General features: G+C 70.3%; 49 protein-coding genes and 3 pseudogenes (2 of these 52 running past the window's edge). 27 read left to right on the top strand and 25 right to left on the bottom strand.

The features are described from left to right. The 3 genes in view from QE438_RS15120 to QE438_RS15110 are tightly spaced (at most 28 nt apart) and all read left to right on the top strand, a layout consistent with a single transcriptional unit that may run on beyond the window. Positions 1-485: the 3' portion of a hypothetical protein gene (locus tag QE438_RS15120; protein ID WP_306994522.1), read on the top strand. 13 nt of this gene lie to the left of the window's left edge; 485 of the gene's 498 nt are visible here — the last part of the coding sequence; its start codon lies beyond the left edge, outside the window; its stop codon occupies positions 483-485. 18 nt (positions 486-503) lie between these two features. Next, complete coding sequence (locus tag QE438_RS15115; RefSeq protein ID WP_306994525.1) at positions 504-1,913, top strand: XVIPCD domain-containing protein; 1,410 nt, start codon at positions 504-506, stop codon at positions 1,911-1,913. Between the two features lie 28 nt (positions 1,914-1,941). After that, complete coding sequence (locus tag QE438_RS15110) at positions 1,942-2,304, top strand: hypothetical protein (RefSeq protein ID WP_130520471.1); 363 nt, start codon at positions 1,942-1,944, stop codon at positions 2,302-2,304. Between the two features lie 19 nt (positions 2,305-2,323). Here the strand turns inward: QE438_RS15110 and QE438_RS15105 are convergent, their stop codons facing one another. After that, the gene (locus tag QE438_RS15105; RefSeq protein WP_306994527.1) at positions 2,324-3,490 is read right to left on the bottom strand and encodes a class I SAM-dependent rRNA methyltransferase; all 1,167 of its coding nucleotides are present in this window, start codon (positions 3,488-3,490) and stop codon (positions 2,324-2,326) included. A 358-nt stretch (positions 3,491-3,848) separates the two neighbouring features. Between QE438_RS15105 and QE438_RS15100 the strand changes: the two are divergent. Then, a pseudogene (locus tag QE438_RS15100) lies at positions 3,849-6,081 on the top strand (NADP-dependent isocitrate dehydrogenase). Positions 6,082-6,153: 72 nt separating this feature from the next. On the opposite strand, the gene QE438_RS15095 reads toward QE438_RS15100, so the two are convergent. Beyond that, positions 6,154-6,348, bottom strand: a complete 195-nt coding sequence (locus tag QE438_RS15095) for a hypothetical protein (RefSeq protein ID WP_306994531.1) — start codon at positions 6,346-6,348, stop codon at positions 6,154-6,156. Positions 6,349-6,451: 103 nt separating this feature from the next. Here QE438_RS15095 and QE438_RS15090 point away from each other — a divergent pair, with 103 nt between their 5' ends. Beyond that, positions 6,452-7,390, top strand: a complete 939-nt coding sequence (locus QE438_RS15090) for a LysR substrate-binding domain-containing protein (RefSeq protein WP_306994532.1) — start codon at positions 6,452-6,454, stop codon at positions 7,388-7,390. Between the two features lie 27 nt (positions 7,391-7,417). Here the strand turns inward: QE438_RS15090 and QE438_RS18940 are convergent, their stop codons facing one another. The 5 genes and pseudogenes from QE438_RS18940 to QE438_RS15070 form a co-directional block, all read right to left on the bottom strand. Continuing rightward, the gene (locus QE438_RS18940; RefSeq protein WP_306994534.1) at positions 7,418-8,062 is read right to left on the bottom strand and encodes a Vat family streptogramin A O-acetyltransferase; all 645 of its coding nucleotides are present in this window, start codon (positions 8,060-8,062) and stop codon (positions 7,418-7,420) included. Positions 8,063-8,230: 168 nt separating this feature from the next. Continuing rightward, positions 8,231-8,509, bottom strand: a pseudogene (locus QE438_RS18935) (TfoX/Sxy family protein); the annotation flags it as partial. 18 nt (positions 8,510-8,527) lie between these two features. Further along, positions 8,528-9,142, bottom strand: coding sequence for a glutathione S-transferase N-terminal domain-containing protein (locus QE438_RS15080; protein ID WP_306994538.1), 615 nt, complete (start codon positions 9,140-9,142; stop codon positions 8,528-8,530). Positions 9,143-9,151: 9 nt separating this feature from the next. After that, positions 9,152-9,517 (bottom strand): glyoxalase, encoded by a 366-nt coding sequence (locus QE438_RS15075; protein WP_306994540.1) that lies wholly within the window; start codon positions 9,515-9,517, stop codon positions 9,152-9,154. 12 nt (positions 9,518-9,529) lie between these two features. Continuing rightward, positions 9,530-10,009, bottom strand: a complete 480-nt coding sequence (locus tag QE438_RS15070) for an Lrp/AsnC family transcriptional regulator (protein WP_306994541.1) — start codon at positions 10,007-10,009, stop codon at positions 9,530-9,532. Between the two features lie 132 nt (positions 10,010-10,141). Between QE438_RS15070 and phhA the strand changes: the two genes are divergently transcribed. The 5 genes from phhA (at position 10,142) to QE438_RS15045 (ending at position 14,471) form a co-directional block, all read left to right on the top strand. After that, positions 10,142-11,032, top strand: a complete 891-nt coding sequence (gene phhA, locus QE438_RS15065; RefSeq protein WP_130524090.1) for a phenylalanine 4-monooxygenase — start codon at positions 10,142-10,144, stop codon at positions 11,030-11,032. A 66-nt stretch (positions 11,033-11,098) separates the two neighbouring features. Next, entirely contained in the window at positions 11,099-11,542 is a 444-nt protein-coding gene (locus tag QE438_RS15060; RefSeq protein ID WP_306994543.1) for a hypothetical protein, read from the top strand. Positions 11,543-11,640: 98 nt separating this feature from the next. After that, a complete protein-coding gene (locus QE438_RS15055) occupies positions 11,641-12,612 on the top strand; it encodes an alpha/beta hydrolase (RefSeq protein WP_306996262.1) in 972 nt (323 codons plus the stop codon). Between the two features lie 385 nt (positions 12,613-12,997). Continuing rightward, on the top strand, positions 12,998-14,077 hold the full coding sequence (locus tag QE438_RS18930; protein WP_343228802.1) for an HAD-IA family hydrolase: 1,080 nt from the start codon (positions 12,998-13,000) through the stop codon (positions 14,075-14,077). Between the two features lie 79 nt (positions 14,078-14,156). Further along, on the top strand, positions 14,157-14,471 hold the full coding sequence (locus tag QE438_RS15045) for a hypothetical protein (RefSeq protein ID WP_306994545.1): 315 nt from the start codon (positions 14,157-14,159) through the stop codon (positions 14,469-14,471). A 64-nt stretch (positions 14,472-14,535) separates the two neighbouring features. Here QE438_RS15045 and QE438_RS15040 read toward each other — a convergent pair whose 3' ends face one another. Together QE438_RS15040 and QE438_RS15035 are read right to left on the bottom strand one after the other, a co-directional pair. Beyond that, positions 14,536-15,450 carry an NmrA family NAD(P)-binding protein gene (locus QE438_RS15040; protein WP_306994546.1) on the bottom strand — a complete coding sequence of 305 codons (915 nt, stop codon included), beginning with the start codon at positions 15,448-15,450 and terminating at the stop codon, positions 14,536-14,538. Positions 15,451-15,688: 238 nt separating this feature from the next. Next, on the bottom strand, positions 15,689-17,593 hold the full coding sequence (locus QE438_RS15035) for a sigma-54-dependent Fis family transcriptional regulator (protein ID WP_306994548.1): 1,905 nt from the start codon (positions 17,591-17,593) through the stop codon (positions 15,689-15,691). Positions 17,594-17,833: 240 nt separating this feature from the next. On the opposite strand from QE438_RS15035, the gene adh reads away from it, so the two are divergent. The 8 genes from adh (at position 17,834) to QE438_RS14995 (ending at position 29,465) form a co-directional block, all read left to right on the top strand. Then, positions 17,834-19,363, top strand: coding sequence for an aldehyde dehydrogenase (gene adh / locus QE438_RS15030; RefSeq protein WP_130532266.1), 1,530 nt, complete (start codon positions 17,834-17,836; stop codon positions 19,361-19,363). Between the two features lie 285 nt (positions 19,364-19,648). Then, the gene (locus QE438_RS15025) at positions 19,649-21,901 is read left to right on the top strand and encodes a TonB-dependent receptor (RefSeq protein ID WP_306994550.1); all 2,253 of its coding nucleotides are present in this window, start codon (positions 19,649-19,651) and stop codon (positions 21,899-21,901) included. 44 nt (positions 21,902-21,945) lie between these two features. Further along, positions 21,946-23,658, top strand: a complete 1,713-nt coding sequence (locus QE438_RS15020) for a methanol/ethanol family PQQ-dependent dehydrogenase (RefSeq protein WP_130520440.1) — start codon at positions 21,946-21,948, stop codon at positions 23,656-23,658. A gap of 24 nt (positions 23,659-23,682) precedes the next feature. Next, positions 23,683-24,915: a cytochrome c gene (locus QE438_RS15015; protein WP_307184101.1), complete on the top strand. Its 1,233-nt coding sequence runs from the start codon at positions 23,683-23,685 to the stop codon at positions 24,913-24,915. Positions 24,916-25,128: 213 nt separating this feature from the next. Continuing rightward, positions 25,129-25,581: an azurin gene (azu, locus tag QE438_RS15010; protein ID WP_130532263.1), complete on the top strand. Its 453-nt coding sequence runs from the start codon at positions 25,129-25,131 to the stop codon at positions 25,579-25,581. A gap of 129 nt (positions 25,582-25,710) precedes the next feature. Further along, positions 25,711-26,739, top strand: coding sequence for an alcohol dehydrogenase AdhP (gene adhP, locus QE438_RS15005; protein WP_306994554.1), 1,029 nt, complete (start codon positions 25,711-25,713; stop codon positions 26,737-26,739). 184 nt (positions 26,740-26,923) lie between these two features. Beyond that, on the top strand, positions 26,924-29,062 hold the full coding sequence (locus QE438_RS15000) for a TonB-dependent receptor (protein WP_306994557.1): 2,139 nt from the start codon (positions 26,924-26,926) through the stop codon (positions 29,060-29,062). Positions 29,063-29,093: 31 nt separating this feature from the next. Beyond that, the gene (locus tag QE438_RS14995; protein WP_130520430.1) at positions 29,094-29,465 is read left to right on the top strand and encodes a DUF779 domain-containing protein; all 372 of its coding nucleotides are present in this window, start codon (positions 29,094-29,096) and stop codon (positions 29,463-29,465) included. A 483-nt stretch (positions 29,466-29,948) separates the two neighbouring features. On the opposite strand, the gene QE438_RS14990 is transcribed toward QE438_RS14995, so the two are convergent. Both QE438_RS14990 and QE438_RS14985 read right to left on the bottom strand, forming a co-directional pair. After that, positions 29,949-30,152 carry a hypothetical protein gene (locus QE438_RS14990; protein ID WP_130534218.1) on the bottom strand — a complete coding sequence of 68 codons (204 nt, stop codon included), beginning with the start codon at positions 30,150-30,152 and terminating at the stop codon, positions 29,949-29,951. 11 nt (positions 30,153-30,163) lie between these two features. Then, positions 30,164-30,466, bottom strand: coding sequence for a YciI-like protein (locus QE438_RS14985; RefSeq protein WP_130520427.1), 303 nt, complete (start codon positions 30,464-30,466; stop codon positions 30,164-30,166). Positions 30,467-30,709: 243 nt separating this feature from the next. Here QE438_RS14985 and QE438_RS14980 point away from each other — a divergent pair, with 243 nt between their 5' ends. Next, complete coding sequence (locus tag QE438_RS14980) at positions 30,710-31,912, top strand: amino acid aminotransferase (protein WP_306994559.1); 1,203 nt, start codon at positions 30,710-30,712, stop codon at positions 31,910-31,912. Between the two features lie 502 nt (positions 31,913-32,414). On the opposite strand, the gene dld is transcribed toward QE438_RS14980, so the two are convergent. The 4 genes from dld to QE438_RS14960 all read right to left on the bottom strand — a co-directional run bounded on the left by dld (position 32,415) and on the right by QE438_RS14960 (position 36,836). Further along, complete coding sequence (dld, locus tag QE438_RS14975) at positions 32,415-34,106, bottom strand: D-lactate dehydrogenase (RefSeq protein ID WP_306994561.1); 1,692 nt, start codon at positions 34,104-34,106, stop codon at positions 32,415-32,417. Continuing rightward, on the bottom strand, positions 34,103-35,266 hold the full coding sequence (gene lldD, locus QE438_RS14970; RefSeq protein WP_306994563.1) for an FMN-dependent L-lactate dehydrogenase LldD: 1,164 nt from the start codon (positions 35,264-35,266) through the stop codon (positions 34,103-34,105). Before lldD ends, dld begins: the two co-directional genes overlap by 4 nt. Continuing rightward, on the bottom strand, positions 35,263-36,078 hold the full coding sequence (gene lldR / locus QE438_RS14965) for a transcriptional regulator LldR (RefSeq protein ID WP_306994565.1): 816 nt from the start codon (positions 36,076-36,078) through the stop codon (positions 35,263-35,265). The genes lldD and lldR overlap by 4 nt, the downstream gene beginning before the upstream one ends. Before the next feature lie 182 nt (positions 36,079-36,260). Then, the gene (locus QE438_RS14960) at positions 36,261-36,836 is read right to left on the bottom strand and encodes an isoprenylcysteine carboxylmethyltransferase family protein (protein WP_306994567.1); all 576 of its coding nucleotides are present in this window, start codon (positions 36,834-36,836) and stop codon (positions 36,261-36,263) included. Between the two features lie 160 nt (positions 36,837-36,996). Between QE438_RS14960 and QE438_RS14955 the strand changes: the two genes are divergently transcribed. From QE438_RS14955 to QE438_RS14935, 5 genes and pseudogenes are all read left to right on the top strand, one after another. After that, positions 36,997-38,097 carry a histidine kinase gene (locus tag QE438_RS14955; RefSeq protein ID WP_306994569.1) on the top strand — a complete coding sequence of 367 codons (1,101 nt, stop codon included), beginning with the start codon at positions 36,997-36,999 and terminating at the stop codon, positions 38,095-38,097. Then, positions 38,094-38,735 (top strand): response regulator transcription factor, encoded by a 642-nt coding sequence (locus QE438_RS14950; protein ID WP_130524110.1) that lies wholly within the window; start codon positions 38,094-38,096, stop codon positions 38,733-38,735. Before QE438_RS14955 ends, QE438_RS14950 begins: the two co-directional genes overlap by 4 nt. A 371-nt stretch (positions 38,736-39,106) precedes the next feature. Next, positions 39,107-40,109 (top strand): annotated as a pseudogene (locus QE438_RS14945) (class 1 fructose-bisphosphatase). Positions 40,110-40,221: 112 nt separating this feature from the next. Further along, positions 40,222-41,814: an APC family permease gene (locus QE438_RS14940; protein ID WP_306994573.1), complete on the top strand. Its 1,593-nt coding sequence runs from the start codon at positions 40,222-40,224 to the stop codon at positions 41,812-41,814. A gap of 20 nt (positions 41,815-41,834) precedes the next feature. After that, positions 41,835-42,533, top strand: coding sequence for a 2OG-Fe(II) oxygenase (locus QE438_RS14935; protein ID WP_130524113.1), 699 nt, complete (start codon positions 41,835-41,837; stop codon positions 42,531-42,533). A 30-nt stretch (positions 42,534-42,563) separates the two neighbouring features. On the opposite strand, the gene QE438_RS14930 is transcribed toward QE438_RS14935, so the two are convergent. After that, positions 42,564-42,995 carry an Lrp/AsnC family transcriptional regulator gene (locus QE438_RS14930; protein ID WP_130524115.1) on the bottom strand — a complete coding sequence of 144 codons (432 nt, stop codon included), beginning with the start codon at positions 42,993-42,995 and terminating at the stop codon, positions 42,564-42,566. Positions 42,996-43,148: 153 nt separating this feature from the next. Here QE438_RS14930 and QE438_RS14925 point away from each other — a divergent pair, with 153 nt between their 5' ends. Together QE438_RS14925 and QE438_RS14920 are read left to right on the top strand one after the other, a co-directional pair. Further along, positions 43,149-43,979, top strand: coding sequence for an arginine deiminase-related protein (locus tag QE438_RS14925; protein WP_306994576.1), 831 nt, complete (start codon positions 43,149-43,151; stop codon positions 43,977-43,979). A gap of 114 nt (positions 43,980-44,093) precedes the next feature. After that, complete coding sequence (locus QE438_RS14920; RefSeq protein WP_130520400.1) at positions 44,094-44,480, top strand: BON domain-containing protein; 387 nt, start codon at positions 44,094-44,096, stop codon at positions 44,478-44,480. Positions 44,481-44,571: 91 nt separating this feature from the next. Here the strand turns inward: QE438_RS14920 and QE438_RS14915 are convergent, their stop codons facing one another. Next, entirely contained in the window at positions 44,572-45,492 is a 921-nt protein-coding gene (locus tag QE438_RS14915) for a DMT family transporter (protein ID WP_306994579.1), read from the bottom strand. A gap of 65 nt (positions 45,493-45,557) precedes the next feature. Between QE438_RS14915 and QE438_RS14910 the strand changes: the two genes are divergently transcribed. Further along, positions 45,558-46,484: a LysR family transcriptional regulator gene (locus tag QE438_RS14910; RefSeq protein ID WP_307184102.1), complete on the top strand. Its 927-nt coding sequence runs from the start codon at positions 45,558-45,560 to the stop codon at positions 46,482-46,484. A 165-nt stretch (positions 46,485-46,649) separates the two neighbouring features. On the opposite strand, the gene QE438_RS14905 is transcribed toward QE438_RS14910, so the two are convergent. The 8 genes from QE438_RS14905 to QE438_RS14870 all read right to left on the bottom strand — a co-directional run. Then, on the bottom strand, positions 46,650-47,783 hold the full coding sequence (locus tag QE438_RS14905; RefSeq protein WP_306994584.1) for a porin: 1,134 nt from the start codon (positions 47,781-47,783) through the stop codon (positions 46,650-46,652). Between the two features lie 233 nt (positions 47,784-48,016). Further along, entirely contained in the window at positions 48,017-50,227 is a 2,211-nt protein-coding gene (locus QE438_RS14900; RefSeq protein WP_306994586.1) for a GAF domain-containing protein, read from the bottom strand. A 29-nt stretch (positions 50,228-50,256) separates the two neighbouring features. Beyond that, a complete protein-coding gene (locus QE438_RS14895; RefSeq protein WP_309735065.1) occupies positions 50,257-52,734 on the bottom strand; it encodes a pyruvate, phosphate dikinase in 2,478 nt (825 codons plus the stop codon). Further along, entirely contained in the window at positions 52,727-53,335 is a 609-nt protein-coding gene (locus QE438_RS14890) for a hypothetical protein (protein ID WP_306994590.1), read from the bottom strand. Before QE438_RS14890 ends, QE438_RS14895 begins: the two co-directional genes overlap by 8 nt. A gap of 4 nt (positions 53,336-53,339) precedes the next feature. Further along, positions 53,340-54,626, bottom strand: coding sequence for a hypothetical protein (locus tag QE438_RS14885; RefSeq protein ID WP_309735060.1), 1,287 nt, complete (start codon positions 54,624-54,626; stop codon positions 53,340-53,342). A 155-nt stretch (positions 54,627-54,781) separates the two neighbouring features. Continuing rightward, positions 54,782-55,195, bottom strand: a complete 414-nt coding sequence (locus QE438_RS14880) for a PEP-utilizing enzyme (RefSeq protein ID WP_130524124.1) — start codon at positions 55,193-55,195, stop codon at positions 54,782-54,784. A 52-nt stretch (positions 55,196-55,247) separates the two neighbouring features. Next, positions 55,248-56,048, bottom strand: coding sequence for an HAD family hydrolase (locus tag QE438_RS14875; protein ID WP_130524125.1), 801 nt, complete (start codon positions 56,046-56,048; stop codon positions 55,248-55,250). A 21-nt stretch (positions 56,049-56,069) separates the two neighbouring features. Further along, positions 56,070-56,461, bottom strand: partial view of a hypothetical protein gene (locus tag QE438_RS14870; RefSeq protein ID WP_286575968.1) — the final stretch only. Its footprint extends 607 nt past the window's final position; only the last 392 of its 999 coding nucleotides appear in the window; its start codon lies off the right edge, out of view; the stop codon is at positions 56,070-56,072.

The following is a 56,461-nucleotide window of genomic DNA, read 5'->3' as shown; positions in this document are numbered from 1 at the left end:
CCCCTTCCGCCGCCGCCACGCCGCCCCCGCAGGCGGGTGCCGTCCTGCAGCGCGTGCTCGACCTGATCCAGGGCAGCCATGCGCTGGCGGACCTGACCCCGGCACGGGTCGAGCAGACGATGGGCATCCGCCTGGAGCGCGCGCGCGACGGCAGCGCCCGCTACGGCGTCGGTGCCGCGCTGGACCCGCCGTGGTCCTACACGATCGAACTGGACGCCACGGCCCCGGATGCGGCCAAGTTCGCGTTCAACTTCGCGCCGGCCTCGGCGGACGCGGCGATGACCCCGGTCTGCCAGCTGGACTACGACGCCTTCGGCCAGCGGCTCGAGGCGCTGGGCTTCACCCGCACGCCCTACAACGCCGAGCACGGGCGCCTGGTCAAGGAATGGTTCGACAAGCCGGGCCTGCGGGTGAGCGTCTATCCGCAGGGTGAGTCGGACGGTGCCGCCGAGCATCGCTGCGTACGCACGGTGACCATCCCCTAACGGCCAGGGAGTGCCGACATGCCACTGACCAAGGAAGCACAGGCGCTGGTCGATGCGTTCGCCAAACAGCCCGGCGTCACCGCCGACCAGGCCGCCAATCTCTCCGGCGTGATCAACCATTCGCCGGCGCTGGTCGACCAGATCAACCAGGCCGTCAAGCTCGGCCATCTCAAGCACATCGTGCCGCTGCCGCTGGGCACCCATGCCGGGGGCGAGTACAACGGCACGGCCAAGGAGATGCGTCTGCCTCTGTCGATGCTGACCAGTCCGCCCAAGGGCGTGCCCTTCGACGCCGGCGAACCTACCTTCGTACTGGGGCACGAGTTGCAGCACGGCTTCAACCACGCCGCGACCGAGCAGGCCACCACGGCCTTCGTCGCCGCCGCCAAGCACGTGGCCCAGGGCAAGGGCCCGACGCACGACTACACGGCCGCGCTTGGCGCGCTGATCGCCGCCAACCGTCGCGACGAGGCGGGCGCGGAGGTGGCCGGCTGGAACGCCCTGGTCAGCCGGGTCCAGCACGGCAAGCCCAAGGCGACGCTGGAGGATGTCTACAACGCCAATCCCTTCCGCGCGGGCGATTTCATCGACCGCACCGGCGCGCCGCCCAACTACCACTATGCCGCCAAGCCCAACATCACCCTGGGCAAGGACCTGCACATGCAGGCGACCTCGGCCAACCTCGAGGGCATGGGCCGCAATTACTTCGATCACCCGCCGGCCCAGGCGCGGCTGGGCCATCACGGCAACTCGGACTACGCCAACTACTACGGGGCCTGGGGCACGGGCGTGATCGTGCAGTCCGAGCGCGCCTATGGCGATGGCAAGGCACAGCTGCAGATGAACCTGAAACAGCTGCATCTGTCCGAGAAGCTGATGGAGCAGAACGGGCTCAACCTGGGCAGCAACACCTCGCCCATGCCCTATCGCGACACCAGCACCACCCCGCCGACGGCGCACCACTTCGACCACACCGCCACGACCTTCACCCACGTCCCCATCGTGTTCCAGGGCGTGGCCGGTCCGATGGTCGAGCCGGCGCGCGAAGGGCCCTCGCGGCCCGGCCATCCCGACCACGCGTTGTTCAAGCAGATCGAGGCCGGCGTGGCCGCGCAGGGCCTGGCCCGCGGCGAGGATGCCGACCGCATGAGCCACAGCCTGCTCGCACTGGCCAAGGAACAGGGCATCAGCCGCGCCGACCACATCGTGCTCGGGCGCGGCGGCGAGGGCGGGCAGGTCAACGTGTTCGTGATCCAGGGCCAGCTGCAGGATCCCGCCCAGCGCCGCGCTTCGATCGACGCGGGCCAGGCCATGCAGACCCCGCAGGGCGCGTCGATCCAGCGGATCGAGCAGGCCAACGCCGCCCAGACGCCGGCCTCCCCGCAGCCGTCAGCGCCGGCCCAGGAGCCGGCGCGGCTGACACACTAGGCGCCCAGCCGCCAGAAGGTGCGTCGCCATGCGATTCCACAACCTGATCCCCAAGATCTTCTACGACCGGCTGGAGGACGGGCTGGCCTTCTTCGTCGATGCGCTGGGCTTTGCGGTGCTGTACCAGGACGCGGACATGGCGGTGGTCGCGCGCGACGGGGCCAAGGCCTATCTGGTGGAGAACGCCGAGTGGGCGGCCAAGGACCGGCCCGAACTGGGCATCGAGGTCGACGACATCGAGGCGGTGCACGCCGAGCTGGCCGCGCGCGCGCCGCAGCGGCTACACCCCAACCTGCCCACGGTGCGACTGCAGCCGTGGGGCGCGCGGGAATTCGCGATGCTCGACCCGAGCACGGTGTGCGTGGTCTTCCGTCAATGGCCCAAGGCCTGAAGCGCTTGGGCCTGCGCCGCTAGAACACCCGGCAGAACACCGCCTTGAGGTAGCGCGATTCCTGCACGTGGGCCATGAAGGGATGGTCGGGGCCGGCGCCGGCGACCTTGAGGATCTGGATGGTGCGGCCGGAGAAGTAGGCCGCGCGGCGCAGCATGTCCAGGAACTGCTCCTCGCTCACCAGCCCGGTGCACGAGAACGTGGCGAACAGCCCGCCGGGCTTGACCACGCCCAGCGCGAGCTTGTTCATGTCCAGGTACTTCTTCAGCGCGGCGATGACCTGCTCGCGGTCGCGCGTCATCTTGGCCGGGTCCAGGATCACCACGTCATAGGCATCGCCGCGCGCGGCCGCATCGCGCAGGTAAGGGAAGATGTCGGCCTGCACGAACTTGGGCTTGACGTTGTTCAGGCGCGCATTGCCCTTGGCGATGGCGATCACGTCCTGGTCGATGTCCACGCCCAGCACCTCGCTGGCCCCGCGCGCGGCGGCGTACACGGCGAAGCCACCGGTGTTGCAGCACAGGTCGAGCACGGTCTTGCCTGCCACGTGCTGGCTCAGCCACTGGCGGTTCTCGCGCTGGTCGGCGAAGAAGCCGGTCTTGTGCGCACCGGCCGGGTCGGCGCGGAACTTCACGCCGTATTCGGTGATGACCTCGCTCTCGGTGCCCGAGGTGCTGTGGAAGTCGAAGCTCTCCTGCTTCTGCACGTGCTCGTCGGCGAAGCTGTGGAAGCGACAGCCCGGGAACTGCGCGCGCAGCGCGTCGAAGATCCACTCGCGATGGCGGAACATGCCGGCGGCGAAGAACTCCACCACGATCAGGTCGCCGTAGCGGTCCACCACCAGGCCGGACAGGCCATCGCCTTCGGCATGCACCACGCGCCAGGCGTCGGTGGTCTCGTCCAGCCTGAGCACCTCGCGGCGCAGGGACACGGCCTGGGCGATCTTGTCGTGGAACCAGGCCGCATCGACCTGCACGTCCGGATCGGTCTCCAGGATGCGCACGGCGATGCGCGAATGGCCGTTGTAGAAGCCGCGCCCCACCCAATCGCCGTCCACGCCGAACACGTCGACGATGGTGCCCGGCTTGGGCTTCTGCGGCGGCTTGTCCACCAGTTTCTGGAAGATCCACGGATGGCTGGAACGCCAGGCGTTCTTCAGGCGGACGGCAGGATTGGGCATGTTCATCGGCCTATTGTAGAAGGCCGGGCACCTGTAGAGCGGAGCTTGCTCCGCTGGGCCTTCCCGATGATCCGGCTCAAAAGCAGCGGAGCGAGCTCCGCTCTACAAGGGGGCGCGAGCTGATTGGGAGAGGTGGCGGCGCCTACGGCAGCGCACTCGTCCCGGCTGCCGGAACACTGCGGTCCCCGCATGCCGGCTGCGGCGCTTTGCCCCGCCCTGCCCGGGGGGCCACAATGGCGCGCTTGGTCGCCGCCAGCCGCTGCCCCCGCCTCGATGCCCGGGCCGCCTTCGCCACCGGCGGCGTCACCCGTGCAGTCGCCCCCGCGCCTGCTGCCCCGTCACTGCAAGAGAGACAACGCCCGCAATGTCCAGCACGCCCAAGATCCTGTACACGCTGACCGACGAAGCCCCGTTCCTGGCCACGCAGTCGTTCCTGCCCATCGTCGACGCCTATACCGACACCGCCGGCATCGTGGTCGAGACCCGCGACATCTCGCTGGCCGGGCGCATCCTGGCGCAATTCCCCGACCTGCTGAGCGATGCGCAGAAGGTCTCCGACGACCTGACCGAACTGGGCGCGCTGGCCACCACGCCCGAAGCCAACATCATCAAGCTGCCCAACATCTCCGCCTCGGTGCCGCAGCTCAAGGCCGCGATCAAGGAGCTGCAGGACCAGGGCTATCCGCTGCCGGCCTACCCCGACGAGCCCAAGACCGACGCGGAGAAGGATGCCAAGGCGCGCTATGACCGGGTCAAGGGCAGCGCGGTCAACCCGGTGCTGCGCGAGGGCAACTCCGACCGCCGCGCGCCGCTGTCGGTGAAGAACTACGCCCGCAAGCACCCGCACCGCATGGGCAAGTGGTCTTCCGATTCGAAGACCCATGTGGCGCACATGGAGTCCGGCGACTTCTACGGTAGCGAGCGTTCGGCCACGCTGGGCGCGGCCGGCGCGCTGAAGATCACCTTCGTCGGCGCCGATGGAAGCAGCACGGTGCTCAAGGACAAGGTGGCGGTGAAGGAAGGCGAGGTGGTCGATGCCTCGGTGCTCAGCCGCAAGGCGCTGGCCAGCTTCATCGATGCGCAGATCGAGGACGCCAAGGCCAAGGGCGTGCTGTTCTCGGTGCATCTGAAGGCCACGATGATGAAGGTCTCCGACCCGGTGCTGGTTCGGCATCGTGGTGGGCGAGTTCTACAAGGACGTGCTGGCCAAGCACGGCGAGGCGCTCAAGTCGGTGGGCTTCGACCCCAACAACGGCATCGGCGACCTGTACGCGGTGATCGGCAAGCTGCCGGCCGAGCAGGCCGAGGCGATCAAGGCCGACGTGGAGGCCGAGTACGCCAAGCGCCCGGCGCTGGCGATGGTCAACTCCGACAAGGGCATCACCAACCTGCACGTGCCCAGCGACGTCATCATCGACGCCTCGATGCCGGCGATGATCCGCGACAGCGGCAAGATGTGGAACGCCAAGGGCGAGCTGCAGGACACCAAGGCCGTGATCCCCGACCGCAGCTATGCCGGCGTGTACCAGGTGGTGATCGAGGACTGCAAGGCGCACGGCGCGTTCGACCCGGCCACCATGGGCAGCGTGCCCAACGTCGGCCTGATGGCGCAGAAGGCCGAGGAATACGGCAGCCACGACAAGACCTTCGTCATCCCCGGCGACGGCAAGGTGGTGGTGACCGACGATGCCGGCGCGACGGTGTTCGAAGACGCGGTGGAAGCCGGCGATGTGTGGCGCATGTGCCAGACCAAGGACGCGCCGATCCAGGACTGGGTCAAGCTGGCCGTCACCCGCGCTCGCCTGAGCGGCACGCCGGCGGTGTTCTGGCTGGATCCGCAGCGCGCGCACGACGCGCAGCTGATCGCCAAGGTCGAGCGGTACCTCAAGGACCACGACACCACCGGCCTGGACATCCGCATCCTCTCGCCGGTGGAGGCCACCGCGCTGTCGCTGGAACGCATCCGCAAGGGCGAGGACACCATCTCGGTCACCGGCAACGTGCTGCGCGACTACCTCACCGACCTGTTCCCGATCATGGAGCTGGGCACCAGCGCCAAGATGCTCTCCATCGTGCCGCTGATGGCCGGCGGCGGGCTGTTCGAGACCGGCGCCGGCGGCAGCGCGCCCAAGCACGTGCAGCAGTTCGTCGAAGAGGGCTACCTGCGCTGGGATTCGCTGGGCGAGTTCCTGGCGCTGGCCGCCTCGCTGGAGCACCTGGGCCAGACCTACGACAACCCCGCGGCGCTGACCCTGGCCAAGGCGCTGGACGTGGCCAACGGCCAGTTCCTGGACAGCAACAAGTCGCCGGCGCGCAAGGTCGGCGAGATCGACAACCGCGGCAGCCACTTCTACCTGGCCCTGTACTGGGCCCAGGCCCTGGCCGCGCAGGACGAGCACGCCGAGCTGAAGGCCAAGTTCGCCCCGCTGGCCAAGGCGCTGGCCGAGCAGGAGGCCACCATCGTGGCCGAGCTCAACGGTGCCCAGGGCCGTCCGCAGGACATCGGCGGTTACTACCACCCGGACCTCACCAAGTGCGCCGCGGCGATGCGCCCGAGCAAGACCTTCAACGACGCGCTGGCCAAGCTGGGCAAGTAAGCCACCTCGACGCGTGACCCCGACGGGCCGCCTGCCGCAAAGCAGGCGGCCCGTCTGCGTTTGCGGCCGTCCTCAGCGGAACCCGGTGAGCGGTGCGTTCGCGCGCGCCGACTGGGCCTGATTGCGCGCCAGGCGCCGCGCGCGCTTGATCCTGCGGGCGCGTTGCGCGGCGGTGTCCTGCGCGGGCTCGACGCCCGCCAGGGAGCGGGCCAGCTCCACATCGACGATATGCCCGTGGTGGAACAGCAGGGCCTTGAACAGGTTCATATCGACATCTCCACTTGAGTGAAATCGACAATAAGCGCAGGCTCGAGCCACAAGAAGCGAGGCTTTCGCAAGCGAGTCTTGAATCCAGCTCAAGGGAAGTCCCATGTCGCGTCCCCCGCTGCACGCCCTGCATGGCTTCGTCATCGCCGCGCGCCTGGGCAACCTCTCGCGTGCCGCCGACGCGATGCATCTGACGGTCAGCGCGCTCAGTCATCAGATGCGCGGCCTCGAGCAGCGCCTGGGCTACCGCCTGCTGGAACGGCACGCGCGCGGCGTGCGCGTGACCGGGGACGGCCAGCGCCTGCTCGATCGCATCGGCCCGCACCTGGACGCCATCGCCCAGGCCTTCACGCCCTACGCGGCGCGGCGCGAGGACGTGCTGACACTGAGCATCACGCCCTCCATGGCCTCGGCCTGGCTGGTGCCACGGCTGAGCGGGTTCCTGGCGCTGCATCCCAAGATCGAGGTCAACCTGCTGTCGAGCGAGGCGCTGGTGGACTTCGCCCGCGAGCCGCAGATCGACGCGGCGCTGCGCATCGGCCACGGCGTCTGGCCCGAAGTGATGGCCGAACCCCTGTTCGAGGAATGGCTCACGCCCATGGCCAGCCCCGCGCTGATCCGGCGCATGGGCGGAAAGCGCCGGCCGCTGGTCGAATGGCCGCTGCTCGGCGACCCGGACGGCGAGTGGGAGCGCTGGTTCGCGCAGGAGGGCCTGACACCGCCTGCGCGCTACGTGGCCGTGCTCAACAGCTCCGAATCGCACCATCGCGCCGCCATGGACGGCGTGGGCGTGGCCCTGGGCCGGATCACACGCGCGCGGCTGCTGCTGGAGTCGGGCGATCTGGTACCGCTGTCGACGCGGCGGCTGAAGACCGCCTGGTCGCATTATCTCGTCTATCCGGAACGTTCCGCCCACCACCGCGGTTTCCTCGCCTTCCGCGACTGGCTGCGCGGCCAGGCACAGGAGCACGCGCAACAGACGCAGACGATGCCGGGCAGAACGACGACGGCGAGCGCCGCGCGCCAGCGACGCCGCCGCTGAAGCCGGCATGCGCGTGCAGCAGCGCGGTCAGTCGCGCGCGGGCGCGACGCGTTCCAGCGCGTCGATGTCGCCGGCGACGATCCGGTCCAGGTGCGCGGTGATGTGCGCAACCGGCCAGTCCCACCAGGCGATGGCCTCCAGCCGTGCGACCTGCGCCGGCGCGAAGCGCGCCTTGATCGGCCGCGCGGGGTTGCCGCCGACGATGGTGTAGGCCGGCACGTCGGCGGTGACCACCGCGCGCGCCGAGACGATCGCGCCGTTGCCGATGCGCACGCCCGGCATGATCAGGGCCTCGTAGCCGATCCACACGTCGTGGCCGATCACCGTATCGCCCTTGTACGGCAGCTCGCCCGGTTGCGGCATCACCGTCTCCCAGCCGTGGCCGAAGATCTGGAACGGATAGGTCGAGATGCCGGACAGCTTGTGGTTGGCGCCGTTCATGATGAACTTGGCGCCGCGCGCGATCGCGCAGAACCTGCCGATCACCAGCCGGTCGCCGATGAAGGGAAAGTGGTAGAGCACGTTGCGCTCGAAGCCTTCGGAGTCTTCCGGGTCGTCGTAGTAGGTGTACTCGCCGATCTCGATCAGCGGGTTGCGCACGGTGTTGCGGATGAAACACACCTGGGGAAAGCCCTGCATCGGATGCGGGGTCTCGGGACTGGGGCCGTGCATGCGGCATGCCTCGTCATCGAAGGATGGGCGCCGATGGTAACCAGTGGCGGGAGGCGAGGCGGTCAGCCGCGCGGAGGCTTCCTGGCGGGGCGCTTTCTTGGCCGCGGCCTTCTTTGCCGGCGCCTTCTTGGCCGCCTTCGGCTTGGGCAGGGGCAAGGCCTCGGCGGTGGCGCGCAGCAGGCGCCGCAGCGCGTCGGTGTCCTCCAGCGCGTCGGCCAGCAGGTAGTGCGGCTTGGCGCCCGGGTACGGCGGCTGTTCGATCACCTCGTGCAGCAGGCCGCGGCCGGGCGCGGTCGGCTTGAGGAAGACCTGGTTGTCGCACACCAGCGCGACCACCTTGCCGTCCAGGTACAGCGCGTACTCGCCGAACATTTTCTTCGATTCCAACGCCGCGCCCAGCCCGGCCTGGGCGTGCACGTAGTCGATGAAGTCCGCGTCGGTTGCCATGGGTGTCCTCAAGCTTCTTCAGGGAATGCCGTTGCCGCCATGGGCACGATAGCCGGCCCGCGTCTCCAGGCGTGCGATCCAGGCATCGACGGCCGGCAGCACCGGTCGCGCCATCGGCGTCATCCGCCAGCGGTTGGCCGACAGCCCCAGCACGATGTCGGCCAGGGTGAAGTCCGCGCCGGCGACGAAGGCGCCGGTCGTGGCCAGCTGCGCGTCCAGCAGGCCCATCAGCCGGTTCCAGGCCGAGATGCTGGCTTCCACCGCGCCGGCGTCCTGGCTGAGCGGCGCGCGCCGCACCAGCGCCATGAAGGCCGGACGCCACGCGCCGTTGAGCTCGGTGGCCTGCCAGTCCATCCACTGTTCCACCCGCGCCCGCGCCAAGGGTTCGGCGGGCAGCAGGTCGTGACGCCGCTGGCGCGCGGCCAGGTAGCGGCAGACGGTGTTGGATTCCCACAGCACCGCGCTGCCGTCGATCAGTACCGGCACCAGGCCGTTGGGATTGAGCGCACGCAGCGCGTCCGCATCGCCGGGGCCGTCCATCGCGTCATGCGCCAGCGCCAGGTCCAGCTCGTCCGCCAGCCACAGCACCTTGCGCACGTTGATCGAGGTGGGCTTGCCGAGCAGTTTCAACATGGCGTCGCTTCAGTCGCTGGCGATATGCCAGCACACGCCGGCCAGGTCGATCATGTGCACTTCGCGGCCCCAGGGGAAGTCGGTCGGCGTGCCGAGGCGGAAGCCGGGAAAGCGCTGCTCCAGCCCGCGCCCCGCCATTGCGGTCCACCACGCGTCCACGTCGGGCACGACCACGCGCAGCATCAGGTTGTGGGCGACATGGTCGTCGTGGAAGTCCTGCAGGATGAAGGACACCGGGCCGCTGCGGAATCCGCACACATCGCCGGCCTCCCAGTCCTCGACGAAGTCCAGCGCGGCGAACAGGCGCCGGCTGGCGGCGAAATCCGCGCCGCCCGGGACGAAGGGCTGCAACGCGGTCAAGGTGGTGGCCTGCATGTTCGGCTCCGGTCAGGTCGTGGGTAGGGGGATCCCCGCGGCATCCTTGACGGTGCGCAGGACGAAGCTGGAGTTGACGTCGGCCACGCCGGCCTGGGCCAGCAGCCGGTCCAGCAGGAAGCGCGAGAAGTGGTCCAGGTCGCGCACCAGGATGTGCAGCAGATAGTCCATGTCGCCGGTCAGCGCATGGCAGGCGACGACCTCGTCCCAGCTGGTCACGGCGGTGGCGAAGCGCTCGATCGCCGGCTGGTCGTGCTGGGCCAGCTGGACGCGCACGAAGGCCTGCAGGCCCAGGCCCAGCGCGCGCGCCTCCAGCCTGGCGCCGTAGCCGGCGATGATGCCGGCCGCCTCCAGGCGCTGGATGCGACGCAGGCAGGCCGAGGGCGACAGGTTGATGCGCGCGGCCAGCTCGGCGTTGCTGGCGCGGCCATCGGTCTGCAGCAGGGCCAGCAGACGAAGATCCGTGCGATCGAGCGGGCTTTTTGCGTCCATTTGTCGCGCTGCAACATGGTATGACGCAACAAGATTGCGCCCTGGGCGCCAGATCCTGCAACTTTCGCAAGCCCGTTGCGCGCACCTGCAGGTAGCGTGGGAGCCTGCCTTTGCCTCCCGCAGGAGACCGCCATGGACACCACGCCGCGCCGCGTCGAGAACCAGCTCACCGACAAGGGCTATGTGCCGGTCTACACCACGGCCGTGGTCGAGCAGCCCTGGGCCAGCTACAGCGCCGCCGATCACCGGACCTGGGGCCAGCTTTTCGAACGCCAGCGCGCGCTGCTGGTGGGCCGCGCATGCGACGAGTTCCTCGCCGCGCAGGATGCGATGGGCCTGAGCGCGGACGAGATCCCGCGCTTCGACGATCTCAACGTGGTGCTGGGCGCGGCCACCGGCTGGCAGCTGGTGGGCGTGGAAGGCCTGCTGCCGGAGCTGGACTTCTTCGAACACCTGGCGCACCGGCGCTTCCCGGTGACCTGGTGGATCCGGCGGCCCGAGCAGATCGACTACATCGCCGAGCCTGACCTGTTCCACGACCTGTTCGGCCATGTGCCGCTGCTGATGAACCCGCTGTTCGCCGACTACATGCAGGCCTACGGGCGCGGCGGGGTCAAGGCGCATGGCATCGGCCCGCAGGCGCTGGTCAACCTGACCCGGCTGTACTGGTACACGGTGGAGTTCGGCCTGATCGACACGCCGCAGGGCCTGCGCATCTACGGCGCCGGCATCGTCTCGTCGAAGGGCGAGTCGCTGTACTGCCTGGAGTCGGCCGCGCCCAACCGGATCGGCTTCGACCTGACGCGGGTGATGCGCACGCGCTACCGCATCGACGACTACCAGAAGACCTACTTCGTCATCGACAGTTTCGAACAGCTGATCCAGGCCACCGCGCCGGACTTCACTCCGCTCTACGCCGAGCTCGAGCATGCCGAGGCGCTGCCCGCCGGGCGCGTGCTGGATCGGGATCGCGTGTTCCAGCGCGGCACCGGTGAGGGCTGGGCCGACGGCGGGGACGTGTGAGGCGCTGCGAAGCGGAGCGGATACCGCCGCGCTAAGCTCGCTGCATCGGTCCCGGAGGGCGTGGCAATGAAGCGATGGATGCTGCTGCTGGCGTTGTGCTGCGGTGGCGCGGCCGATGCGACCTCGATCGTCCACCTGCCGCTCTCCGAGATCCTGGCCAAGTCCGATCACGTCATCGTCGGCCGCGACGTCGAGGTGGACATGATCGATGGTCAGGGACGGCCGGTCACCGACTTCGAGGCACCCACCCGGCCGGGACTCAGCAACGTCATCCGCTATCGCGTCCATGTCGAGGACGTGCTCCAGACCGACGCGACGCGCGTGCCGGCCGTGCTGGTGATCCCGGAATGGAGTGCCTGGCACAACACGCTCGGCCACGCCAAGGCATCGGCCACCGGCGAGCGGTTCGTGTTCCTGCTCAGCGGCGCCGATTTCCATCCCACCAATGCGGCGCAGTTCCGCTATCGGCTGGATTCGCAGGAGTGGAAGGACCTGAGCCCATCGCCTTGAGCTTCGCGGCACGTGTCGCGTCCGCGCGACAGCGCGCCATCTGCGAGGGTTAGCATCCGGGCCTGTTCCATTGGGCAAGGGAAACGGCGATGCGTTGGATGCAGGTCCTGCTGTTGCTGGTCGTGGCGGTCTCGGCGCAGGCCGCCGAGCGGCCTTCGGCCGAAACCCCCGAAGAGCTCAGACACCGGATCCTGCTGTGGCCGGGTGGCACCGGGCCGGGCTCGGAAGGCGCGCCGGCGCAGCCGACCATCGTCGACCACAGCGACGATCCGGCGGTGCCGGACCGCTCCATCCGCGGCATCCGCGCGCCGTACATGGTCGTCTACCGGCCGGCGCATCCGAACGGCAGCGCGCTGCTGGTGGTGCCCGGCGGCGGCTATGCGCACATCATGATCGACAACGAGGGCAGCGCGCTGGTGCCTGCCTTCGCCGAGCAGGCCGGCATCACCCTGTTCGTGCTGCGCTACCGGCTGCCGGACGAGGGTCATGTCGATGGCCGCAACGCGCCGCTGGCCGATGCCCAGCGCGCACTGCGCCTGATCCGGGCGCATGCGAAGGAGGACGGCCTGGATCCGGCACGCGTGGGGGTGATGGGCTTCTCGGCCGGTGGCCATGTCGCGGCCAGTCTGTCCACGCGCTTCGACGATGCGGTGTACGCGCCGGTGGATGCCGCCGACCGCCTCAGCGCGCGGCCGGATTTCGCGCTGCTGATCTATCCGGTGATCGACATGGGCAATGCCATCGGCCATACCGGCTCGCGCAAGCGCCTGCTGGGCCCGCATCCGGATGCGCAGCTGGTGCACGACTACTCCATGCAGAACCGCGTGAGCGCGCGCACGCCGCCGACCTTTCTGCTGGCCGCGCAGGACGACGACGTGGTGCCGGTACAGAACACGCTGGTGTACGAACAGGCGCTGCTCGGTGCCGGCGTGTCGAGCGAATTGCACATCTTCCCCAAGGGTGGCCACGGCTTCGGCGTGCGTCGCATCCAGGGCCTGCCCCTGGCGGCCTGGCCGCGGTTGGCGGTGGATTGGATGGCCTGGCAGACGGCGCAGGCACAAGCGCGCTGAGAAAAGCTTTTGGCCCCCTCCCTTTCGCCGCAGGCGAAGGGGAGGGATGGGGAGGGGTCGCTCTTCGCGGGGAGCCTTGGGGGCCGGAGATTCACCGCGAAGAGCCCCCCTCCCAGCCTCCCCCTTGCGCTGCGCGCAAAGGGGAGGGGCAGGTCTTGCGAACTGGCGCACCTCGCATGTGGCAGGCGCCGTCCACCCCTCGCACCGCGCGCGCTTTTGCCCCCTCCCTTTCGCCGCAGGCGAAGGGGAGGGATGGGGAGGGGTCGCTCTTCGCGGGGAGCCTTGGGCGCCGTAGATTCACCGCGAAGAGCGCCCCCTCCCAGCCTCCCCCTTGCGCTGCGCGCAAAGGGGAGGGGCGGATCTTGGGCGCTGGCGCACCCCGCATGTGGCAGCGTCGTCCATCTCTCGCACCGCGCGCGCTTTTGCCCCCTCCCTTTCGCCTCAGGCGCAGGGGAGGGATGGGGAGGGGTCGCTCTTCGCGGGGAGCCTTGGGCGCTGGAGATTCATCGCGAAGAGCGCCCCCTCCCAGCCTCCCCCTTGCGCTCCGCGCAAAGGGGAGGGGCGGGTCTTGCGAACTGGCGCACCTCGTGTGTGGCAGGCGCCTTACACCTCTCGCACCGCGCGCGCTTCTTGCCTCCTCCCTCTCTTGCACGGGTTGGGACTGGCGCACTTCGCGCTGGTGGGGAGAGGCGCGAACAGCGTGTCGGGTCGCGCGGGCCTTCGCGCGTGGCCTGCGGGTGAGGCGGTAGGCTGGTGGCCCCGTGCGTCGCTTCGGTTGTGCTTCTTGAATCCCTCTGCGCTTTACCCCGCCTTCCTGTTCGATATGGATGGCACGCTGTTGACATCGATCGCCGCCGCCGAGCGCGTGTGGACGCGCTGGGCGCTGCGGCATGGCCTGGACCCGGCCACGTTCGTGCCGACCATCCACGGCGCGCGGGCCATCGACACCATCGCTGGCCTCGGCCTGCCGGGCGTGGATGCGCAGGCCGAGGCGGAAGGCATCACGCGCGATGAGATCGCCGACGTCGAGGGCGTCGCGCCCATCGCCGGCGCGGCGGCGTTCATCGCGGGCCTGCCGGCCACGCGCTGGGCGGTGGTGACCTCGGCGCCGCGGGCGTTGGCGCTGCGCCGCATGCAGGCCGCCGGCCTGGCGCCGCCGGCGGTGCTGGTCACTGCCGAGGACGTGGTCCACGGCAAGCCCGATCCGGCCGGCTATCGCCTGGCCGCGGCGCGGCTGGGCGTGGCCGCCGAGGACTGCCTGGTGTTCGAGGACGCGCCGGCCGGCATCGCCGCGGCCGAGGCCGCCGGCGCGGACGTGCTGGTGATCCAGGCCGCGCATGCATCCGCTGGAGACGCCGCACCGGCAGGTGCGCGACTACCTGGCGCTCCAGGCGCGCGTGACGCCCGACGGCCTGCAGTTGCTGGACGCCGGCTGACGCGCCACGCCGCTACCGGGCCGCCCTAACCCGGCGTTCACGGTGCTGACCGGAGGATCCTGCGAACCCCGTTCCTGTTCTGAACAGGGGATCTGCCGGATACGACCGATGCGCCCCAATGCCGATGAGCTGTTCGACGAACTGGCCCAGCTTGACCTGACCCTGGACGCGATCGCGGCCTGCGCCGGCAGCGCCAACCTGGCCTTGCAGCAGGCACTCCAGCGCCACGTGCGCAGCCTGCGCATCTTCCTGGACATGGACGCGGCGGCGGTGCTGCATGACGTCGCCGAGGCGGCCCAGCGTCTGCTCGAAGCGAACGAGCCGCGCGTGCTGGAAACCGCCCAGCGCGACCTCGCCCGCATGCGCGCCCTGATGGACGCGATGCTGCGACGTCAGGCCGGGCAGCAGGCCACGGCCGCCTGAAGCGGCCCGCGGCGCTCCGGAGAGCGGTCTCCATTTCGGCCAACGCCGGGGCAGACCGCCCGCGCTAATCCTCCAGGAACGCGGCGCGGTGACGCCGCACCCAGGCCGTGACATCGGTGCGTTCGAGATCCGCCAGCGGGAAGGGGGACGGACCTGATTGGGTGAGGATCGCGTCGGCCTCATCCGGAAAGGAGGCGAAGTAGCGGAACTTGGACGCGATCCGCGCGCCCATGCCAGCGCCCAGGGCGGCCTCCACCTCCTGCTCGAATGCATCGACCGGCTGCGCCCGGTAGACGACAGGCCGGCCCAGCCCCTCGCTCAGGCAGGCCGCCAGCGCGGGCCCGTCCAGGTCGCGCGCGCCGCCGATCCGGTAGTCGCCCGTCGCGCCGCTTCCCAACAGGGCGACGGCAGCGCGCGCGCAGTCGTCGGCCGAGGTCCAGGCGATGCGCTGGGTGGCCGCGATCGGGGGCGAGAACACGCCGTCCTCGACGATCTCCCTGCGCGCCGACGGCTTGAGCAGGTTGTCCAGATACATTGTCGGACGCACGCACGCGAACGACAGCCCCGCCTCGCGCAGCGCCGCTTCCACCCGCGCATTGCCAACGAAGCTCGGTTCGGCGCAGGGCGCCGGGCGGCTCGCGCTGGCGAGCTTCAGCACCACCGCACCCACGCCGGCCGCGACGGTCGCCTGTGCCGCGCGCCGCGCCTGCGCCACCATGGTGTCGGACGGGCCGGTGGGAATCTGCAGCACCACGGCATCCACGCCGACGCTGGCGGCGCGCAAGGCGTCCAGATCGTCGAGGTCCGCCTCGACGGTTTCGACGCCGCTTACGGACGACCAGACGGTGTGGGCGCGGCGACGCACCATGGCGCGCACGGCGAAGCCACGCGCGAGCGCGGCCCGCACGACGGCGCTGCCCTGAACGCCGTTGGCGAGATAGACGAGCACGCGGTGCATTGGGGGATCGGAAAAGCGCATCGATTCGACTCCTGCAGGGGGGCCTGATGGAACCGGATCGCGAGCGATGGCACCGAACAGGCCCGCAAGCGCACAAGGGCGCGGGACTGTCGGGGGCGCACACCGTGACGGTGTGGCCAGAGCTTTCCTCGGGGAGAGAAAAGGGCTTGGGCCTACCCAGACCAAGCGCTGCCATTTCGACCGGCGCAGTCTAGCAGCCGCACAGCGGCCCACGTCATCTCCGCCTGTGTTCAGGCCGTCAGTGCGTGGTATCGCGCAGGTCCTGGCCCAGGCGGCGATAGAGGGTGCTGCGGCTGATGCCGAGCTTGCGCGCGGCGCGGGTGACGTTGCCTTCGCAGTCGGCCAGGGCCTGGCGCATCGCGGCTTCGGCCAGGGCGTCCAGGTCCTGCGCGCTGGCCGGGGCGGCGAGCGCGGCCGGGGCGACGGGCAGCGCCGGACGCTGGATGTGCAGGTAGGAGGGCAGCATGTCCGCGCCGATGGTCTCGCCCGGTTCGCTGAGCGCCACCAGGGTGCGCAGGCAGGCGCTGAGCTGGCGCAGATTGCCGGGCCAGTCGTAGCTGGCCAGCAGCGCGTGGGCGTCGTCGGTCAGGCGCCGGCCCTGGCCCAGGCGCTGCCAGAGCGCGCGCACCAGCCCGGCGCGATCGCCGTGTTCGGCCAGCGCGGGGATGCGCACGGTGTGGTGGGCGATGCGGTAGTACAGGTCGGGGCGGAAGCGGCCCTCGGCGATGGCCTGGTCCAGCTCGCGGTGGGTGGCGCAGATCAGGGCGAAGTCCAGCTTGACCGGCTTGCCGCCGCCCAGCGGCAGCAGCTCGCGCTCCTGCAGGACGCGCAGCAGCCGCGGCTGCAGCGCCAGCGGCATGTCGCCGATCTCGTCCAGGAACAGCACGCCGCCATCGGCCTGGCGCAGCAGGCCGGGGTTGCCGTGCTTGCGCGCGCCGGTGAAGGCGCCGTCCTCGTAGCCGAACAGTTCGGCCTCGATCAGGCCTTCGGGCAGGGCGGCGCAGTTGACCGCGACGAAGGGCCGGCCGGCGCGCGCGCAGCGGCGATGCAGTTCGCGTGCGAAGACTTCCTTGCCGGTGCCGGTCTGGCCCTGCACCAGCACGGGCAGGCCGGCATCGAGCACGCGCCGGGCGCGCGCCAGCGCGGCGTCCTGCTCGGCGTCGAACAGCGGCGCGTCGCTGGCCTGCGGGTCGACGGCGGCCGAGACGGTGATCGGCGGCCGCGCGGCCGGGCGCCGGGCACGGGCCTGGCCGTCCTCGACGCGGCCGTGCAGCGCGCGGCCCTGGCGGTCGAGCAGCACGCCGTCGTCGCGCAGCCGGCTGGGCGCGTCGGCGAACAGGCCGGTGTAGGAAGCGCGGCCCAGTTCGCCGCGCTCCAGGCCGAACAGCTGCAGGCCGGCCTGGTTGGCGGCCACCAGTTTGCCGTTGCGGAAGGCCAGCAGGCCCTCGCGCGCGGTGCCCAGCAGCGCCGGGTCGCGGTGCAGGCGCAGCAGCTCGGCATCGGGGATGCCGTCGTCGAAGTAGCGATGCTCGATGCTGGCCACCGCCATCCGCGCCAGCCCCAGCGCGTGCATGTGCGAGACGCGCGCGTCGCCGGAGATGTCCAGCACGCCGATGCGCGTGCCGTAGGGATCGAAGATCGGCGTGGCCGAGCAGCTCAAGATGCCGTGCGGGGCCAGGTAGTGCTCGCCGCCGTGGACGACCACCGGGCGGCCTTCGACGATGGCCGTGCCGATGGCGTTGGTGCCGACCTGGGCCTCGTTCCAGCAGGCGCCGGGCATCAGCGCCACGCGGCCGGCGCGATCGAGGAAGCTGGCGCTGCCCTCGGCATCGAGGATCCAGCCGTCCTCGTCGGTGAGGATGACGATGCTGCCGGTGGCCGCCGCGTCGGAGGACAGCAGCTCCAGCTCGGCGCGCGCCAGGCGCCAGAGTTTTTCGTGGCGCTCGCGCATCTCGCTCAGGCGGGCGGCGCTGACCGGCTCGATCTGCGGCGCGCCCTGCGCCGGCAGGCCCAGGCGCTGGCAGCGCACCCAGGAGCGCAGGATGGTGTCGGGCACCTTGCCCACCGGCGCGCCGCCGTGTTCGAAGAACGCGCGGCGTGCGGCGCCCAGGGCGCGATCCGAAGCAGTCAGCGGCTGTGCCATTCCCAACTCCTCAAGGTGTCGCATTTTGCGACAGCGCAACGGGGCGATGTCCCAATAAACATCACAGCGCGTCGACGCTTGCAACGGGTGGACGTGGTGCGCCGCAACAGCCGCGGGGCATGAAACTCGGCCCGCCGCGGCCCAGGGTCGTGACGCGGCGCAGCACCGCGTTTTTGGCATCGGGCTTGCGCTATTGGGCACACCCATTGGGCGACACACACCCCGCACTAGGAGAACGCCATGAACGCCGTCACCAGCACCAAGCCGATGTCCACCGACCCGCAGTCCATCTTCAAGAAGCGCTACGCCAACTTCATCGGCGGCGCGTGGGTCGAGCCGAAGAGCGGCCAGTACTTCGACAACATCACGCCGGTGACCGGCAAGGCCTTCACCCAGATCCCGCGCTCCAACGCGCAGGACGTGGACGCCGCGCTGGATGCCGCGCATGCCGCCAAGGACGCCTGGGGCGCCACCTCGCCGACCGAGCGCGCCAACATCCTGCTGAAGATCGCCGACCGCATCGAGGCCAACCTCGAGCTGCTGGCCTACGCGGAGACCTGGGACAACGGCAAGCCGATCCGCGAGACGCTCAACGCCGACGTGCCGCTGTGCGCCGACCACTTCCGCTACTTCGCCGGCGTGCTGCGCGCGCAGGAAGGCAGCATCTCGGAGATCGACAAGGACACCATCGCCTATCACTTCCACGAGCCGCTGGGCGTGGTCGGCCAAATCATCCCGTGGAACTTCCCGCTGCTGATGGCGTGCTGGAAGCTGTCCCCGGCGCTGGCTGCGGGCAACTGCGTGGTGCTCAAGCCCGCCGAGCAGACCCCGGCCTCGATCCTGGTGCTGATGGAAGTCATCGGCGACCTTCTGCCGCCGGGCGTGCTCAACGTGGTCAACGGCTTCGGCCTGGAAGCGGGCAAGCCGCTGGCCTCCAGCCCGCGCATCGCCAAGATCGCCTTCACCGGCGAGACCACCACCGGCCGGCTGATCATGCAGTACGCCTCGCAGAACCTGATCCCCGTGACGCTGGAGCTGGGCGGCAAGTCGCCCAACATCTTCTTCGCCGACGTGATGGCCGAGGACGACGATTTCCTGGACAAGGCGGTGGAGGGCTTCGTGCTGTTCGCCTTCAACCAGGGCGAGGTCTGCACCTGCCCCTCGCGCGCGCTGATCCAGGAATCGATCTACGAGAAATTCATGGAGAAGGTCATCGCCCGCGTGGAGGCGATCAAGCAGGGCAACCCGCTGGACCCCAACACCATGATCGGCGCGCAGGCCTCCGGCGAGCAGTTGGAGAAGATCCTGTCCTACATCGATATCGGCAAGCAGGAAGGCGCCGAAGTCCTCACCGGCGGTGCGCAGAACAAGCTGCCGGGCGAGCTGGAGGGCGGCTTCTACGTCAAGCCGACCGTGTTCAAGGGCCACAACAAGATGCGCATCTTCCAGGAGGAGATCTTCGGGCCGGTGGTGTCGGTGACGACCTTCAAGGACGAGGCCGAGGCGCTGGCCATCGCCAACGACACGCTCTACGGCCTGGGCGCCGGCGTGTGGAGCCGCGACGCCTCGCGTCTGTACCGCATGGGCCGCGCGATCCAGGCCGGCCGCGTGTGGACCAACTGCTATCACGCCTACCCGGCGCATGCGGCCTTCGGCGGCTACAAGCAGTCGGGCATCGGCCGCGAGACGCACAAGATGATGCTCGACCACTACCAGCAGACCAAGAACCTGCTGGTGAGCTACTCGCCGAAGAAGCTCGGCTTCTTCTGACCGGTTGGAAGGATCGCATCGCACCTCCCCGCGTCGGGATGCGATCCATCGCCGCGGTGCGCCGACCTGACCCCAGGCCGGCGCGCCACGGCCCCTGCAACCGCGCTCAAGGAGCTCCACATGGCCGTCTGCAACGACGACCAGCGGCGAAGCGGTGTCCGGCAGATGCCGGCCGCTGCCCGTCCTCGCACCCCGTCTTCCACCCCTTGCCCGCAGCGGATGCCGTCGCGGCGCGCGCTGAGCCGTGCGCTGGCGCTGGCCCTGCTTGGAGCCTGCCCCGCCCTCATGCCCGCGCTGGCCGCCGACACCGCCACACCCGGCATCACCACGCTGCCCACGCTCGACGTGGTCGGCGTGACGCCCAATGGCGATGCCACGCTGCCGGCGGACAAGTCGCCCTATCCGGTGCGTGGGCTGGATGCGGACCAGCTGGACCGGATGACCTCGGTCGACCTGACCGAGGCCATGGATCGCCAGGTGGCCGGCATCAGCCTCAACAGCGTGCAGGGCAATCCGCTGCAGCCGGATGTGCAGTTCCGCGGCTTCACCGGCTCGCCGCTGCTGGGCATCGCCCAGGGCATCGCGGTCTACCAGGACGGCGTGCGCGTCAACGAGGTCTTCGGCGACACGGTCAACTGGGACCTGCTGCCGCAGCAGGGCATCGACCGGCTGGACGTGGTCACCGGCGCCAATCCGGTGTTCGGTCTGAACACGCTGGGCGGGGCGATCGTGCTGCGGTCCAAGAACGGCTTCGACGATCCGGGCACGGCGCTGTCGTATGAGGCCGGCTCGTTCGGCCGCGAGGTGGCCAGCGTCGAGTCCGGCGGCAACAACGGCACGCTGGGCTACTACGTGCTGGCCGACCATCTGTACGAGCAGGGCTGGCGCGATCTCTCGCCCACCCACGCCCGCCAATACATGGCCAACTTCGGCTGGCGCGGCGAGCGCGCCGCGCTGGATCTGGATCTGGCCAAGGCCAGGACCAATCTCACCGGCAACGGCGCGCAGTCGATCCAAGCCATGCGCCGCGACTACGCCAGCATCTTCACCGCGCCGGACCAGACGCAGAACGACCTGACCCAGGCCAGCCTGCACGGCCGCTACGACATCGCCGACGACCTGGTGCTGAGCGCGATGGCCTACCAGCGCACGGTCAAGACGCGCTCGTTCAACGGCGACACCAGCGATGCGGAAGCCTGCGAGGACGATCCCGCCTTCCTGTGCGAGGACGAGGACGACCAGGGCCAGCAGGCCTTCGTCACCGACCAGAACGGTGATCCGGTCTCCTCCGAATACGATGCGGTGAACAACATCGGCCACCGCCGCCAGCGCGCGCATGGTGGCAACGTGCAGCTGGTGTTCTCGCGCCCGCTCGGCGGCCACGACAACCAGCTGGTGCTCGGCGGCGACTGGCTCAGCGGCAACGTGCGCTATTCCAGCATCGTCGCGCCGGCGGTGCTGCTGGAGGACCGCAGCACCTCGCGCGATTCGGGCCTGCAGATTCCCGATGAGGCGCTGGACGTGTTCGCCAGCACACGCACCTACGCCTGGTACGCCACCGACACCTTCAGCCTCACCGACGCGCTGGCGCTGACCGTCTCGGCCCGCTACAACCACACCCGCACGCGCATCGCCGATCGCTCGGGCGAGAACCCGGACCTCAACGGCGAGCACGTGTTCTCGCGCCTGAATCCGGCCGCGGGCCTGGCCTGGAAGTTGAGCACTTCGCTCACCGCCTATGGCAGCTACAGCGAGTCCACCCGCGCGCCCACGCCGGTGGAACTGACCTGCTCGGACGAGGACGCGCCGTGCAAGCTGCCCAACCAGTTCGTCGCCGATCCGCCGCTCGACCAGGTGGTGGCCAAGAGCTGGGAGGCCGGCCTGCGCGGCCGCGGCGCCGGCGTGCAGTGGCAGGCGGGCGTGTTCCGCACCACCAGCCATGACGACATCCTGTTCCAGGCCGTCGGCGGGGCGACCTCCAACGAGGGCTTCTTCGCCAATGTCGGCGACACCCGCCGCCAGGGCCTGGAGCTGTCCGCACAGGGCCGCCTGGCGGGCGACCGGGTGGAGTGGTCGGCCAGCTACGTGTGGCTGGATGCGACCTACCAGGACGGCTTCACCGAGAACGCGGTCCACAACCCGCAGGCCGACGCCGACGGGCAGATCACCGTGCAGCGCGGCGATCGCATCCCGGGCCTGTCGCGGCACCAGCTCAAGGCCGGGGTCGAGTTCGCGCTGAGCGACGCCCTGCGCATCGGCATCGATGGCCAGTACCGCAGCAACCAGTACCTGCGCGGCGACGAGTCCAACCAGCTCGCACCGCTCGGCGGCTATGCGCTGTTCGGCCTGCACGCGCGTTGGGACGTGACCCCGCGCCTGCAGCTGAGCGCGCGCATCGAGAACCTCACCGGCAAGCGCTACGCCAGCTTCGGCACGTTGGGCGAGCCGGGCGACGTCTTCCCCGGGGATTCCGATCCCCGGTTCCTGGGGCCGGGCGCCCCGCGCGGTGGCTGGGTCGGGGCCCGCTACCGCTTCTAGTCCACCGCATCCCCAAGGCAACCCATTACCCAGGAGAGCGACACATGCACATCCATCGTCCCACCACCCAGGCGCTCAAGGCGCTGGCCGTGGCCAGCGTGCTGGCCTGCAGCGGCGCGGCCAGCGCCGCCGATGCCCCGTATGCCCCGGTGACCGACGCGCGCCTGAAGGCCGCCGCCAGCGACAGCGGCTGGCTGATGTACCGCCGCGACTACACCAGCCGCGGCTATGCGCCGTTCAAGACCATCGACACCGGCAACGTGGCCAACCTCAAGCCGGCCTGGGACTGGAAGAGCGAGTTCGACATGGGCCACGAGGCCCCGCCGATCGTCAACGGCGACTACCTGTTCATCACCACGCCGAAGAACCACCTGATCGCCTTCCAGGCCAGCACCGGCAAGAAGCTGTGGGAGTACGCCCACGACCTGTCCAACGTCGGCCTGAAGACCATCTGCTGCGACGTGGTCAACCGCGGCGTGGCGCTGTACGAGGACAAGGTCTACATGGCCACCCTGGACAACCACGTGGTCGCGCTGAACGCGCAGACCGGCGATGTGGCCTGGAACGAGCAGCTCAACGCGCCCGATGTGGGCTATGCGATGACCCTGGCCCCGCTGGTGGTCAAGGGCAAGGTGATCGTGGGCGTGTCCGGCGGCGAGTACGGCGCGCGCGGCTTCATCGAGGCGCTGGACGCCAAGACCGGCAAGCAGGTGTGGAAGCTGCACACCATACCGCTGCCGGGCGAGCCGGGCGGCGACACCTGGCCCAAGGGCGCGGCCGAGACCGGCGGCGGCGCGGCCTGGCTGACCGGCAGCTACGACGCCGACACCGACACGCTGTTCTGGGGCGTGGGCAATCCCGGCCCGTGGCTGGCCACGCTGCGCCCGGGCGACAACCTGTACACCGACTCGGTCATCGCGGTGAACCCGGCCGACGGCAAGATCAAGTGGCACTACCAGTACACGCCCAACGACACCTGGGACTACGACGGCACCAACGAGACGGTGCTGACCGACATCACCTACAAGGGCAAGAAGTACAAGGCCATCGTCAGCGCCAGCCGCAACGGCTGGTTCTATGCGATCGACCGCACCAACGGCAAGCTGATCTACGCCGAGAAGTTCGCCACGGCCACCTCGGTCAGCGGCTTCAAGGACGGCAAGCCGGTCACCGATCCGGCGATGCGCCCGACCGTGGACAAGGAAGTGTTCACCTGCCCCAGCTTCCTGGGCGGCAAGAACTGGTGGCCGATCTCGGTCAGCCCCGACACGCACATGGCCTACGTGCCGACCCTGCACACCTGCATGACCATGAAGGGCGCGGCGGTCAGCTACAAGGCCGGCCTGCCGTTCCTGGGCGAGACCTTCCTGGTCAAGCGCGACCCGGCCTTCCCCAACCACTGGGGCGCGGTGCAGGCGATCGATCTGAACACCGGCAAGCAGGTCTGGAACTTCCCGTCCGAGCTGCCGTGGAACGGCGGCATGTTGACCACCGCCGGCGGCCTGCTGTTCTCCGGCAGCGCCGATGGCTACCTGTACGCCTTCGACGCCAAGACCGGCAAGGTCCTGTGGAAGAGCCCACAGATGGCCTCCGGCGTGCTGGGCGTGCCCTCCACCTGGACCGTCAACGGCAAGCAGTACGTCGGCGTGTACGCGGGCTGGGGCGGCGGCGTGCCGATCTGGGGCGGCGAGATGGCCAAGGACCCGAAGGTCCGCAACATCCCGCTCGGCGGCCACCTGTACGTGTTCTCGCTGTAAGCATTCGCACCCCGGAGCCAGGCCATGAAACACACCCCGCACCCCACCCTCCTCCGTTCCGTCCTGTCGCTGGCGCTGTGCGCCGGCGGCATCGGCGCCGCCCAGGCCGCCGTCTCGGTCTGCGTGGACAGCTCCAGCCCGACCGCGGCGATGGACAAGGCCATCGCCGCGGCCGTGGCCAAGCAGCAGAAGACCACCTTGTCGGTGCACGAGTTCGATGGCACCGGCGATGACGATGAAGGCTTCGACCTGAAGGAGTTCAACAAGCTGGCGGCCAAGGACTGCCAGCTGGTGCTCGGCTTCCCGGTCGATGCCAGCGCCTCGGGCGTGCCCGAGGGCCTCAAGGCCACCGCCGCCTACGGGCGCACCGGCTTCGTGCTGGTCACCCCGCACGGCAGCCAGGCCCGATCGCTGGCCACGCTGCCGGCGGGCAGCCCGGTCGCGGTGACCTACCAGACCACGCCCAACCTGTACTTCGCCGATTACCCGAAGCTGCAGGCCGACGTGCACCTGACCAACGACGACGCCATCGAGGCGCTGGAGCAGCACAAGGTCGGTGCGGCCATGCTGTGGCGTCCGGCGGTGGTCGGCTGGCTGAGCGCGCACAAGGACGCCGCGCCGTTCGACTACGCCGAGCTGGACGAGCCGCATGCGCGCTGGAACCTGGTGGCCCTGTACGACCCGGCCAACGCCGCGGCCGCACAGGCCTTCGAGGCCAGCGTCGCCACGCTCGGCGCCGACGGCACGCTGGGCAGGCTGCTCGATCCCTACGCGGTGCTGGCCACGCCACAAGGCAGCGGCAAGGCCCAGGCCAACGCGACCACGCAGGCGATGTTCAGGCGCGGCGCGCAGCTGGCCTGGAACGGCGCCGGCGCAGGCCCTGCAGCGGCCGCCACGGCCGCGGCCGGCGATGCGCCCAAGCTGTTCACCGCCGCGCAGGCCGACAAGGGCAAGCAGGAGTACGCCGACAACTGCGCGCTGTGCCACGGCGACACGCTGGCCGGCCGCGCCGGCCCGGCACTGAAGGGCAAGCACTTCGCCAACCCGGCGGCGGGCTTCCACGTGGGCGACATCTTCACCATCGTCTCGCAGAACATGCCCGCCACCCAGCCGGCCAGCCTGGACCATGACACCTACGCCAACATCATGGCCTTCATCCTGCAGGAGAACGGCTACCCGGCCGGCGACAAGCCGCTGACCTTCGACGAGGCCAAGGCCTCCAAGGAGCCGCTGGTCTACCGCGGCAACGAGCCGTAAGCGCAACGCCGCCGCGACGCGCGTCCACGCGCTGCGGTCGCAGCCCGGCGACGGGCGATCGACGGGCGCAGGCGGCTCGACTCCGGTCTGCGCGCGCGCTTCTGGCGTTCCACCCCACGCCGTGCGCATCCGCGGGGGATGCGTGCGGCGTGGGCCCTTGTTGGAGCCGCCGCTCGTCTCTCCTTACCCCGCACGACCTGAGGACCCAACCCGATGCGCAAGCTGATCCCCACCCTGCTGTTGCTGTGCCTGGCCTGCCTGGCCCCGACCGCGTTCGCCAAGACCTGCAACGTCGCCATCAGCGGCGACGATGCGATGAAGTTCGACAAGACCGAGATCCGGATCGACGCGGCCTGCACCCAGGTGAGCGTGACCCTGACCCATACCGGCAAGTTGGCCGCCAACGTGATGGGCCACGACTGGGTGCTGGCCAAGACGGCCGACATGGCCGGCATCGATGCCGATGGCATGAAGGCCGGCATGGCCGCCGGGTTCATCAAGGCCGGCGACGAACGCGTGATCGCCCACACCAAGGTGATCGGCGGCGGTCAGCGCGACACGGTGACCTTCTCCACGTCCAAGCTGACCAAGGGCGGCGACTACAGCTTCTTCTGCTCCTTCCCGGGCCACTCCACGCTGATGAAGGGCAAGTTCGTCTTCGGCTGAGCCACCGCGGCCGTGCATGCGTCACGGCTCGGGAATCGACGGGTCGGGGAATTGACCGGGATCAAGGCGGGGGCCGATGCGTCGGCCTAGCCTGCGGCTGGAGACACCCCCACAGGAGCTGTGAATGCCATGAACAAGACGATGAAAGCCGCCGTGGTCCGCGCCTTCGGCCAGCCGCTGACGATCGAGGAAGTGACCGTGCCGCGGCCCAGGGCCGGCGATCTGCTGGTCAAGATCGAAGCCTGCGGCGTATGCCATACCGACCTGCACGCGGCCGAGGGCGACTGGCCGGTCAAGCCCAACCCGCCCTTCATCCCCGGCCACGAGGGCGTCGGGCATGTCGTGGCCGTCGGCGAAGGCGTTACCCACGTCAAGGAAGGCGACCGCGTCGGCATCCCGTGGCTGTACTCGGCCTGCGGCCACTGCGAGCACTGCCTGGGCGGCTGGGAGACGCTGTGCGAGGCGCAGCAGAACACCGGCTACTCGGTCAACGGCGGCTTCGCCGAGTACGCGCTGGCCAACGCCGGCTATGTCGGCCATCTGCCGAAGAACGTCGGCTTCGTCGAGGTCGCGCCGATCCTGTGCGCCGGCGTCACCGTGTACAAGGGCCTGAAGGTCACCGACACCCGGCCCGGCAACTGGGTGGTGATCTCCGGCATCGGCGGCCTGGGCCACATGGCGGTGCAGTACGCCAAGGCGATGGGGCTGAACGTGGCCGCGGTGGACGTGGACGACGCCAAGCTGGCGCTGGCCACGCGCCTGGGCGCGACGGTGACGGTCAACGCGCGCACCACCGATCCGGTGGCGTATCTGAAGAAAGAGATCGGCGGCGCGCACGGCGCGCTGGTCACCGCGGTCTCGCCCAAGGCCTTCGAGCAGGCCATTGGCATGGTCCGCCGCGGCGGCACGGTCTCGCTCAACGGCCTGCCGCCGGGCCAGTTCCCGCTGGACATCTTCGGCATGGTGCTCAACGGGGTGACCGTGCGCGGCTCCATCGTCGGCACGCGCCTGGACCTGCAGGAGTCGCTGGAGTTCGCCCAGGCCGGCAAGGTCGCCGCGACGGTGACCACCGACACGCTGGACAACATCAACGCGGTGTTCGCCAGGATGCACGCCGGCCAGATCGAAGGCCGCGTAGTGCTGGACATGGCGGCATAACAGGCCATGCTTGCGCACCGCGCTCGCCAGTGGGATCCGCGTCGCGCACGCGGATCTTCACCCTTGCGGTGGACCGGCGTGTTCTCCTAGTCGCGTGCGCCCGGCCTGCCGACGCACGCGCCACCCGCGTAGCCCGAGGCTGCGCGGTGCGCCTTCTTTCCTTCCCCATGATGCCTTGACGTTGATGACCCGTTTTCGCCCGACTTCGCTGTACGCGGCCTGCCTGGCCGCGCTGTCCGCCTCCGCCCCTGCCCTGGCCGACGAGCCCGCCGCGCCGACCGATGCGCTCACCCTGGACCGCATCGTGGTGACCACGCGCCTGGAGCGCGTCCCGGCCTTCCGCGTGCCCGCGTCGGTGTCGAGCATCGACCTGGGCGAAGGCGGCCACAACGACGTCAACCTGTCCGACGAGCTGCAGGGCGTGCCCGGCATCCTGGCGCGCGACCGGCAGAACTACGCCCAGGACACGCAGCTGTCGGTGCGCGGCTTCGGCGCGCGCACCACCTTCGGCGTGCGCGGCATCCGCCTATATGCCGACGGCATCCCGGCGGCGATGCCCGACGGCCAGGGCCAGGTCTCGCACTTCAACCTGCTCGGCGGCGGCCGCGTGGACGTGCTGCGCGGGCCGTTCTCGGCGCTGTACGGCAATTCCTCCGGCGGGGTGATCCAGCTGTGGAGCGCCGCGCCGACCCAGGCGCCCGAGCTCACGGTGCAGACCACCTACGGCCGCGACGACAGCTGGACCGCCGGCGCCCGCGTGCGTGGCACCGCCGGCGCGGTGGGCTACAACGTGGCCGTGCAGCGCTTCATGACCGACGGCTATCGCCAGCACAGCGCGGCCGACCGCGATTCGGGCAATGCCAAGTTCACCTTCGACTTGGGGAGCGCCGGCACGCTGGACCTGGTCGGCAACGCCTTCCGCAGCGATGCGCAGGATCCGCTGGGCCTGACCAAGGCGCAGGTCAACGCCGACCGCACCCAGGCCACGCCGCAGGCCGAGCAGTACGACACCCGCAAGTCGGTGCAGCAGAACCAGCTGGGCGCGCTCTACACCCTGCCGCTGAGCGCGCAGCAGACCGTGCGCGTGTCCGCCTGGGGCGGCAACCGCAAAGTGGTGCAGTACCAGTCCATTCCCGCCGCGACCCAGGCCAATCCCCTGCAGGCCGGCGGCGTGATCGACCTGGACAGCGACTACGGCGGCGCCGACGGGCGCTGGTCGTGGCAGGGCGAGGCGGCCGGGCGGCCGCTCGAGTTCACCGCCGGCACCAATTTCGAGAAGCAGCGCCAGCAGCGGCGCGGCTACGAGAACTTCGTCGGCAGCACGCTGGGCGTGCGCGGCCGGCTGCGCCGCAACGAGCGCGATGTGGTGGAGAACTTCGACCAGTACGCGCAGGCCTACTGGGAATTCATGCCGCGCCTGTCGCTGCTGGCCGGCCTGCGCCATAGCCAGGTGCGCTTCTCCTCGCGCGACTTCTACATCACCGCCGGCAACCCGGACGACAGCGGCCGGCGCACCTATTCGGAGACCACGCCGGTGGCCGGCCTGAGCTTCGCCGCGCGCGAGGACCTGAGCCTGTACGTGTCGGCCGGGCGCGGCTTCGAGACGCCGACCTTCAACGAGATCGGCTACCGCGCCGATGGCGGGGCGGGGCTGGCCTTCGACCTGCAGCCCTCGATCAGCCGCAATGTCGAGCTGGGCGCCAAGTGGCATGCCCAGTCCGGCGCGCATGCCGAGCTGGCGCTGTTCCGCGCCAACACCGACGACGAGCTGGCCGTGGCCCGCAACGTCGGCGGCCGCAGCAGCTATCGCAACGTCGGCAGCGCGCGCCGCCAGGGCGTGGAGCTGAGCGCCGGCCTGCCGCTGGCGCAGGACTGGTCGCTGGATCTGGCCTATACCTATCTGGACGCCACCTTCCGCGACAGCTTCCCGATCTGCACCGCCGCCGGCTGCAACAACCCCACCACCCTGGTGGCCGCCGGCACGCGCATCCCGGGCACCGCGCGCAACCAGCTCAACGCGACCCTGGGCTGGCGCCACGGCGATTGGAGCGCGCAGCTGGACGGGGAAGGCGTGGGCGATGTCACCGTCAACGACGCCGGCACGGCGCGCGCGCCGGGGTACTTCCTGGTCGGGCTCGAGGCCGGTTATCGCTGGCGCTACGCCAGCGGCGCGCTGAAGGGCTTCGTGCGCGTGGACAACGCGCTGGATCAGCGCTACATCGGCTCGGTCATCGTCAACGAAGGCAATGGCCGCTACTACGAACCCGGTCCGGGCCGCGGCGTCATGGTCGGCGCACGCTGGACCTGGGGCGGCGACGGCTGATCGCCCCCCCTCAACCCATCAGGAGCCCGTCATGGACACCCGCCAGGTCATCGCCACCCTGCCCGCCCTGCAGCTGATCGAGCGGCTGCGCGGCCGCCACGGCCCGGTGCTGTTCCACCAGTCCGGCGGCTGCTGCGACGGCTCCTCGCCCATGTGCTACCCGGTCGGCGACTTCATCGTCGGCGACCGCGACGTGCGCCTGGGCGAGATCGGCGGGGCGGATTTCTATATCAGCCCCTCCCAGTTCGAATACTGGAAGCACACCCAGCTGATCATCGATGTGGTGCCCGGGCGCGGCGGGATGTTCTCGCTGGACAACGGCGAGGGGGTGCGCTTCCTGGTGCGCTCGCGGCTGTTCGCGGACGAGGAGTTCGAAGCGTTGCAGGCGGAGGGGAAGGTTTAGGTTCCACCTTCGCCGCTTGCGCCGTTGGCGTCGCTCGGAGGCAAGTGCGCAAGAGCAAAGTCCCTGGATGACCAGCGCTGCGCGCTGTTGTGAAGCGCCTCCCGCGTTCGCGGGAATGACGATCTGAAAGGGCTGCTTCGGCTGTTGCTGTTGCTGTTGCTGTTGCTGTTGCTGTTGCTGTTGCTCGAGAGCTTGCGCTTCGCTTCACCTGTCTGAGCCATAAAGCACGCCGAGCACCGCAGCGAAGCAGGGCCGAAGAGGCGCCCTGTTTGAGCGAAGCGAGTTTGGGCGCCGTGCCCTGCTTCGCGAGGAGCGCAGGGGACCGATGCGAAGCATCGGCGTGCGTCCGGCGAGAAGCGGTTTTGGCTACTTTTGACAAGACAAAAGTAGCTCGCGCCCGTAGGCGCGAAAGCCTTTGCATCAAGCGCGCCGCAGGCGCGTGCTTTTAACTCAAGGCGCAGAGGCGTGCGCCCAAGCACGCCCTCAGAACCGCACAAAGTACGGCACCGCCATCAACCCCACCCCCACCACAAACGTCACCCAAGCGCTATCCACAAACCAAGTGAACACCCCCAACGCCAAGCCACACAACGCCGGCACCAGCGCCCGCTGCCGCACCCCATACACCAGATAGCCGCTTCCGATCGCGCCGAACAGCAACCCCCAGATCAGATTCGCGGTGTCCATCGCGCGCGCCGCTAGCCGAGCGGCACGCGATGCGCCGCGTCGGCGCCAACCACCGTGGTCCACGGCCTCACCGTCCAGCTGGCGACGATGCCCTCGACCACGTAGGGATCGCCTTCGGCGAAACGCCGCGCAGCACTGTCGTCCTCGCCCTGGAACAGCAGCAGCGCCGACTCGGGCGGATCGCCGACCGCGCCGCCCAGCACCAGCTCCCCGCGCGCCACCGCCTGGCGCGCATAGGCCAGATGGGCGGCCCGATGCAGCGGGCGGCGCTGCAGGTAGTCCGGGGCGGTCTGGTAGAACAGCAGGAAGTGCATGGGCGGCTCCGGTGAGGCAGGCGCCCAGTGTGGTCCCCGGCCAGGCCGGCTTCAATCGCGCCGCGCGGCTGAATGGTGTCGCCCGCAACCACCGCAGGATGGGACAAACCCGCGCCGTTGCGCGCTCTGCGCTTGCCCGCGCCTGCTACGATTGGCGCCCTTTCGCGCGCCGGGGGCCATCGCCGCCGGCACGCGGAACGCGCCGCGTCGCGCCCCCTTCCTCCCGCCATGTCGAGTCACGCCGTGTCTTCTTTTGCATCCGTTGAACAGGTCCCGGGCGATCCCATCCTGGGCCTGACCGAGGCCTACAACCACGATCCCCGCCCGGGCAAGGTCAATCTGGGCGTGGGCATCTACTACGACGAAACCGGCCGCATCCCGCTGCTCAAGGCCGTGGCCAAGGTCGAGGAAGCCCTGGCGCTGGAGGCCAAGCCGCGCGGCTATCTGCCGATCGACGGCCTGCCGGCCTACACCCAGGCCACCCGCGAGCTGCTGTTCGGCAAGGATTCGCCGCTGCTGGCCGCCGGCCGCGTGGCCACCACCCAGACCGTCGGCGGCAGCGGTGCGCTGCGCGTGGGCGCCGAGACCCTGCGCAAGCTGCTGCCGCACGCCACCCTGGCGCTGAGCAAGCCCTCGTGGGAGAACCACCGCGCCGTGTTCGAGGCCGCCGGCTTCGAGGTCGGCGAGTACACCTACTTCGACGCGGCCACCCACGGGGTGGACTTCGCCGGCATGCTGGCCGACCTGAAGGCGCTCAAGCCCAAGACCACCGTGCTGCTGCACGCGTGCTGCCACAACCCCACCGGCGCCGACCTCACCGTCGAGCAGTGGAAGCAGGTGGCGCAGGTGTTGAAGGAGGGCGACCTGTTCCCCTTCATCGACCTGGCCTACCAGGGCTTCGACAAGGGCATCCGCGAGGACTCGGCCGCGCTGCAGGTGATCGTCGACGCCGGCATCAGCGATTTCATCGTCGCCAGCTCGTACTCCAAGTCGTTCTCGCTGTACGGCGAGCGCGTGGGCGCGCTGTCGATCGTGGCGGCCACCGCCGAGCAGGCCAAGGCCGTGCAGTCGCACGTCAAGCGCATCATCCGCACCATCTACTCCAGCCCGTCCACGCACGGCGCCGCCCTGGTGGCCGGTGTGCTGAACAACCCCGAGCTGCGCGCGGAGTGGGAAGACGAGCTGACCGCCATGCGCGAGCGCATCCATTCGCTGCGCGCGGGCCTGGTGCAGAAGCTGGCCGACGCCGGCGCCGGCGACTTCGGCTTCATCTCCAAGCAGGCCGGCATGTTCAGCTACTCGGGCTTGACCCGGGACCAGGTGGACCGCCTGCGCGAGGAACACGCCATCTACGCCATCGGCTCGGGCCGCATCTGCGTGGCCGCGCTCAACGCCGGCAACCTGGAGCGCGTCGCCCAGGCCATCGCCCAGGTGGTCAAGGGCTAGTCGTGCGTGGGTGAGGCGAGGGCGAGGAGTGAGCGGATGTCTCACTTCTCACCTCTCACTCACCGTCATTCCCGCGAAAGCGGGAATCCATGGACGTTAGCTTCCGCTTGAAAGGCACTGGATTCCCGCGTTCGCGGGAATGATGGGGTTGAGCATCGCGCTGGGACGTCGGAAGCGAGCTCAGTCAGGAAGCGGGCGCCGAGTGGGAGGGTGCGCGCACGTGCAGCCCTTGCTCGCTCTTTTTTGCGATCTCAGCGCCACCTGCCCAGTGCCGCCTCGGAACCCACTATCGTCGTTCCCGCGAAAGCGGGAACCCAGGGACTTTCGCGCCGAAGCGCCAACGTCCATGGATTCCCGCTTTCGCGGGAATGACGGCGTTGGGCATCGTGCTTGAATGTCGGAAGCAGGCAACGAAGCGCGGAAGGCCACGCAGATTCGCCCACGCGCGGCTCCCGCTCACTCCTCTCCGCTCACTCCTCCCTGGTTTCCCCATCTGCGCCCCCTACACCCACCCGCGCCCCCGCGGCGTCTGGCCGATGCCGGGGTTGAAGCGGTTGGTCGGGTCGAGCTGGCGGTAGAAGGCGGCCAGCGCCGGCTTAGCGCGGTAGAGGTGGCCGACGTTGTGCTCGGCCGGGTATTCGGCGCCGCGCGCGTCCAGGCGCTTCCACATCGCATGCTCGATCGCCAGCGGGTCGCTGCCCTTGCGCGCGATGTAGTCCTGGTGGAACACGTGGCAGAAGAAGTGGCCGTAGTAGAGCTTGGCGATGAGCTGGTCGTCCAGGTCCGCGGGCAGGGTTTCGACCCAGTCGCGGTCGTCGCGGCGCAGGGCGATGTCGAGGGCGACGATGTCCTCGACGCGGTCGCGGTGCACCTGGCGGTAGCGGATCGCCGCACCGGCGATGGCGAAGCGGTGCAGGAAAGCCTTGCGCCCCTCCTCCGCATCGCACTGGAACCAGTCGCCCTCGCGTCCGGCGAAATACGCGCGCAGGAAGGCGGCGGTCGACTCGGCGCTGTCCCGGGCCACGCGGATCAGCAGGTGGTGCTCGAAGCGCGCGCGGAACTCGGTCATGCGCCGCGGCAGGTGAGGCGGCAGCAGGCCGGCCAGGCGCTGCAGCGCGCGGTCGCTGACCCCGTGCAGCCCCAGCCGCTCGAAGAACGCATCGACGCGGCTCTTCAGCGCGAACGCCCTGGGCACGCGCACGGTGCCGAGGCGGTCGATCAGCAGGAAGGTGTCCTTGCCGTAGCGCTCGCCGATGTCGTAGGCGTCGCGATGGATGTACTCGCCGGCCACCGGCAGCGACGGCAGCGCGGTCAGCAGATGCCGGCGCACGGCGGTGAGGTCGTCCGGCGCGTTGCTGCCGACGTAGAACACCACCGTGTCCTCCTTCGGGAAGGTGTCCAGGCGCACGGCGAACAGCGCCAGCCTGCCGGCCGAGCCCGAGGCCTCGTGCAGCCGCGTCGGGTCGGCGTTGAAGCGCGCCGGCGTGGCGGCATCGACCTGGCGCACGTGCGCGGCATAGGTGTGGTCGGAGGCGGCCCTGGACGGATCGTTGACGATATCGGCCGCGGTGTACCGCCCGGCCTGCAGCCGCGTGAGCATGTCCTCTGGGTCCTCGCCCAGCGCGATGCCTAAGTGGTTGACCAGGCGCAGCACGCCGTCGGCGCCCAGCTGTGCGTACAGGGCCAGCTCGGTATAGGCCGGGCCGCGCCGCACCAGCGCACCACCGGAGTTGTTGCACACCCCGCCCAGCACCGAGGCGCCGATGCAGGACGAGCCGATCACCGAATGCGGCTCGCGCCCCAGCGGCGCCAGCGCGCGCTCCAGCGCATCCAGCGTGGCCCCGGGCAGGCACACCACCTGGGCGCCGTCGTTGATCAGCTGCACCCCGGTCAGGCGCAGCGTGCTGAGCAGCAGGACCGGGCGCTCGTAGTCCTCGCCATCGGGCGTCGAGCCGCCGGTCAGGCCGGTATTGGCGGCCTGCAGGATCACGATCACATCGGCGGCCACGGCGGCCTGCAGCACGCGCCACTGCTCCACCAGCGTGCCCGGCTGGACCACCGCCAGCACCGGCCCTTCGCCGAAGCGCTGGCCCTTGCGGAAGCGGCGCGTGCGCTTGTCGTCGGTCAGCACGTGGCGGCGGCCGACGATGCCGCGCAACGTGTCCAGCAGGGCCGCGTCGCCGCGCGCGCTCACGGCAGGCGGTCGGCCGGCAGCGCGTCGGCGGGCACCAGCATGTGCGGGCCCATGTCGGCGATGCTGCGCGTGCTGGTGAGCGTCATGGCCACGCGCATTTCCTTCTCGATCAGGCCCAGCAGATGCTCCACGCCGGCGCCGCCGGCCGCGGCCAGCGCGTACAGCCAGGCCCGCCCCAGCAGCACCGCATCGGCGCCCAGGGCGAGCATGCGCACCACGTCCAGGCCGGTGCGGATGCCGGAGTCGGCTAGCAGCTTGATGTCGCCCTTGACCGCATCGGCGATGGCCGGCAGCGCGCGTGCGCTGGACAGGACGCCGTCGAGCTGGCGCCCGCCGTGGTTGGACACCACGATGCCGTCGGCGCCGAAGCGCACCGCATCGCGCGCGTCGTCCGCATCGAGGATGCCCTTGATCAGCATCGGGCCCTTCCAGAACTCGCGGATCCACTCCAGATCCTTCCACGAGATCGAAGGATCGAAGTTGGCCGCCAGCCAGCCGATGTAGTCCTCCAGCCCGGTCGGCTTGCCCAGGTAGCGCGAGACATTGCCCAGGTCGTGCGGGCGGCCGTGCAGGCCCACGTCCCACGCCCAGCGCGGATGGGTCAGCGATTGCCAGTAGCGGCGCAGCGCCGCGTTCGGCCCGCTCATGCCCGAGTGCATGTCGCGATAGCGCGCGCCGGGCACCGGCATGTCCACGGTGAACACCAGCGTCCTGACGCCGGCGGCCTGCGCGCGCTCCAGCGCGTGGCGCATGAAGCCGCGGTCCTTGAGCACGTACAGCTGGAACCACATCGGCCGCGTCAGCGTCGGCGCGACTTCCTCGATGGGGCACACCGAGACGGTGGATAGGGTGAAGGGGATGCCCTTGCGCGCGGCGGCCTGCGCGGCCTGGACCTCGCCGCGGCGGGCGAACATGCCGGTCAGGCCGACCGGCCCCAGCACCACGGGCATGGCGAGGGTCTCGCCGAACAGCGTGGTCGACAGGTCCAGCTGCGACATGTCCTTGAGCACGCGCTGGCGCAGGGCGATCTCGCCCAGGTCGGTCACGTTGCGCGCCAGCGTGCGCTCGGCGTAGGCGCCGCCGTCGGCGTAGTGGAACAGGAACGGCGGCAGCCGGCGCTGGGCGGCGGCGCGGTAATCGGTGGAGGAGGCGATGATCATGGCAGCGGGCGGTCCGGTGGGAGGCGCGAGGCGCGGGCGCGGCGCGCCTCGTCCTCGTCGAGGGTCTTGAGCGAGCCGTGCACGAAGGCCAGGTGCTCGTGCGCGGCATGGCGCGCGCGGTCGGCATCGCCGGCCAGTACCGCGTCCTTCAGCGCGCGGTGCTGGGCCAGCAGCGGTGCGAAGGTCTGCGGCGAGGTGTAGAGCTTCTCGCGGTTCTGCGAGATGTTGGACTGCAGCAGCCGGAACAGCGCGCGCATCACCTGCAGCAGCACCAGGTTGTGCGAGGCCTCGGCGATGGCCAGGTGGAAGTCCGCATCGGCCTGGGCCTGGCGGGCCGCATCGCCCTGCTCATGCGCGGCCAGGAGCGCCTCGAAGGCGGCGGCGATGCGCGCGCGGTCGGCCTCGGTCGCGCGCTGGGCTGCGTGCCAGGCGGTGGCGCCTTCCAGCGCGTGGCGGATCTCCAGCACGTCGAAGCGGTATTCCGGGTCGCCCTGGAACAGCGGCAGGTACGGCGCCAGCTGCGCATCGAGGGCCGCGTCCAGCGGCGCCGGCGCGCGCACATAGGTGCCGCCGCCGACCCGGCTGACCAGCAGGCCCTGGCTGGCCAGCTGGGCGATGCCCTCGCGCAGGGCCGAACGCGAGACCGCCAGTTCGAGGGCCAGGGCGCGTTCGGCCGGCAGGCGTTCGCCGGGCTTGAGCCCGCGGCGGTCGATCAGCGCGCGCAGCTGGGCCGCCACGCGGTCGGGGACGCGCTCGGCCGGGCGCGTGGCGACGGGCGGGGCATCAGCGGACAGGGGGTGGGATCGGGGCATGGCAGGACTCGCGGCGGCGGCCGGGCGCCCTCGCCCGTCCCATCGGCCGGTGGCGCGCCGCACCTGCGTGCGATCGCCACTCAATTGGTCATACCAAATTACGCTCGGCCTGGCCTAAATTAGGCGCCACCCACTCGGGCGATGTCAATCGCGACGATTATCGCCTCAAGAGGTCCGACCAATCACCACACACCAGGCCACACCTTCCACGTCCGGCGGGCGTGCGCGTCCCAGGCCGTGCCGAAGGCCTGGGCCAGCACCGCTTCCTCTACCCGCATGCGGCGGGCGAAGGCCGCCGTCGCCGCCAGCGCGATCACCGCCAGCGAGGCCCAGCTGCCCAGGCCCACGCCCAGGCCGTAGAAGCACGCCAGCGCGCCGGTGTAGGACGGATGGCGCAGCCAGCGATACGGCCCGGCGGTGATCAGCGCATGGCCGGGCTGGATGCCCACATCCACGGTGAACTGCCGCCCCAGCACCGCGATCGCCCACAGCCGGAACGCCAGCCCGCCGACCACCATCGCCGTGCCGGTCCACAGTAGCGGCAGGCGCCAACCCGGCGGCCAGCGGCCGATGCCCAGCACGCTCAGCACCACGCCGACGAAGATCGCCGCATACAGCACCGTCCACAGCATGCGCAGCGTGCCGCCGTCGCGCGCCGGATCGTCCTGACTGCGGCGCCGGTGGCTGATGAACACTTCCACCGCCCACCACGCGGCGCAGGCGATCCAGAACAGCAGTTGCGGCAGGTCGACGGTCATGGCGATGGCTTCCGGCTGGGCGCGTTGTCGCGCAGTGGGATCAGTGTGCGCCGGGCCTGCGTCACAGGCCGGTGCCGAGCGTCATCGACACGACCTGCCGGAAGTCACGACTTGCCGCCCGCCCATTGCCGGCTGCGCGGGGGCGGGCGAGCATCGGTCCATGCGACCGACCCTGCGCGAGTTCTTCGAGCCCCTCAATATCGCCGGCCTGATCACCATCGCCGCGGTGACGCTGTCGTTCGGCTTCGAGGCCGATGGCGGCGTGCTGCGCTGGTGGTTGCTGGGCGGCTTCGCCGGGCTGTTCATCGCCTACGACTGGATCAAGGGCCACGCGGTCCTGCGCGATGCGGCGCTGTGCGTGCAGGCGGCGCTGGCGCTGTGGCTGGTCTACCTGGAACCGCGCGCCGGCACCGCGCCGGTGCTGCTGGTGATGCTGGTGGCGCATGCGGCCATGTGCTGGCGGCCGGCGGTGGTGCTGGCCTTTGGCGTGGCGATCAATGTGGGCCTGTACCTGACGCTGGATGCGGTGGATGTCAGGCGGCAGTGGCTGATGGTGGTCATCTACGCCAGCTTCCAGGCGTTCTCGGCGCTGGTGGCCTATTACGCGCGCAATGCCGAACGCACGCGCGACGCGCTGGCCCTGGTCAATGCCGACCTGCTGGCCACGCGCGCGCTGCTGGCCGACAGCGCGCGCGACGCCGAGCGCCTGCGCGTGGCGCGCGAGCTGCACGACGTGGCCGGGCACAAGCTCACCGCGATGAAGCTCAACCTGCGTGCGCTGGCCGGCGACCCGGCCCTGGCCGAACGCAGCGAGGTGCGCATCGCCCAGCAGCTGTCCAGCGAGCTGCTCGACGACATCCGCAGCGTGGTCCAGGCCCTGCGCGACACGCGCGGGCTGGACCTGCATACCGCGCTGCGCGCGCTGGCCGCGCCGCTGCCGCGCCCGGCGCTGGCGCTGGACATCGCCGCCGACGCCACCGTCACCGACCCGGCCCTGGCCGAGACCCTGCTGCGCGTGGTGCAGGAGGCCCTGACCAACACCGCCCGCCACACCGATGCCGACACGCTGCACGTGCGCCTGGCGCGCGAGGGCGAGGCGCTGCTGCTGCGCATCGAGGACAACGGCCAGCGCGCCGCGCGTCTGCGCGAAGGCAATGGCCTGTCCGGCATGCGCGAGCGCATCGCCGCCGCGCACGGCCGCCTGGACATCGATCTCACCCCCCACGGCGCGTTGCGCCTGACCGCCAGGATCCCCGCATGAGCCCCTCCGCTTCCATCACCGTCGCTTTGGCCGACGATCAGGCGCTGGTGCGCGCCGGCCTGCGCGCGCTGCTGCAGCAGCAGGGCATCGCGGTGGCGTTCGAGGTCAGCGATGGCGCCGAGCTGATCGAGCGCCTGGCCGCCCAGCCGGTGGACGTGGTGCTCAGCGACATCCGCATGCCCGGCGTGGACGGCATCGAGGCGCTGACCCGGCTGCGCGCGGCCGGCGATGCCACCCCGCTGCTGCTGCTGACCACCTTCGACGATGCCGACCTGCTGCTGCGTGCGACCGAGGCCGGTGCGCAGGGCTTCCTGCTCAAGGACGCCGCGCCGGAGGATCTGCGCGATGCCATCGTGCGCGTGGCCGGCGGCGACACGCTGCTGCAGCCGGTCAGCACCGAGCCGGTGCGGGCGCGCTACGCCTACCGCGAGCAGGACGCCCCGCGCGAGCCGTTCAACGAGCGCGAGGTGGCGATCCTGCGGCTGCTGGCCGGCGGGTATTCCAACAAGGAGATCGCACGCACGCTGTTTCTGGCCGAAGGCACGGTGAAGAACTATGTGTCGGTGATCCTGGACAAGCTCGGCACCCGCGACCGCACCCGGGCGGTGCTCAAGGCGATCACGCTGCGGGTGATTTGAGGCTGCCTCGGGCGGAGCATCGCGCGTCCACAACCGGCGACGCGCTCCTGCCCCCTCCCTTGCGAAGCAGGGGAGCTCGAAGTCGCGGCTAGCGACTGAGGGGGAGGGGTTGGCTTTTGCTGTTGAGGTTGGTGTTGCTGTTGCTTCTTGCCGCAGGTAACAGCAAAAGCAAAGGCAAGAACAAAAGCCAACCCCTCCCCAGCCCTCCCCTTCGCTTCGCGAAAGGGAGGGGGCAGGAGCAGAAGCAAAAGCAGCGGCAAAGGCGACGGCGGCTGCGTCGCCGGACAACGAGATTCGTCGCTGACATATCCGCGGTCACACGATTGCGGCGACAATGCCGGCCCCCACGTCGCCCGAAGGTCCCCACCACGATGCAGCCCGTCACCCTGACCCGCTACCTGGTCGAAGAACAGCGCGCCGGCCGTATCAGCGCCGAACTGCGCCAGCTGATTTCCGTCGTCGTGCGCGCCTGCACCAGCATCTCGGTGGCGGTGAGCAAGGGCGCGCTGGGCGGCGTGCTGGGCGAGGCCGGCACCGGCAACGTGCAGGGCGAGGCGCAGAAGAAGCTGGACGTGATCAGCAACGACATCCTGCTGGAAGCCAACGCCTGGGGCGGCCACCTGGCCGCCTGCGCCTCGGAGGAGATGGACTACGCCATGCCGGTGCCGGACGAGTATCCGCACGGCGAGTTCCTGCTGCTGTTCGACCCGCTGGACGGCAGCTCCAACATCGACGTCAACGTCTCGGTGGGCACCATCTTCTCGGTGCTGCGCTGCCCGAAGGACCATGTCGAATCGCCCACCGACGCCGACTTCCTGCAGCCCGGCCGCGACCAGGTCGCCGCCGGCTACTGCATCTACGGGCCGCAGACCATGCTGGTGCTGACCACCGGCCACGGCACCCACGGCTTCACCCCTGGATCGCGAGCAGGGCCTGTTCGTGCTGACCCAGCCGCGCATGCAGGTGCCGGCGCAGACCGCCGAGTTCGCCGTCAACATGTCCAACCAGCGCCACTGGGAGCCGCAGATGCAGGCCTACGTGGCCGACCTGCTGGCCGGCCGGGACGGCCCGCGTGGCAAGGACTTCAACATGCGCTGGATCGCCTCGATGGTGGCCGACGTGCATCGCATCCTGACCCGCGGCGGGATCTTCATCTATCCGCGCGACCTCAAGGACCCGTCCAAGGCCGGCAAGCTGCGCCTGATGTACGAGGCCAACCCGATGGGCCTGCTGATCGAGCAGGCCGGCGGCCTGGCCAGCACCGGCCGCGCCCGCATCCTGGACCTGCAGCCCGATCAGCTGCACCAGCGCGTGCCGGTGTTCATCGGCTCGCGCGAGGAAGTCGAGGCGGCCGAGCGCTATCACGCCGATTGAGGCCCCGCGCCGCGGGCCACGGATGACCGCCACCTGACGTCGGCGTCAGCTTCCTGAGACAATCCCGGGCTTCCGGCCGCGTCCAGGCGGCGTCCGAACAGGTGCTTGTCCCATGGCTTCAGCTTCCCCGCGCCGCGATGTCGGCCCCTTCGCGCTCATGCTCACCGGCCTGGGCTCGATCATCGGCTCGGGCTGGCTTTTCGGCGCCTGGCGCGCGGCGGGCCTGGCCGGTCCGGGCGCGATCTGGGCCTGGGTGTTTGGCGCGGCCATCATCACCACCATCGCCCTGACCTATGCCGAGCTGGGCGCGATGTTCCCCGAATCCGGCGGCATGGTGCGCTACAGCCACTATTCGCACGGCGCCCTGGTGGGCTTCATCGCCGGCTGGGCCAACTGGATCGCCATCGTCTCGGTGATCCCGGTCGAGGCCGAGGCCTCGGTCCAGTACATGGCGTCGTGGCCCTATCCCTGGGCGCAGGCGCTGTACATGCATCTGCCGGGTGGCCAGGGCGAGCTGGCCGAGCCCGGGCTGCTGATCGCCGCCGCGCTGGTGCTGGTGTACTTCTTCCTGAACTTCTGGAGCGTCAAGCTCTTCGCCCACTCCAACACGGCCATCACCGTGTTCAAGCTGGTGGTGCCGGCGGCCACCGGCGTGGCGCTGATCGCCAGCGGCTTCCACCAGGAGAACTTCTCGGTCGGCGTGCACGGCGGGCGCGACACGCTGGACCTGGCCGCGGTGCTGACCGCGGTGGCCACGGCCGGCATCGTGTTCAGCTTCAACGGATTCCAGAGCCCAGTGAACCTGGCCGGCGAGGCGCGCAACCCGGGCCGCAGCATCCCCTTCGCCGTGCTCGGCTCGATCGCGCTGGCCACGGTGATCTACCTGATCCTTCAGGTGGCCTACCTGGGCGCGGTGCCGCCGGACCTGCTGGCCAAGGCCGGCTGGCACGGCATCGACTTCCGCTCGCCGTTCGCCGAGCTGGCGATCATCGTCAACCTGCACTGGCTGGCGATGCTGCTCTACGCCGATGCCTTCATCAGCCCCTCGGGCACCGGCATCACCTACACCGCCACCACCTCGCGCATGATCTACGGCATGGAGCGCAACGGCACGCTGCCGGCGCTGCTTGGCCGGCTGCATCCGCGCTGGGGCGTGCCGCGCCCGGCGATGTGGCTGAACCTGGTGGTGTCCTACCTGTTCCTGTTCTTCTTCCGCGGCTGGGGCACGCTGGCGGCGGTGATCTCGGTGGCGACGATCATCTCCTACCTCACCGGCCCGGTCAGCGCGATGGCGCTGCGCCGCAGCGCGCCGGACCTGCCGCGTCCGCTGCGCCTGCCCGGCCTGCCGCTGCTGGCCGGCGTGGCCTTCGTCATGGCCACCGAGCTGCTGTACTGGGCGCGCTGGCCGCTGACCGGGGAGATCATCCTGCTGATGGCCGTGGCCCTGCCGGTCTACGCCTGGTCGCAGCACCGCCGCGGCTGGCCGGACCTGCGCCGCCAGCTGCGCGGCGCGGCCTGGCTGCTGGCCTACCTGCCTGCGGTGGCGCTGCTGTCCTGGGGCGGCAGCACCACCTTCGGCGGCCACGGCTACCTGAGCTACGGCATGGACCTGGCCGTGGTGGCGGTGGTGGGCGTGGTGTTCTACCTGTGGGGCGTGCGCGCCGGCTGGCGCACGCCGGCGCTGGGCGAGGCCACGAATCGCTGAGCGCTGCTATCGTGCAGGCCATGCACGAACAGGATCTCATCGCGGTGATCGACGGGGCCGTCCCCGCCGACACCTGCGCCGCCATCGTCGCCCGCTTCGAAGCCAGCGGCCAGGAAGCGCCGGGCCGGGTCGGCGGCGGCCACTTCCCTGAGCTCAAGCGCTCGAGCGACATCGCCATCAGCGGCCAGCACGGCTGGGCCGACGTGGAACAGGCGCTCAACCAGGCGGTGTTCGCCGGGCTCAAGGAATACCTGCGCACCTATCCGTTCGCGCTGATCGCGCCGGTGATGCTGCAGTACACCCCGCAGGGCGGCAGCGCGCGGCGCATCGGCTACGAAGACCTGGAGACGATCGACGACGCCACCCTGTCCGACCTGATGACGGCGGTGTTCCGCCCCGGGCGGATCAACCTGCAGCGCTACCGCGCCGGCGAAGGCGGCTACCCCTACTGGCACTGCGAGCTGTACCCGAAGGACAAGCAGGCCGAGACCCTGCACCGCCACCTGCTGTGGACGCTGTACCTCAACGATGGCTTTCAGGCCGGCGAGACCGAGTTCTTCCACCAGCAGCGCAAGATCGCCCCGCGCACCGGCAGCCTGCTGATCGCCCCGGCCGCCTTCACCCACACCCACCGCGGCAACCGTCCGCAGGGCGGCGACAAGTACATCGCCACCAGCTGGGTGCTGTTCCAGCCCGCGACCAAGCTCTACGGCGGCTAAGGCCCCGGTGCTGTCGCGGCATCAGGCGCGCTAGCGCTGTTCGGCCAGCAGCAGGCTGGTCTCGGAGGCGGCGATGCCTTCGATGTCGCGCAGGCGGCGCAGGGCCTGGTCGAAGCCGGCCAGGTCGTCGGTGCGCACCTCGGCCACCAGGTCCCAGCGGCCGTTGGTGGAATACACGCTCACCACCTCCGGCAGGCGGCGCAGGGCGGCCACGACCTTGTCGGTGGCGCCGCCGCGGACCTCGATCTGGGTGATGGCGCGCACGCCGTGCAGGCCGTCCTCGTTGGCCAGGCGGATGGTGAAGCCCAGCAGCAGGCCGCTGCGCTGCAGGCGGGTGATGCGGTTCTGCACGGTGCTGCGCGAGACCTTGAGCTGCTTGGCCAGCAGCGCGGCAGGCGTGCGGCTGTCGGCCCGTAACAAAGCGATGAGATCCTGGTCCAGGGCGTCGAGGGCTTCGGCCATGGCGGGCCTCCGGAGGGCGAATGGAAGTCTGGCGATTCGCCAGCGCCTGTCATCGATTTGACAGAAATCCGGCAAACACTGGCGATCTGCGCGCTTCTTGCTGGTTTGCGCGCGGCCTAGGATGCCACAACGCCAATCACGAGACGCTTGCCCATGTCGACCTCGCCCCGCCCGCGCGTGCTGATGTGCCCGCCCACGCACTTCTCGGTGGACTACGACATCAACCCCTGGATGACCGGCAACCGCGACCAGGCCGACCGCGGCCGCGCGCAGCGCCAGTGGGAGAACCTGCGCGCCCTGGTGGCCGATGCGGCCGACGTGGAACTGATCCCGCACGTGCCGGGCCTGCCGGACATGGTGTTCACCGCCAACGCCGGGCTGGTCTATCGCGACCTGGCCGTGCCCAGCCGCTTCCGCCATGCTGAGCGCGCCGGCGAGGAGCCGCATTTCACCCAGTGGTTCGCCGGGGCGCGCTTCGCAGTGGACCTGCTGGACGGGATCGAGTTCGAAGGCGCTGGCGATGCGCTGCTCGATCGCGCCGCGCCGCGGCTGTGGTTCGGCTATGGCCACCGCAGCGATGCGCGCGCCGCCGCCGCACTACAGGAACGGCTGGGCCTCGAGGTGGTGCCGCTGCGGCTGGTCGATCCGCGCTTCTATCACCTGGACACCTGCCTGTGCCCGCTGTCCGGCGGCGAGCTGCTGTACTTCCCCGCGGCCTTCGACGAGACCGCACAGGCGGCCATCGCCGCACGCCTGCCGGAAGCCAAGCGCATCGCGGTGTCCGAGGAAGACGCGCTGGCCTTCGCCTGCAACGCGGTCAACCTGGACAATGTGGTGATCCTCAACCGCGCCAGTGCCGCGCTGCGCCAGGCGCTGGCCGCGCACGGCTATCGCGTGCGGGAGACACCGCTGGATGAGTTCCTCAAGGCCGGCGGCTCGGCCAAGTGCCTGACGCTGCGGCTGGACGAGCCGGGGCTGAACTAGACCTGCCCGGCGCGTTCAGGCGGCGCGACGAAGCGCAAGCGCTTTCAGTCACTGGCGTTGAATGCGGGGGCGTGCACCGTGGCGCCACACCAAAGCGCCATCAAGGAGCGCGCCATGAAACTCCGCAACCGTACTTCGCTCGCCATCGCCACCCTGCTCACCGTGAGCCTGTCGGCTCCGGTCTGGGCGCAGAGCGCGCAGACCGACAAGCCGATGGACCACGCCGGCATGCAGCACAGCGACGCCATGCCGCCGGACAAGTCCGACCAGCCGGGCACCGACACCTGGATCACCACCAAGGTCAAGGCCGATCTGCTGGCCAGCAAGGGCGTCTCGGGCACCGACGTGTCGGTGGAGACCAAGGACGGCGTGGTCTGGCTGAGCGGCACCACCGCCACCAAGGCCGAGAAGGACCGCACCGTTGCCAAGGCCAAGGCCATCGAAGGCGTGAAGAGCGTCAACGCGACCAAGCTGAAGGTCGTCGCGGCGACCAAGAAGTAAGCCGCGTCCATCAGCTTCGGACAAAGGACGGCGCCTTTCGGCGCCGTCCTTTTTTGTGCAGCTGCACGGCGATGCGCGCGGTTCGAACGGTTCAAGCTTTCCCGCTGCGCAGCGTCCACAGCGCCGCGCCCACGATCAGCGCGCCGCCCAGCCAGCCGGCCACGGCGAGCCGTTCGCCCAGCCACACCACCGCGAACAGCGCGCCCCACACCGGCTCGGTGCCCATCAGCAGGCCCACGCGGCTGGGCGTGCCGCGGCGCAGCGCCCAGTTCTGCGCCACCAGGGCGAACACCGTGCAGCCCAGCACCAGGTAGAGACAGGCCCACCAGAAGGCGCCGGCCTGCGGCAGCGCGGGCAGGCCGGCGGGCAGCAGCACCCACGCCAGCGCCAGGCAGCCGGTGCCCACCACGGCGGACTGCACGGCGGTCAGCAGCAGCATCGGTGCCTGCGCATGCCGGCGCGTGAGCCCGCTGGTGGCACAGGCCGTGATCGCCCGCAGTACCGCGGCGGCCAGCATCAGCGCATCGCCCCAGCCCCAGTGCATCCGCGGGCCGCCGGCGAGCAGGGCGGCGCCGGCCAGGGAGACCGCCGCACAGGCCACCACCACCGCGGCCGGCCGCCGGCCCAGCAATGCCCATTCGGCGAACGGCGTGAACACCACGCACAGGCTGATCAGGAAGGCCGCGTGGCTGGCCTGGGTGTGCGCCACGCCGTAGGTCTCGCACAGGAAGATCGCCAGCAGCAGCCCGCCCAGCGGCAGACCGGCGCGCACGGCGCCGCGCCACTGCGCCCGGGTGGCGCGCAGACAGGCCGGCGCCAGCAGCGCGGTGGTCAGCAGGAAGCGCACGGCCAAAAAGCCCAGCACGGGGTAGAACGCCAGCGCGCCCTTGGCCACGCCGTAGCTGGTGCCCCAGACGATGGCGACCAGCAGCAGGGCGGCGTCGGCGGCACGCAGCAGCCTGGGCGCGGCTGGCGAGGGCGAGGATGCGAGGGTGGGAGCGGAAGTGGACATGGGCGCAGCGTATATTCGCGATCCTGCCGCGATAATCCGCCGCTCCAGCACAGGTTCTGTTCCCCATGCGCACGAATGAGGCCCTCGACAGCCTGTCCGACATGGCGGTGTTCGCGCGCGTGGTGGCGGCCGGCAGCTTCTCCGCCGCGGCGCGCGGGCTGGGGCTGACGCCCTCGGCCGTGAGCCGGCAGGTGGCACGGCTGGAACGCGCGCTGCGCGTGCGCCTGCTGGAGCGCTCCACGCGCCAGCTGCGCCTGACCGAGGCCGGGCGCGCCGCCCATGCCCGCTGCCAGCAGCTGGAGAGCGCCGCGCGCGAGGTGTTCTCGCTGGCCGGCGATGCCGACGGCGCGCCGCGCGGGCTGGTGCGCATGAGCGCGCCCAAGGCCTATGGCCGGCTGCGCATCCATCCGCTGGTGCCGGCCTTCCTGGCCGCGCACCCGCAGGTGGACGTGCAGCTGGTGGTGACCGACCGCACGGTGGACCTGTTCGCCGAGGACATCGACCTGGCCGTGCGCATCACCGACACCCCGCCGCCGGGGTTGGCGGGCCGGCCGCTGGAGACCGTCGAGCACCTGGTCTGCGCCAGCCCGGCCTACCTGGCGCGGCGCGGCCTGCCGGAGCACCCGCGCGAGTTGGCCCAGCACGACTGCATCGTGCTGGGCGAGGACGAGCGCGACCGGCACTGGCGCTTCGAGCGCGCCGGCGGCGGCGAGGCGGCCAGCGCCAGCGTGGCGGTACGCGGCCGCTACCAGGCCAACCACTCCGAGATGCGGCGCGAGGCGGCCCTGGCGGATCTGGGCATCGCCTCCCTGCCCGGCTTCACCGCCCGCCCCGCGCTGGAGGCCGGCACGCTGGTGCCGGTGCTGACCGGCTGGCGCCACGTCACGGCCTACTCCGGCACGGCCTGGCTGCTGTACCCGCCCAACCGTTTCCTGCCGGCGCGCGCACGCGCCTGGATCGACCACCTGGCCGCTGGCCTGGCCGCGTCCTGAGGCATGCCCTTGGCGTCCTGAATGCCGCGACGGCCTGCGCCGCTGGCAGCCCGAGCACGCCCAAGCGGCCCGCCGAACCGGCTGGCGGCAGGCCGACCCGCCACAGCTGCACACCGAGGCCAAGGAGGAAAGCGGCGCGGGCGGTCCTTCGCCCGCGCCGTGATCCTAGAAACTGAAGACCAGACCGAAATCCACGCCGTTGACGCCATAGCCGCCGGCATCGCCCGCGCCCTGGTCGGCCGAGGTCGCCTCGTTGCTGTAGGCGATGGTGCAGGTGCCGTTGCGCTCGTTGCGGATGTGGGCGTAGTCGGCATAGAGGTAGGTGCGCTTGTCCAGCGTGTGCTGGTAGCCGATGCCCCACTTGCTGCAGACGTTGTCCACCGCGGCGGAATGGCGCCTGTTCCAGGACGCCTTCCACAGCCCCTTCTCGCCCATCGGCACGGTCACGCCGAACAGGTAGCCGGTGTGGTCGTCGTAGAAGCCCAGCGCCGGCGACACCGGCGATTCCACCGTGGTGCGGTCGCGGTAGGCCCATAGCTTGAGCGGCCCGAAGTCGTAGCTGGCCGCGGCCACGTTGACCTTGAGCCGGGTCAGGCCGGGCACGCGGTTCCACCACTCTTCCTCGTGGTCCCAGGTCAGGCTCAGCGGGCCCTGCTTGTAGGCCAGGATCACCGCATACACCGGGCTGCGCGCGTCGTGGTCGCTGACGCCGTTGAGGTTGGGCGTGTAGGCCAGCGTGGCGTTGAGGCCCTTCCAGCTGGGCGTGACGTAGGCCACGGCCTCCTCGGCGCGCGAGGTCACCACCTGCAGGGCGCCGCCGGCGGCCACCGAGCGGCCCTGGAACGGGTCGAAGGCCTTGAGCACCGAGGCGCGGCCGCCGTCGATCTTGCCGGCCAGCAGCGTGCCCCACTTGCCGGTCGCGCCCAGCCAGGTGTGGCGGTTCCAGTAGGTGTCGCCGCCGCTGCCGTAGTCGTGCTGCCCGGTGTAGTTGATGCCCAGCTCGGACTCGCCGATCAGCGTGACGCTGTCGTTGAGCGCGTAGGCCAGCTTCAGGCCGACGCGGCTGCCGTCGGAGCCGGCCGCGCTCTGGATGTCGTGCTCGGTGCCGTTGTCGGGCACCAGGCCGTTGCCGCCGCCACGGCCGACATAGCCGATATCCAAGGTGCCGTAGAAGGTGACACTGGCCTTGCCGTCGCTCCATTTGAGGGCGGAGGCGTCTTCTTGCTGGGCGTGGGCCAGCGGGGCGGCCGACAGGCCGGCCAGCAGGGTGGTCAGGGCGCATGCGGTTCTGCTGTACATCGCGTTCTCTCCGGAAGATGGGCAAAGCGATCCCGTGGCACCGGCGCCAGGGCCGGACCAGGACGTGTGGGGGGCGGGGTGTCGTCCGGCGCGCAGGCGCGGACGCAACGCGGGGCCGCCCCGCGTGCGCGGGACGCAAAGACCTCCTCTGCGGCCTGCCGCGTGGGCGGGCCGGGCATGGGTGGGCGGGATGTGGTGGCCCGCGCGCGGTCAGCGGCGCGCGGGCGCGGCGGTCATTCCATTTCGAGCATGAAGTAGAGCCGGGTGCCGATATCGGCCAGCAATCGGTCCTGGTGCCGGGCCAGCTTCAGCCCGGTCAGGCGGCCGATCTTGGACAGCCGGTAGGCGATGGTTTTCTGATGGGTGCCCAGCGACAGCGCGGTGGCCGCCTGCGAGCAGTCGCATTCGAAGAAAGTGCGCAGCGTGCCCAGCAGCATCTGCCGCGAGGCGTCGGGTTCGGCCATGAGCTCGCCGAGGATCTCGCGCGTGACCCGACGCACGTCGGCCTCGCTGCGCAGGTTGATCAGCAGGCCGAGCACGCCGCTCTCGCTGTAGGCGGCGACCGCGCCGTTGCGGCGGTAGCGCGCCACTTCCAGCGCGATGGAGGCCTCGCGCAGATGCGAGGGCAGCTCGCGCATGTCCGCGCACGGGCCGCTGAGGCCAGCGGCCAGCGACAGGTGCGGCACGCGCGCGGTGACCTCGCCGATCATGCGCAGCGCCAGCACGCGCAGGCGGCCGGTGTCGCCGGCGCGACACAGCATGCGCAGCTGGTTGCCGCGCACGCCGTGCAGCAGGCTGGCGCGGCCCAGCTCGCTCTGCTGGACGGCCTCGAGCAGGGCGTCGCGATCCTCCTGGTCCAGGCTGTCGCTGTTGAGCGTGGCCAGCAGCACGCAGGCCGGGCCCTTGAGCGCCACGCGCAGCTCGCGCGCGCGGTCCAGTGCGGCGGCGCGCACCTCGTCGCTGCCCTCGAGCAGGTCCCACAGCACTTCCTGCAGGGTCTGGGCGCGGGCGCGGGCCATGTTGCGCCGCTCCAGCAGGTGCATGGCCACGGCCAGGCAGACGTGGCTGAGCACCAGGCGGGTGGACTCGGCCGGCTCGGTGGCGCCGTACCAGGCGATCCAGCCCAGCATCTCGCCGCCGGCCAGGATCGGCTGGGCGTAGAGGTAGCCGTCCTGCAGCGGTTCGAGCACGCCGTTCTCCGGCGTGCCGGCCACGTCGCCGACGATGCGGCGCACGCCTTCGAGCAGGCGCTCGCCGCGCTCGCCCTGGCTGGGGCGGGCGACTTCGACGGCCAGGTCGCGGTCGAGCACGATGATGGTGCCGCCGGTGTGCTGGGCGGTCTCGGTGGCCACCGCGGCCAGCGCGCCGCCGCCGAGCATGGTGTTGACGACCTGCTTCTGGAAACGCGCCGAGTCCTCGATGGCGCGGATGCGCTGGGCCAGCTCGGTGTTGGCCTCGGCCAGCCGTGCGGCGGCGCGTGCGCGCGACTGCTGCAGGCGGGCGTTGTCGATGGCCAGCGCGGCCAGGCCGGACAGGGCCAGCAGCAGCCCGTGATCCTGCTCGGTATACAGCGAGGGGCGGCGGCGCCAGACCTCGAGCACGCCGATGATCGCCTCGCGCGCGCGGATCGGCACGGCCAGCGCCGAGCGCACCTTCTCCAGCCGCGCCAGCGGCATGAAGTCCTGGCTGATCGACTCGCTCTCGATGTAGTTCTCCACCCCGCACGGCGCATCGGTGGCCAGCGCCTGGCCGGCCACGCCGACGCCGGCGTGCATGCGCAGCTTGGCCGTCTCCACCGAGAAGTGGCCCACGCTGCAGCGCATGACCAGCTCCTCGTCCTCCAGCATCAGCACGCCGCAGATGTCCGAGGCCAGCAGGCGCTTGGTCTCGTGGGTGACCAGCAGCAGGATCTCGTCCAGGTCGGCGCTGCGCAGGATGCGGGTGGCCACGTCCTGCAGCACCTGCAGCTCGTGGGCGTTGCGCGCGGCGCTCTCGTGGCGCTCGGCGATGGCGATGGCCAGGTCGACGTAGCGCGCGGCCAGGGCCATGGTCTGCAGGTCCGGGGCGGTGGCGATGCCCTCGATCCAGGCCACGATGCTGCCGGCGCGCACCGGCAGGGTGAGGCGATTGCCCTGCAGGGTCGGCTCGGACTGCGCGTCGCGCGGCGCGGCAGGCCAGCCTTCCTCGCGCGGGGAATCCAGCGCCACGTCCAGCTGGTGCCAGTCGCGCCAGCCCACCGCCGATTGCAGCAGGATGCGGCCGCTGCGCCCGCCGGCCAGTTCGGCCAGGCTGTGCTCGGCCTCGGCGAACACCGCCTGCAGCCCGTTGTCGTGCAGCGCCGACAGGCGCTGGGCGAACAGTTCCAGCCGCGCGATGTCGCCGGCCTGGCCGGCCTGGGGCATCCGGGTCCGCTGGCGCACCACTTTCAGCTCCGCCTTGCTCATCGTCGCCTCCCTCGGTTGCCAGGCCAGGCTCAGCCCTGGGCGGTGGCCTGCTGACCCAGCATCAGCCGGATCAGATCGCGCTGCTCATGCGGCACGCTGAAGCGATGCACGCCCAGGCGCAGCAGTTCGCCGGCCAGCTCCGGCAGCACCTGCGCGCCGCAGGCAGCGCCCAGCGGTTCGCCATTGTGCCCCCGGGCCTGGACCAGCGCCTGCACCAGCGCGCGCAGGAACGGGCGCAGCCGTGCGTCCGGCCGCGCGCTGATCGCGCCCTGGGCCACGTAGGCATCCAGCACCGCCCCGGCCACGTTGGGCACCGAGACCGAGCCATAGGCCGAATGCACCAGCTCGTCCATGTCCAGCCAGACCTGGGCGCCGCCCACCAGCATGGCCGGGGCCTGCTCCAGCGCGGCCACGTTCTGTACCAGCACGCCGGGCTCGACCGCGGCGAAGGACGCGGCCGCCTCGCGGAACAGGCGCCATTCGCCGTCCTCGACCAGACCGCCCAGCAGCACGGTGATGCGGCGCCCGGCGGCGCGCGCGGCCGCGTCCAGGCCGCTGAGCCAGGCGCGGATATAGGCCGGGTTGCCCATCGGCAGGAACAGGTGCGGGTCGAACTCCTCCCAGTCCGGCAGCAGCACCCGGGCGCGCGCCGAGGCGACCACCGGGATGCGCACGTGCAGCGGGCGTTGCCCGGCCGCGGCCAGGGCCGGCGCGGCCAGCGCCTGGGCGATGTCGGCCAGCGCCTGTTCGGCCTGGGCGCCGCCGCCGCGGCCGACATCGCGCACGCGCTGGGCCATGTCCTGCAGCCGGCCCAGGCTGCCGGCGATGTCGGTCAGCGACACCACGCCCAGGCCGGGCGCGGCGCTCGCGCCCAGGCCCTGGCTCCAGACCTGCGCGCCGCTGGCGGCCTCGGCCGCCTGCAGCAGGCGCTCCAGCCCGTCGCTGGCCTGCTCGGGCGCGGCCAGGGCGATGGCCTGCGCATAGACCTCGCCGCTGCCGCCGTCGATGGCGATGGCATCGCCTTCGTACCAGGTGCGGCCGGCGGTGGAGAAGGTGCGCGCGTCCGGGTCGATGACCAGCGCCTCGCAGCCGACCACGCAGGGCTTGTCCAGCGCGCGCGAGACCACCGCGGCATGGCTCAGCGCGCCGCCGCGCGCGGTCAGCACGCCTTCGGCGGCGAGCATGCCGCGGATGTCCAGCGGGCTGGTGGTCGGGCGCAGCAGCACGACCTTCTCGCCGGCCGCGGCGCGTTCGGCGGCGCGGTCCGAGTCGAGCACCGCGATGCCGCTGGTCTGGCCCGGCGAGGAGCCGATGCCACGCGCGATCGGCGTAGCCGCGGCCAGCTGGGCCGGATCGAACACCGGCCGCAGCAGCTTGCGCACCTGATCGGCGCTGACCCGCGACACCGCGGTGGCCGCGTCGATCATGCCCTGTTCGACCAGGTCGGCGGCGATGCGCACGGCGGCCTCGGCGGTGCGCTTGGCCGGACGCACCTGCAGCAGATACAGCGTGCCGGCCTGCACGGTGAACTCGATATCCACCGCGTCGCGGTAGAGCGCCTCCAGCACGTCCGCATACCCATCCAGGCGGCGGCGCAGCTCCTCGTAGCCCGGCTCGTCGCGCGACAGGTCCACCGGCGTGGCCGCGCCGGAGACGATGTCCTCGCCCTGGCGGCCGACCAGGTATTCGCCGTACAGCGCGGGGGTGCCGTCGTTGGGATTGCGCGAGAACGCCACGCCCGAGCCGGAGTCCGCGTCGGCGTTGCCGAACACCATCGCCTGCACGGTCACCGCCGTGCCCAGGTCGTGCGGGATGCCGTGATGCTCGCGGTAAGCCTTGGCGCGCGGGCTGTCCCAGGAACGGAAGACCGCGGCGATCGCCTCGCGCAGTTGCTCGGCCGGGGCGGTGGCGGTGCTCTCGGCGCCCTGCTCCTCCAGCCAGGTCACCACGGCCTGCTCCAGGGCGGCCAGGTCGAGCGCGCCGGACTCGGCCCGGGCACGCACCGGCGCCAGCGCCTCGACGAAGTCCTCGCCGTCCAGCCCCAGCACGATCTCCGAATACATCTTCCAGAAGCGCAGCCAGGTATCGATGACGAAGCGTCGATCGCTGCCCTGGGCGATCAGCCATTCGGCCGCGGCCGCGTCCAGGCCCAGATTGAGCACGGTGTCCATCATGCCCGGCATGCTGACCTGGGCGCCGGAGCGCACCGAGACCAGCAGCGGCTGCGCGCCGGCGCCCCCACCGAAGCGGCGGCCCAGTGTTTCGCCCAGCGCGGCCACGGCCTGGTCGACCTGCGCGTGCAGGCCGCGCGGCAGGCGCCGGCCGCCTTCGGCGAAGGCGCGGAAGGCGTCGGTGCTGACCACGAAGGCCGGCGGCACCGGGATGCCGGCGGCGACCATGCGCGCCAGGCCCGTGGCCTTGCCGCCGAAGCGCCGGCTGTCGCTGGCATCCAGCGCCGCGACGTCCCAGACGAAGGCGTCGGTGTGCATGACGGCGGCCTCAGACATCGCGCGGCCGCCCCACCACGGCCAGCACATCCTCGTGGAACTCGAACCAGATGTTGTGCATCGAATCGACCGTGGGCCGGCACACGAACTCGCTCTGGCCCTGGTCGGCCTTGGCCATCGCGCGGGCGAAGCGGTCGGCATAGCGCTGGTAGCGCGGGATGTCGTCGGTGACCTGGCCGAGCGCGCGGATCATGCGCTCGACCAGCTTGGTCATCTTCTCCTGCGCGCGCGCATCGCCGCCGGAGGTCTGCCAGTCCGAGACGGCCTTGATGAACTGCGGATTGAGCGTGGCCTCGAAACGCTCGTACCAGGCGATGATGTCGCCCTGCTCGCGCAGCGGCGCGTAGGTCTGCCGATAGAACGCCAGCACCTTGGCGGTGCCGGGCTCCATCAGCAGCCAGGACCCTTCCATCCCCAGCACCGCCTCGGCCTGCGCTTCCTGCGTCAGCGCCTGCTCGACCGACGCCAGCGGCTGCCCGGTGACCTCGGCCACGTGGGCGGCCGTGGCCATCTTGCGCAGGTAGATGGCGTTGAGCAGCTCGAAGCGGTCCGCGTCGGGCACCGACGCGGCAGAGGTGGGGATCTCGGGTAACGCGTGCATCGCTTCAGCTCCAGAAGTACTTGGACCGGCGCAGGTCGGTGCCCTCGGGGAAGGGCAGATAGCCCTCGCCGGAGAAGATCTTCTGCGGCACCACCGCCTGGGCGAAGCCGCGCTTGTTGATCTCGTAGTAGTAGTTGGCCACGCGCTGGTCGATCTCCCAGAAGTCGTAGTCCACGCACGCCTTCTCGTAGGTCCCGGCCAGGCGCAGATGCGGCAGGATCATGTCGATGTAGTAGGTGTACATGCCATTGGTGATCAGCTGCCGCCGCGACATCCGCGCCAGCTTGGAGTACAGGCCGAAGGTGGCCTGCTGGATGCCCTCCAGGCGCTTGCCCAGGTCCTTGATCGGCACCTGGTAGACCTCCTCCATCGGCGTGTTCCACTTCTCGCGGGCGAACACCGCGCCGCCGACGATGGCCTCGATGTAGTTCTTGGGCCGGGTGAAGGTGGTGGAGATGTCGTTGACGCGGATCTCGTCGAGCTTGAGCAGCGCCGGGTCGATCACCAGCAGCAGCGAATAGGCGTGCGGCACGCCGTTGGCGTCGCACACATCGCTCCAGTGATAGATCTCCTCGTTGGTGAACAGGTCGCGGATGATCATCAGCTTGCCGTCGGGCAGCTCGTAGGGGCCGGTGTCGCCCAGGCCCAGGCGGTTGTCGAAGTGATCCAGGAACGCCAGCAGCTCGGCCGAGGCGTTGAACTGGGTGAACTGCGCGTGCTGGTCGCTCTCCGGCTCGAACCACTCCACCTGCGAGGCCAGGCGCTCGATCACGTCGGCGTCGTGGATGGCGCAGCGATAGCGATCCTGCGAGTTGAGGATGTAGCCGTCCTGGCGCTTGCCCCACAGCACGCGCTGCATGAACTTGAGGATGGTGTTGCTCTCCTCGACGTAGTCGTTGGGCTTGATCGCCTCCAGCGCCAGCAGGCCGCAGCGGCCCATGCCGAAGCCGACCGCGCCGATGCACCAGTCGTGCACCGCGTTGACCTTGATGCCGATCTCGCGCTTGGCGGTGGCGCCGATCCGCATCACGCCCTCGGCGCCCACCTCGTCGGTGGTCATGCGCAGGATCTCCGGCCAGCGGTAGAACTCGTTCATGAAGGCCAGGATCTCGTACTCCTGGCGCGGGATCATGCCCGACACGCCCTCGGTGGCGCGCATCACCAGCACGTCCCAGATGTTCCAGGCCAGGTAGTTGTTGAGGTCGTTGAGTTCGTCCAGCGTGAACTGGTCGCGCAGCACGTCCTCGCGCGAGACCTTCTCCAGCACGCGGCTCTTGGCGCGGCTGCGCATCACGCGGTCGCCGATGATGCCGTCCGCGCACCGGCTCCATGCCCTTGAAGTTGCCGACGTAGGTCAGGTCCTGGAACCGCAGGCCGTCGTCGTCGGGGGTGTAGCGCTTCTTGTAGTTGCTCATGTGTGGATCCTCCCGGATACCGGCGATGGGGTCAGGCTTCGACGACGCGGCCGAACTCGGCGTCGGTCACGTCCAGGCGCACGCGCTTGCCTTCCAGGCGCTCGATCATGGCCTTGAAGTGCGCGTCGTTGTCGCCGCCGGTGACGTAGCGGGCATCGCTGTCGAGCAGGTAGGTGGTCATGATGCAAGGCATCTGGAACTCGCGTGACAGGATCCCCAGATGCGACTCCGGCGCGCCGGACAGGGTGATCACGCCGATGGCGCCCATGCTGATGGCCGGCGAGAGGAAGGTCGTGGTGCCGCCCTGGACCAGCAGGATGTGCTGCTTGAGCTTGCCGCTCTGGATCAGCTTGATCACCGACTGCGGATTGGGCAGGTAGATCACCTCGCCCTCGGGCGACTTCTTGCTCTCGAAGCTGTTGTAACCCTGTGCGATGACACTCATCGTTGTTCCCTCCCAGGAACGCGTATTGGGATCGGCCGCCCGCGAGGGCGTCCTACGAAGTGGGGTGTTTCTTGCCGGCGATGCGGGTGACGGTGGCGCCGCCGTCGGCCGGCGCGGGCGAGGCATGGCCGGCGGCGTCCTGCGCCTGGATGGCGCGGATGGAAGGGGCCAGCCAGGACAGCAGCTCCTGCGGCCAGTGCGCGATGGTCTCGGCCCCGGCGTCGCGCAGCGCGCCGGCCTCGTGCAGGCCCCAGGTCACGCCGATCACGCGCACGCCGCATTCGCGCGCATGCAGCGTGTCGCCGACGGTGTCGGTGACCAGCACGACTTCGTCCGGCGCCAGGCCGCGCGGCGACTTCTCCTCGTAGGCGTCATGGCCCTGGCGGCGCGTGGCATAGGACGGGTCGGCGAGGAACTTGCGGATCGCCTCGCGCTTGTCCGGCTCGATGTCGCCGCCGAAGATGTGGGCAAAGTACGACTCCAGCCCCGATTCGCGCACCACCCGCGCGATGGCCTCGGTGCTGTTGGTCGAGACGATGCCCAGCACCATGGTCTGGGCCAGCGTCTTGACCACATCGGCGATGCCCGGCACCAGCGGCGGCGCGTACTCACGGCGCAGCAGCTCCAGGAAGTGGGCGATGGCCGCATCGCGCTTGGCCTGGTCCGGCACCAGCTTGGCCAGCGAGACGAACATGTTCTCCTTGAACACCGCGAAGTATTCCTCGCGCGTGTCGATGCCCAGCGCGAACTCCCGGTTGGTACGCTCGAACAGCACCCAGGACGACTCCCGCGTCTGCACCAGCGTGCCGTCGAGGTCGAACAGGACGGCGCGGACGGGGGTGGGAGCGTTCATGGGCCTGGGCGTCCTCAAGGCTCAGGCGTGGATCAGGCGGCGGGTGCGCGCGTCGGCGTTGAGCCGGGTCAGCGCAGGCAGTTCGAAGAATTCCTGCAGCTCGCCGTAGCCCACCTCGCCATTGACGTCCCAGCGCGCCAGCACGTTGAAGCCCACCGTATTGGCATAGCACTGCCAAGGAAAACTGGTCATGCCCTTGCCGCGCAGCTTCCAGACCCGATCCTCGCTGTCGGTCAGCTCCAGCTCGACGGTGTCGGCATAGCGGTCGACCTTGCGCAGCACCTTGCCCTTGCCGGCCTTGAAGCCGAAGACCTGGCCCCGCTCGACCACATAGCCGTGGGTCAGCGACAGCGCGCCATCGTCCACGGCCGGGTCGAAGCCGAAGATCGCGTGCACGGCCAGGTCCTTGGACA

The organism is Pseudoxanthomonas sp. SORGH_AS_0997, from assembly GCF_031453535.1.
Taxonomy (GTDB): Bacteria; Pseudomonadota; Gammaproteobacteria; order Xanthomonadales; family Xanthomonadaceae; genus Pseudoxanthomonas_A; species Pseudoxanthomonas_A winnipegensis.
This window is presented reverse-complemented; position numbering and strand designations above follow the sequence as displayed.

What these genes read in the sequence shown, in the direction of transcription:
- QE438_RS15115 (WP_306994525.1), top strand. Translation starts at nt 504, where the DNA reads ATGCCACTGACCAAGGAAGCACAGGCGCTGGTCGATGCGTTCGCCAAA.
- QE438_RS15110 (WP_130520471.1), top strand. Translation starts at nt 1,942, where the DNA reads ATGCGATTCCACAACCTGATCCCCAAGATCTTCTACGACCGGCTGGAG.
- QE438_RS15105 (WP_306994527.1), bottom strand. Translation starts at nt 3,490, where the DNA reads ATGAACATGCCCAATCCTGCCGTCCGCCTGAAGAACGCCTGGCGTTCC.
- QE438_RS15095 (WP_306994531.1), bottom strand. Translation starts at nt 6,348, where the DNA reads ATGAACCTGTTCAAGGCCCTGCTGTTCCACCACGGGCATATCGTCGAT.
- QE438_RS15090 (WP_306994532.1), top strand. Translation starts at nt 6,452, where the DNA reads ATGTCGCGTCCCCCGCTGCACGCCCTGCATGGCTTCGTCATCGCCGCG.
- QE438_RS18940 (WP_306994534.1), bottom strand. Translation starts at nt 8,062, where the DNA reads ATGCACGGCCCCAGTCCCGAGACCCCGCATCCGATGCAGGGCTTTCCC.
- QE438_RS15080 (WP_306994538.1), bottom strand. Translation starts at nt 9,142, where the DNA reads ATGTTGAAACTGCTCGGCAAGCCCACCTCGATCAACGTGCGCAAGGTG.
- QE438_RS15075 (WP_306994540.1), bottom strand. Translation starts at nt 9,517, where the DNA reads ATGCAGGCCACCACCTTGACCGCGTTGCAGCCCTTCGTCCCGGGCGGC.
- QE438_RS15070 (WP_306994541.1), bottom strand. Translation starts at nt 10,009, where the DNA reads ATGGACGCAAAAAGCCCGCTCGATCGCACGGATCTTCGTCTGCTGGCC.
- phhA (WP_130524090.1), top strand. Translation starts at nt 10,142, where the DNA reads ATGGACACCACGCCGCGCCGCGTCGAGAACCAGCTCACCGACAAGGGC.
- QE438_RS15060 (WP_306994543.1), top strand. Translation starts at nt 11,099, where the DNA reads ATGAAGCGATGGATGCTGCTGCTGGCGTTGTGCTGCGGTGGCGCGGCC.
- QE438_RS15055 (WP_306996262.1), top strand. Translation starts at nt 11,641, where the DNA reads ATGCAGGTCCTGCTGTTGCTGGTCGTGGCGGTCTCGGCGCAGGCCGCC.
- QE438_RS15045 (WP_306994545.1), top strand. Translation starts at nt 14,157, where the DNA reads ATGCGCCCCAATGCCGATGAGCTGTTCGACGAACTGGCCCAGCTTGAC.
- QE438_RS15040 (WP_306994546.1), bottom strand. Translation starts at nt 15,450, where the DNA reads ATGCGCTTTTCCGATCCCCCAATGCACCGCGTGCTCGTCTATCTCGCC.
- QE438_RS15035 (WP_306994548.1), bottom strand. Translation starts at nt 17,593, where the DNA reads ATGGCACAGCCGCTGACTGCTTCGGATCGCGCCCTGGGCGCCGCACGC.
- adh (WP_130532266.1), top strand. Translation starts at nt 17,834, where the DNA reads ATGAACGCCGTCACCAGCACCAAGCCGATGTCCACCGACCCGCAGTCC.
- QE438_RS15025 (WP_306994550.1), top strand. Translation starts at nt 19,649, where the DNA reads ATGCCCGCGCTGGCCGCCGACACCGCCACACCCGGCATCACCACGCTG.
- QE438_RS15020 (WP_130520440.1), top strand. Translation starts at nt 21,946, where the DNA reads ATGCACATCCATCGTCCCACCACCCAGGCGCTCAAGGCGCTGGCCGTG.
- QE438_RS15015 (WP_307184101.1), top strand. Translation starts at nt 23,683, where the DNA reads ATGAAACACACCCCGCACCCCACCCTCCTCCGTTCCGTCCTGTCGCTG.
- azu (WP_130532263.1), top strand. Translation starts at nt 25,129, where the DNA reads ATGCGCAAGCTGATCCCCACCCTGCTGTTGCTGTGCCTGGCCTGCCTG.
- adhP (WP_306994554.1), top strand. Translation starts at nt 25,711, where the DNA reads ATGAACAAGACGATGAAAGCCGCCGTGGTCCGCGCCTTCGGCCAGCCG.
- QE438_RS15000 (WP_306994557.1), top strand. Translation starts at nt 26,924, where the DNA reads ATGACCCGTTTTCGCCCGACTTCGCTGTACGCGGCCTGCCTGGCCGCG.
- QE438_RS14995 (WP_130520430.1), top strand. Translation starts at nt 29,094, where the DNA reads ATGGACACCCGCCAGGTCATCGCCACCCTGCCCGCCCTGCAGCTGATC.
- QE438_RS14990 (WP_130534218.1), bottom strand. Translation starts at nt 30,152, where the DNA reads ATGGACACCGCGAATCTGATCTGGGGGTTGCTGTTCGGCGCGATCGGA.
- QE438_RS14985 (WP_130520427.1), bottom strand. Translation starts at nt 30,466, where the DNA reads ATGCACTTCCTGCTGTTCTACCAGACCGCCCCGGACTACCTGCAGCGC.
- lldD (WP_306994563.1), bottom strand. Translation starts at nt 35,266, where the DNA reads ATGATCATCGCCTCCTCCACCGATTACCGCGCCGCCGCCCAGCGCCGG.
- lldR (WP_306994565.1), bottom strand. Translation starts at nt 36,078, where the DNA reads ATGCCCCGATCCCACCCCCTGTCCGCTGATGCCCCGCCCGTCGCCACG.
- QE438_RS14960 (WP_306994567.1), bottom strand. Translation starts at nt 36,836, where the DNA reads ATGACCGTCGACCTGCCGCAACTGCTGTTCTGGATCGCCTGCGCCGCG.
- QE438_RS14955 (WP_306994569.1), top strand. Translation starts at nt 36,997, where the DNA reads ATGCGACCGACCCTGCGCGAGTTCTTCGAGCCCCTCAATATCGCCGGC.
- QE438_RS14950 (WP_130524110.1), top strand. Translation starts at nt 38,094, where the DNA reads ATGAGCCCCTCCGCTTCCATCACCGTCGCTTTGGCCGACGATCAGGCG.
- QE438_RS14940 (WP_306994573.1), top strand. Translation starts at nt 40,222, where the DNA reads ATGGCTTCAGCTTCCCCGCGCCGCGATGTCGGCCCCTTCGCGCTCATG.
- QE438_RS14935 (WP_130524113.1), top strand. Translation starts at nt 41,835, where the DNA reads ATGCACGAACAGGATCTCATCGCGGTGATCGACGGGGCCGTCCCCGCC.
- QE438_RS14930 (WP_130524115.1), bottom strand. Translation starts at nt 42,995, where the DNA reads ATGGCCGAAGCCCTCGACGCCCTGGACCAGGATCTCATCGCTTTGTTA.
- QE438_RS14925 (WP_306994576.1), top strand. Translation starts at nt 43,149, where the DNA reads ATGTCGACCTCGCCCCGCCCGCGCGTGCTGATGTGCCCGCCCACGCAC.
- QE438_RS14920 (WP_130520400.1), top strand. Translation starts at nt 44,094, where the DNA reads ATGAAACTCCGCAACCGTACTTCGCTCGCCATCGCCACCCTGCTCACC.
- QE438_RS14915 (WP_306994579.1), bottom strand. Translation starts at nt 45,492, where the DNA reads ATGTCCACTTCCGCTCCCACCCTCGCATCCTCGCCCTCGCCAGCCGCG.
- QE438_RS14910 (WP_307184102.1), top strand. Translation starts at nt 45,558, where the DNA reads ATGCGCACGAATGAGGCCCTCGACAGCCTGTCCGACATGGCGGTGTTC.
- QE438_RS14905 (WP_306994584.1), bottom strand. Translation starts at nt 47,783, where the DNA reads ATGTACAGCAGAACCGCATGCGCCCTGACCACCCTGCTGGCCGGCCTG.
- QE438_RS14900 (WP_306994586.1), bottom strand. Translation starts at nt 50,227, where the DNA reads ATGAGCAAGGCGGAGCTGAAAGTGGTGCGCCAGCGGACCCGGATGCCC.
- QE438_RS14895 (WP_309735065.1), bottom strand. Translation starts at nt 52,734, where the DNA reads ATGTCTGAGGCCGCCGTCATGCACACCGACGCCTTCGTCTGGGACGTC.
- QE438_RS14890 (WP_306994590.1), bottom strand. Translation starts at nt 53,335, where the DNA reads ATGCACGCGTTACCCGAGATCCCCACCTCTGCCGCGTCGGTGCCCGAC.
- QE438_RS14885 (WP_309735060.1), bottom strand. Translation starts at nt 54,626, where the DNA reads ATGCGCAGCCGCGCCAAGAGCCGCGTGCTGGAGAAGGTCTCGCGCGAG.
- QE438_RS14880 (WP_130524124.1), bottom strand. Translation starts at nt 55,195, where the DNA reads ATGAGTGTCATCGCACAGGGTTACAACAGCTTCGAGAGCAAGAAGTCG.
- QE438_RS14875 (WP_130524125.1), bottom strand. Translation starts at nt 56,048, where the DNA reads ATGAACGCTCCCACCCCCGTCCGCGCCGTCCTGTTCGACCTCGACGGC.